Source organism: Verrucomicrobiota bacterium (genome assembly GCA_039192515.1).
Taxonomy (GTDB): Bacteria; Verrucomicrobiota; Verrucomicrobiia; order Methylacidiphilales; family JBCCWR01; genus JBCCWR01.
The window spans coordinates 1-57,671 of sequence record JBCCXA010000011.1 but is presented as its reverse complement, the minus strand read 5'-3'; the positions used below and the strand labels follow the sequence as shown (position 1 = coordinate 57,671).

The window sequence follows — 57,671 nt, the reverse complement described above, 5'->3', positions numbered from 1 at the left end:
CTCCTTTTCATTCAAAACTCTTTCAAATTCTAAATATAGCTGCATCCGACCTATCTCTAAAACATGTGCCATGATCAATTCTGTCTGAAGCCTGGGAGATTCCACACCCTTCTTAGCTAGAAAATCAGTCGAGGCATTGAGCACTTCTAATATGCTTTTCACAGGCATATCCTAGAAAGAATCTTATAAACCGGCCAACTTCTTTTTGATCCGAGTTATGTCATAGAAGTTGAATAAATGAATAAGAGCTTGAGCTACAAGCAAAAGAGAGTAAACAAAATTCTACTGAATTACTTCGTCTGAGTATAGCTTTTATAAGCAAGTGAAAGCGAAACTATCAAACATCCGGAGCACTAATCCAGATAGAGTAGCGACATAGGTCTCAATAGGTAATCCCTCTAGATGACTCTACGCTTCTTAGGACCAAGATATTCTCCGGATCTTCAGTTTTCTATTTCATAATCCCGAGTTTAAGCCAGAAAATGCTTCTATGTGAGTCATGAACTGTTTAGCTTACCTGTAGCTATCCGAAATTTTGAAATAGCTTCTAGCTACCTTCCAGATATGAGTGCGCCCTCAAAAGAGCAAAACCAAAAAACTCTCAACTTAACCCTAGGAAACTCCTACTTTCTATGGGCACCCATTTTATTTATCCTTCTGCTTTATGGCCTTTCCACTGTCGATCTTTCTAAGCGATTAGAATATCTAAGTTTGAACGCCAGAATGGAGCTTCGCCAAACACTTCATCCAGCGAAGCCTCATCCTGACCTCTTCTTTCTGGCGATTGATGACGGCTCTATCGAAACCATTGGCAGATGGCCTTGGGACCGCAATACCCATGCCAGTCTCATAACCTTGCTCGGACTATCTCCACCCAAAGTATTTACTTGGGATATCATCTTTTCGGAACCTCAAGCAGCTTATGACACTGAGTTTATTCAGTCGATCATGACGGCTAATTACCTAGTCGTTACTGGGGCAGAAGGCAACCTTTCTACTAACCCTGAAGAGATAGAGAGAACACCAGACCTCACCCAATTCAATCGAACCAAAGCTATCCCCCTAGACAATATCTCAGGAGACTTTACTGGTATTACCAATTACAATGTCGGATTCTTTCCCATCAAAGGCTTACGCAATAGCTCTTTCTTCGGTTTTGTCAATTCTGACCCCGGTGTGGACGGAGTTCGGCGACATGCTCAGCTCATCGTACCCCTCAAATGCCAATATTACCCTAACCTCGCTCTTCAATCACTTCTCATTTATTGGAATGCTTCTCCGGAACAAGTGTATGTTGAGTTAGGCAGAGCAATCACCATCAAGCTAGAGTCCGGAGATAAGACTATTCCTATTGACCATCAAGCGCGTCTACTTATGAACCAGCGCTTTGAATCTTCTGATTTCATTTCTAATAAACAGGCCAGTGGTTATGATTATTTACTCTATATTTTAAATGAACACTTTGTTAATCAAAACCCGGACATAGAAGTTCCAGACCTCAAAAACAAAATTTTGCTTGTTGGACAAACAGCCACAGCACTCACAGATCTAGGCCCAAGCCCTTTCCTACCCCGCAGCCCACTGTGTCTGACTCACCTCAATGTGATGCACAATATTCTTGAAGATGACTATATGTCAAAACCACCAACATGGATTGGATGGCTTGGGGTCCTTCTCCTTGCTAGCATAACAGTCTACATCTGTGAGAAAACACCCTTTGTCATCTCTATCGTCATCTTTGCAGCCACTCTCTCTGTCATCATAGGTGCTGCCATTCTTCTTTTCACCCAGTTCAGTATCTGGACTCCTTTAGTTGGCCCGGCCTTAGGCTTCACCTTCATCCATATTGGCTCTGTGACAAAACGCGTTTTTGAAGAACAAAGGGCCCGCCAACAAATCCGCGCGACCTTTTCCTCATACCTAGCACCAGGTGTGATGGAACAAATACTTTCCAGTGAACAAGGGCTTGAACTTGGAGGTAAAGAAAAATCTGTGAGTATCCTATTTAGCGATATACGAGACTTTACCTCCATCAGTGAGCATATGGATGTCACCGACCTCGTAAACCGTCTTAACGAATACCTCACTGCCATGGTCGAATGCGTCGGTCAGCAAAAAGGCACTCTCCACAAATTTATTGGTGATGCCATCATGGCTGTCTGGGGAGATGTCGATATTATTAGCGCAGGTGTGGAAGAAGATGCTAAGCGCTCCGTCCGCGCCTGCTTAGCCATGCGTCAGCGCTTGGTTGAACTTAATGCTAAGTGGGAAAACCAAGGACTAGAACCATTCCGCATGGGTATGGGGATTAATCACGGTAATGTTGTCGTTGGAAATATTGGAGCGCCTCAACGTACCGAGTTCACCGTAATTGGCGACGCTGTAAACCTTGCTTCGCGAATAGAAGGCATTACCAAACAATTTCGAACCGATTTCATGATCGGTCAAAGCGTCGCTGATATGGTCAGCGACGAATTTTTATTACAAACAGCAGGCCTCATTCGAGTAAAAGGAAGAACTCAGCCCGAGCGCGTCTACTTTGTTATCGGAGAATTGTCCGCAGCTTCTTACCAAACACAACAGCGTTACTACCAATACGAGCAAGCCTTCTACCTTTACCTCCAGAGAAACTTTCAAGAAGCTTCCGAATTTTTCCAACAATACCTTGAGAATGACCCTGATAGCCACCTTGGCCAACTCTATCTAGAAGACTGTCTACAATACCTCAATGAACCTCCTTCAAATGACTGGGATGGCGTTCACATCTTCAAGACAAAATAATACCGCAACGACAGTTTTAATGATTAACTCAGAGCGTGTCCCATTCATGACCAGCCTTAAGTCACTATAAATCTCGCCGAAATAAACTATAGGGGATTTTCCGGAATCACTATCCAAACTCTATGAGCGAAGAAGAAATCGACAGACCCAAAAAACTTCTGAGAAAACCTGTGCAAAGACGACGCTTTTACCGGCTGCGTTACCCTGAAAATGAGGGACCTCGATTTATCATAGACGAAAAGACGGTTTATCGTGTCTTTGAAATCTCCGAAGGCGGGGCAAGAGTCTATGTTCCTGACAGTTCACTATTTCATGTGCATGATACCCTCGAAGGTGAGCTTCGATTTAGAGAAGAAAACGACGATGGCGAAGAAGCCTACAAAGATGAAACAGTCCCAGTGAAGGGCATCATTATAAGAATCCACGAAAGCGTCATTGTCATCCAATTCGATGATAAAGATAATGTTCCCTTAGAAAACATGATCCAGGAACAAGTGCGTATACGGGCAAAGTTCCCGTTAGCTTTTTCTACAAAAGAATACTAGAAGGGGCAAATTGCTTCAACTGCATGAAACAGCGCTGTTGTTTTGGTTAGGACACTAAGAACTTTAAGTGCTCTCTCGTAACTTCCTAGCATCAATGAAGGACTTTATACAAAGTCCAATGAATAGTACCATGAGAACAGCCATCACAGATTGAAGTATAACAGCAACTGGGCGCTCAGCTTCTCCCGCTAACAGAGCCGGTAATTTCGCGAGACCCATGCCTGAGCCAGCTAAACCAATAAGACTGAATAATGCAGCACCGTGCATCGCATGCTTTAGCATATTTTCTTTGAGTCCCAAGAGGCCGAATATTAGAAAGACAATACCAAAAAAAGCTGGTATGAGTGCCGTGAAGCTCGCCATGCCTGTACCTAGATAGCCCGCTAAGCCAAGTAATATTAATATAATTGCTAGCCCGATAGTGATTTTTGGCATATTCATGACCCTAACGTAAATCAAGTTTATAAGAACACAACTATCTAATACTCTAGGGGACCTTCGATGCCTGAATCAGTTCCAAGCATCTCTTGACTTCTTCCAATAATTTTTCTGAATCAAGAATCCGGGGGACCTTAATAATCGAGCTTCTTATCGATTTTTTCAAGGGGCTTTTAAGACGAAGGCCATACATAGAAGACAATTCTTAAATTTTCTCAATTTTCTCAATTTTCAAAGAGAAGATGCTATAACTCTCCAAAAATTGAATAATTGGTTTTACAACAATATATATTTACATCTTTAATGCAATTTTTGATAAATTTCCACTAATTCTTAAACCACATGATGCATTACAGAGAAGAGATAGCCATACACTTATATCATGTAAATCGTTAACGAATACTGCCACAGGCTAAAATAACTATTACTTTACCATAGAAAGGAATTTAAACTGGCTCCCCATGATTTCAGGATGTGTAAGTGTCTTGAATTGTCTCAAGAATTTTTGGTCGATAGGACCACCGCTGGTTTCCATTTTTAATAGCCGATGTTTGGCCATAGTAATAAGCGCTTGGTGCTGATCTCTATAATCCTGAAATTCTAGGCCGCTCGCCTTTCCTTCCTCAATGATTTGCGAAAAATTAACGTGCGCCGTTAAATCTTGCTCTCCGGCGTAAGACAAAAGTTCATCTTTCTGCTGGTGATTGCGGTAAGCTCGAATGGTTCCATGACCTCTACCCGGAGCATAGAGACTCTCTGCTTTTGATCCATAATCAATTGTTAAGAACAGGCCCTCTTTGATTTTACTTGCCACTTGCTTGACCCACCTCCTGACTCCTAAACAAACTTCCCCTTGATATCCTTCTATAGCTGGGAGCTTCCATCTTTTTATATATTCAAGTGTTGATAAATCCCTCAGGGTTGTTTCTTTGAATTTAAAAGAGCCATCAACTCGTGTAACGCGTTTCTCCATCCATTGACCATGACGATAAACAACTAATTTGACTGGAAAGCTATCAACCAGTTCATTGGAAAAGAAAACACCTTGTATGCTATTGTCTTCTATTTCCTCGAAACAAGAGTACCATTTTACCTGATCGACAAAGCCATATTTTTGTAACTGTTCCTTCTGATGATGCTGGAGAGAGGAACTCGGCTCTACAATCCAATATTCTACTTCCGACAATTCTCCAACCTGTTGAAAATATCTTAGTATATCGTTTGCTAATTCCCCATCATTTGCTCCTTGCTCAACCATTAAAAAAGGTTTTGGATTCGCCATGTGCTCTTTAAAGCGCCGAAAAAACTCAGCCAAAAGGCTCCCAAAAGCACTTCCAACCGACACACTAGTGTAAAAATCTCCACTTTTTCCCGTCTTCTTCTTTTTGTTCAAGTAATAGCCTAACCCTTTGGTATAGAGGGAGATAGACATAAAATCCTCAAAGGCAATATCTCCTTCTAATTTGATCTTCTCAGCAATCATAGCCTCCACACTCTCGTGTCCCGTTTTCTCTAATGACATCAATGAAATGGTGAATGATTAGCCAGAGAAGATCCATTCCTAAATACAAAGTTGGGTTATGCTTTAAGCTTAAAAATCCTTGGTCGAATTAAAAAGTGGGAGCTTAGCTGGCCGATGCCAATTGAAGCTAAGGGTTGAGTATTTCAGAATTTATATAGCAAGTAAAAATGGGCAAAAAAGAGACACTCAAAAGAGGCACTGCACTGGGATGGATTCAAAAACACCTCAAGCAAACTTCTCCCAAGTGGCATTTGGTCTCACTAGATGCCATAGTCATAACCTGTCTCATTTTACTCGCTAACTTTATCTTTGATGAAAAGGAGATGGGATGGCAAGAATTAAACCCGAATCCTTATTTATTAATTCCTCTACTCGTCGGGTGCCGTTACGGCTTCATTGCGGGAATTCTATCTGGGCTTTTTGCAGCTATTACAGTCACGTTACTTGCAACGAAACTAGATTTTTACTTTATTCGCTCATTTATTGATAATAACCTTTATCTGCTATTCGCATTTTTTGTTGTCGGTGCGTTGATTGGTTAAATTCAAGGTTGGATGAATCTCCGTTTTTTACAAAAAAACTTTTTACTAGAGAATGCTCATCAACGCCTTAAAGAGCTCGATGAAGAATTATACCTAGTGCGCGAAGGCAAAGATGAACTAGAGCAAAAGTTAGCTACTCTTAATGCTGATGTTTCCACTCTGGACTACGAGTTGCGTCGACTTTGCCAGTGCTCAGAAGCCGAAATTTATCCCAATATCCTCACCATGTTAAGCCATAAACATTTTATCGAACAGGCAGCGATTTATATGTGCCCAACCAATAGGCAATTGCCCTTGGAAAGGATTGCCTATGTAGGTCTAGATTCTGAATTTCCTGAACATTTAAGTCTGGAACAAAGCCCTATTTTAGAAAAGTGTCTGAAAGAACAAGACCTTATCGCCCTACCAGAGATGTGGTCGACAGAGCAAAGTTCTGATGGCATTCATGATGATTTCTTACTCTCTGTTCCTTTCATGTCAAAAAATGAGGATGCGTTTGCAGTGCTGGTCATTGGAAGAATGCCACTCTCTGAGATGAATCAAAGCAACATGCATTCTATCAATCTCATTTGTAGATGGGCCGCTCGACTTATTTCAGAACGAGCAAATACAATTGATCTTGAAAACAGTGATTTCAAGTTAGTAGGACCTCATGGGAACACTAAAATATTTTGCCACCATTACTTGGATTACATCTTAGAACTTTCCTTCCTCACACAAAAGAAGCTACAGCTACCCGCTAGTTTACTGTTATTTTATAGTCAGAGTATGGAACCAAACACCCAGCATGAGTTGGAAGAAATACTATCACCTCAGTTCCGTTATGGAGACCTACCTGCCGTGCTAGAAAACCCTACCCTGAATTTTCCTAATATTGCTTTGTTGCTTCCTTTAACAGGGCAACGTGGTGCTGAGCTGTGTCTAAATCGAATTGTGGAGAACATATCTTCTCCTAACCTACAAATTGAAGCAAAAGCCTATCAAATTGAGGACTTTCTCAATAAAAGAGCGCTCTATGACCAGATTAGTCATCTACATCTTCTTTCAGCACCGGATGTCACAATCAAAAAAACCCAAAACATTGCAAGACTAGCTACTCAAGTAAAGTAGCACAGACAGATCACTCATGAAAATAGTCATCTCGATCTTAGCGCTAAGTATACAGGTGCTATCCGTCTTGCTTTTAACGGTAAACATTAACCATTACTTTACTTTATCATGTCTCCTTCACCTATGTTCTTGCGCAGTCCTGGCCATAGTTTTAGGACGCTATATTACATCAGAACAAAGGTTGATCTCCTATCCTTATGTATTCGGCACCTGCTTAGCTATCCCAGTCATGGGGGCCATGATAGTTATCTCAGTTATCATATTTCAAAAATTTATCCCAGAATATGCAAAATATGAGCTGGCATATTTGGTTGGTGACCCATTAGACCAAATTGAATTCTCAAAACAGTTTAAAGAACAGGAAAGTAGGCAACAGTCTATTCTATCTGTCCTTAATAATGGGAACAACAGTGAACGACGTAAGGCTATTTTATCTCTTGGTCTTCTCCATGGGGCTCCAGTAATAAAACTTCTCAAAAGAGCAGTAAGAGACAGTGACGAGTATGTTCGCGCGTATGCTCAAACCCTCTTACAAAGTTTTACGAATGAAATCGAAACAAAACTAAAAAATCTAAAGAAAGAGTTAGAACAAGATCCAACTAGCATACGTACCATGCAGAAAACTGTTGAATGCATGGAGAGCATGTTAACGCTTGGACTAGTAGCCTCTGAAAACCAAATCAAAAACAAAGAGAAAATATTGCAGATTCTCTTAGATATTTTGCAAATTCAACCTTCAAATCCCGATGTTTTGCACAAGGCATTTAAGTACGCGCTTGAGCTCGATCATCTACCTCGAGCTGAAGAGCTTTGGAATCAACTTTCTTCACTGAACTATAATAATCCAACACTTATTTCGTCTTATTTGAATCTCTTGTTTCTGAAACGCAATTGGACAGAATACTATTCTACCTTGCATCGATATACTGACGCAATTGGTCCTGCCAAGCCAATAATCGACCCACAACTTCAACAACTTAAAAGCTTTTGGCTCAGAGAAATACCCTCTACATGATCCAACAAGTAGATAGTTCTCCTACACAGTCGTTAGCTGATGTATGTTTTATTCTCGAAGGAACTTATCCTCACGTACGAGGAGGCGTGTCCACATGGGTGCACCAACTCATTGAAGGAATGCCGAACATTCGCTTTGCCACCTTTTTTATTGGTGCTGATGAGATCTCAACTAGCGAATATTACTATGAGCGCCCAGCCAATCATATCCACCATGAAAAAATATATTTATTTGATCGCTTGTCAGATGAAGAGATGGAACCAGCTCCTCTCTCACAAACACTACTTAATTCTTTTTACACGAAGCTAGAACACTTTTATACGGAAAAAGATCCTCATGCTCAAACCGAGGAGTTTTTTGAAATCATTAAACTCATCCTAGAAACTCCGGAACTTACTTTCGGCAACTTATGCCACGATCAACAAGCCTGGAATCTTCTAGAGAAAATCTATTATAAATATTTGGCTAACTTTTCTTTTCTAGACTATTTTTGGACCGTACGCTTTTTACATATACCTGTTTGGCGACTTATTCGTCATTGTAATCGTGTTCCTCAAGCCCATGTCTACCATACTATATCAACAGGTTATGCTGGCTTAGTTGGAGCGATACTTGCTAGACAAACTAAACGGCCACTTATCCTAACAGAACATGGGATCTATACTAAGGAACGGATCTTGGAAATAAACCGAGCAGATTGGATTTATGAACCCGAACGAAGATTTAGTGATCCTGGTGACCAATCTCAAAAGCTAAGAGAATTATGGATAGCTATGTTCAGGACTTTTGGAATATTCGCTTACAGAACCTCCAATTATATCTACACCCTTTACGAGGGGAATGCTAAATTACAAGTAGAATTTGGGGCATCCGAGAAGAAAATAGAAGTTATACCTAACGGTATTCATCCCGAACGATTTGACCAAGCTATTCAAAACCGTAGAGCAATTCGCACGTCTAGTCCCAATAGAAAAATTGCCGGTTTTGTAGGTAGAGTTGTGCCTATTAAAGATATTAAAATGTTGTTACGCGCTTGGGGAATTGTCATCACAAAGTTACCAAGCGCACGCTTACAAATCTACGGTCCAGAAGAAGAAGATCAAGACTACTACCAAGATTGCAATGAAATCATCAAGATGCTTCACCTAGAGGAGTCGATTCTATTCATGGGCTCCAGTCAAATCGACCGAATCATGCCTGAAATTGATGTTATGGTTCTCACTAGTCTTAGCGAGGGTCTCCCCCTGGTTGTGTTAGAAGCTTTTGCTGCTGAAGTACCCGTTGTTTGCACAGATGTAGGTGCATGTCGCGAATTAATATTTGGGAGAACGGCTGAAGATAAAGCGCTGGGCAGAGCAGGTATGTTGAATGGTACATCCATGCCTCAAGACACCGCTGAGTCACTCACCACCATTCTCGGTGACCGTAAGCTACAGGATAAAATGGGTGCTGTAGGACGCCAAAGAGTTGAAAAATTCTACAGGCAAACAGATATTCTAAATCAGTATCACAAAGTATATACTAAAGACGCTCTGCAGTCTTGATACCTAAAAGGTCTAGTCCATGTTCTAGAATTTTGCTTGCTGACAAGAGAAGAGATGCTCTGGCATCACATAACTTCTTATTCTCAGCATTAGCAACAGGACATTCATGATACATGCTGTTTATCTTTGAAGCATGTTCAAATAGATAAGTGCAAATGATATGAGGTTGAAGACTTGTGGTTGCCTTCTCAAACACTTCACTATACTGCATGATGGAACGAATCACATCTAACTCCTGAGAAAGCCTGAGAACTTCATAATCAACATCTACCCAATTGACTCGGCCAACTTTGCGTTCAATTGATTTCACCCGAGCATAAGTATAGAGCAAGTAGGGACCTGTATTACCTTTAGTATCAAGCCATTCATTCAGATCAAAAGCTATTTTAGCATCGCCACTTTGTTTCAACATACCATAGCGAATAGTCGCTAATGCTATAAGATCACAGGTTCGCTGAATTTCTTGCCCCGTCCATTCGTTACGTTTGAGGTGCAAAAATTTATCCATAATCATCTTAGTGATCTGGTCTTTTAAGTCAGAGAACAACACAATATTACCCTTGCGGCTACTCATTTTCTCTGGCTTGCCATTTTTTCCTCTGAGAACGACCGCTTCGTATGAATAATGTGAGCAACTAGAAGTTTCAGAAAATTTCATCAAGTCCAGTGACTTAAATACTTGTTTAAAGTGGAGGCTCTGAGCTGAATCAACGACATAGATAATTTGATTGAGCTGCTGTTGTTCAAAGCGAGAACGTGCCAATGCCAGATCACGGCAGGCATAAGTCGCTGTGCCGTCAGTTTTAATAAAAATACAAAAACCTAAATCAAACGTGGATAAATCAGCGCCAATAGCACCGTCAGATTTCACAAAGATATCTTGCTCCAAAAATTGCCTGACTAGTTCTTTTCCAGAATCGCCAAATTCAGACTCATAGCCCCAATCCTCGAAAGAACAATTCAGCCAATCATGATTCACCCGAAAGTCATCCATAGACCATTCTTTAGTCTTTTTCCAAATGCTCATAATCTCCGCGTTATTACTCTCCAGTTTTCTTAAAACATCACTAACTTCAGTCTCCATCACTTGAAGGTCCTGGATAAAATCTTTGCCTTCATAGCCAGGCAAAGGAAAAAATTTGGCTACTGGTGCACCAACTTCACAATTTTCATCCAAAACGGCTATCTGATCCTTATCATCGGAAATCTTTAATTCCTGTTCACTGCAAATGACGCCATGACTCACAACCCCATTATAGTCTTTTTCACCAATAAAGCGTTCATTTAATTTAGACCCACTAGGGCAGAAGGCCACTTTTGAATTTACATCGTAACCCTTACCTCCACATATAACCTCTAGCTCTCCTTTTTTGGTATTAAGTCTGACAATACTTAGCTCATCATTACTCGGGAGCTTCTTAATACTTTGAACCTTGGCCACTTCAATAGATGGGTTAGGGACCTTGGTATATGTGGATAGATCGAGGAGGTTGGCAGCTTTCGTATACATGAGTCCTAATTGTTCCCCTTTCTGCTCATGTTTCGCGAGTTCATCTAAGCTTGAGAATTTCATCAAATACCAAAGGCACTTGGCCACATGAGAACCCTCATCTCCTATGTAAGTTGATGGAATTGCTCTTTTACCAGATTGCTTTATCATTCTGGTTAGAGTATCGCCAATTGCAGCACACCTAGCATGCCCGATATGCATCGCTTTATGCGTATTTAACTGAGAATACTCAACTAGAATGCCTTCAGTCTCTTCCTCAAAAGACTTTGGTTCAAAGTCTTTGCCTGTGATAATATCAGGAAAATGATTCTTGGCGAATCGTGTCAGATCTACTTTGAAATTGATGTATCCACCAACTGCTTCAACTTCAAACCCCTCAATTTTTGCTGCTACTTTTTTTGCGATATTCGCAGGATTTTCTCGCAGTGTTTTGGCCAAACGAAAACAAGGAAAAGCATAATCACCATGGCTTTCTTGTGCTGGTTTTTCTATCCATTCAATTAGAAAACTAACATCTTCTTGTTCTATTTGCTCATATACAGAACGAAAAGCTAATGCTAGCTTATCAGTAATATTTTCCTTGTTGGTCATGCACTGAATTAGTTAGAAGTGGTCTCGGTCACCTCTTTCTTCCCCTCCTCTACATTTTGAGAATCGGCACTAGGTGGTCTGACTGATGGAAAAAAGACAACGTCTCGTATGCTTTTAGAATCTGTTAACAACGCAACAAGGCGATCAACCCCAAGCCCTAATCCCGACATGGGTGGCATTCCATATTCCATAGATTGAACAAAATCATCTTCAAACATCATGGCCTCTTCGTCACCTGCATCCGCTAAGGCTTGCTGTTCCATTAAACGTTGCCGCTGCTCAATTGGATCTACCAACTCGGAATAAGCTTTTACAATCTCCCAGCTATTCACGACTACTTGGAACATATCCAGCTCTTTGGAATTTTCATCCGAGCAACGGGCCAAGGGAACCAGTTCTGTTGGATGTTTGGTTAAGAACATAGGTTGAATCAATTTAGGTCTAGATACTCTCTTGTACAATGCATCAATGAGTGCACCTGTTCCGACAAAACTACTTAAATCCATCTTGATCCCCTTAGACTGGACTTCTTCTTTTAGATGCTTGAGCCCTTCGATCTTATGTAAATCGATTCCCGTATCTTCTAAGAGTAAATCTCTGTAAGTCACCTCTTTCCACTCTCCCGAGAAATCAATTTTAGCCCCTTGATATTCTACCTCCAGTGATCCGCAAACTTCTTGCACGATATGTACAATCATTTCATGGATAAACTTCATATTATCACGATAGTTCCAATAGGTCGCATAAAACTCCAACATGGTAAACTCTTGAAGATGGGAGGAGTCTACACCTTCATTACGAAAGTTTTTACCTAATTCAAAGACCTTATCGTACCCCCCCACAATCAAACGCTTGAGATAAGTCTCTGGAGCAATCCTTAAATAAAGTGGAATATCCAAGGCATTATGATGGGTAATAAACGGTCTTGCTGAGGCACCAGAGGACACGGCTTGCAAGATAGGTGTCTCTACTTCCACAAATTCGTGTTTATCTAAAAAGTTTCTGATTAGCCTTAGGATTCGATTACGTTTTCCAAAGCGATCCCAAGTCTCTTTATTGGCGATAAGATCGAGATAACGTTGGCGTGCGCAAGTCTCAGAATCCGCTAGTCCCTTCCATTTTTCTGGCAATGGATTGAGGGACTTTGAAAGCAGAATAACTTCAGCTGCCCTTAAAGTCTTTTCCCCCTTCTTGGTTGTGAACATCTTTCCTTGGAATCCAACAAAATCACCAATGTCTAAATTTTTTGTCAAAAACTTATATTCTTCCTTGCCTAGAGTTCCAACATCTAGACCGAACTGACATTTGCCGTGGCTGTCCTTTACTTGACCAAAGCATAGCTTCCCCATATCTCTCATCGCTACAATTCTGCCAGCCAGAGCAACACCCTCGGTGTCGTCGGGCAATTCTTTGGCTTGGGCACAATGATGTGTCTTTTCAAATCTCCCTACATTATAAACCCCTTGGCGTTCTTTGAATAACTCTCTTTTCTTCTCTCTGATTTCCCTAATTTCACTCATGATTTTAATTATTTGGTTACTAGACTATTGGCGCAATCATATCAAAACCTGTATAGGGCTTTAATACTCTAGGTATTCTTATTCCGCCCTCTTCATTTTGATAGTTTTCCATAAGCACAATCATGGTTCTACCTAGAGCTGATGCCGTTCCATTTAAGGTGTGCACAAATTGGTTTTTTCCTGTATTCGGATTTTTATAGCGGATTTTTAAACGACGCGCTTGAAAATCAGTACAATTACTAGCGGAAGTAACTTCACCATATTCCCCCGCATCTCCTTTACCAGGCATCCAAGCCTCAATGTCATACTTTTTATAGGCGGGAGCACCTAAATCTGCAGAACAGTTTAAGACCACTTGGTATGGAATCTCTAAGTCTTGATAAATACTCTCTTCCAATGATCTAATTTTTTCATGAATTTCTTCGCTCTGTTGAGGAAGAGTAAGTGCAAACAACTCTATTTTCTCAAATTGGTGAACACGATACAGCCCCTTGCTCGCCTTCCCAGCAGTACCAGCCTCACGCCTAAAGCAATGGCTCTCCGCAGCGTAAAGCAGTGGAAGTTTTTTGATATCGATAATCTCATCCGAATGCATACCGCCAACACTGATCTCCGCGGTTGCCACAAGACTCATGTCCATACCAGCGATTTCATAGGTATTACTCTCATCACCTCGAGGAACAAAACCAACACCCTCTAAAATATTATTTCTAGCTATATCCGGGGCTTGTAATGGAGTGAATCCTTGCTCAATCGCTTTTTTAAAGACAAAGCTTTTTATGGCATGCTGCAGTAGTACAGCCTGATTTTTTAGAAAGTAAAATTTCGTTCCCGTAACTTTTGCCCCTGACTCAAAGTCAATGAGATCCAGCTTCTGACCAAGTTCTAAATGATCTAGCGGCTTGAAGTTAAATGTTGTTGGTTCCCCAAAGGTTGAAATAATTTTATTGTCTGTTTCCTTAGTGCCAATAGGCACATCCTCAGACATAAAATTGGGAAGCTTTCGCACTTCAGTATCTAGTGCTTCATCAAGTTCATTGAGGCCCTCTTTTGCTAGCCCTACCATTCTCTTGAGCTCTTGCCCTTTTGCAATAAGGGCAGGTCTATCCTCAGCAGCAGAAGTCTTCATAGACTTTGCTATATTATTTGATTCAAATTGCAATGATTCGACATGTCCAATCTGCTTCAAATAGGATTGCCGTTTCTCTAAGATGGCATCGAGATCAACATTAGAGCATCTTGCATTAATGTTTGCCCGCATCTTATTCGGATCCTTCAAAACTTCTTTAATGTCTATCATATTAAAATTTCTTGTTCCAACGATCCTTTAAAGCGACAGTGCGATTAAAGACTTTCTTCTCAGCTTTAGATTGTAAGTCCATAACAAAGTATCCGATCCTTTCAAACTGATAGTATTTTTCAACTGTAGCTTCTGCCAAAGCACCTTCCGCTACAGCCTCTACCGTTTGCAATGAGTTCTCACTTAACTGCTCGAGTAAATCTTTATCATCTGTGGGCTTTTCTTCTTTAAATAACAAATCATACAGGTTCACTGTTATAGGCACACTACTATCATCATGAACCCAATGAATCACACCTTTCACCTTTCGACCCTGAGGATTCTGACCTAATGTCTCTAAATCTGCTGCACATCTTAATTCTGTAATTTGACCTGCTTCATCTTTAATGATCTCTTCACATTTAATAACATAAGAACCTCGCAGCCGTACTTCACCTTCCGGCTTGAGCCGAAAAAACTTTCTAGGTGCATCTTCTAAGAAATCAGCTCGTTCAATATATACTGTTCTACCAAAGATGACTTCTCTATCTCCATCCTCTGGATCCTCAGGATTATTGGGAATCTTTAAGGTCTTCGTATCGCCCTCAGGAATATTCGTGATAACAACCTTCAACGGATCAAAAACCACCATCCTACGGGTTGCCTTTTGGTTGAGAACGTTGCGCATTTCATGTTCTAACAAAGCAATATCAGTCCAACCAATATATTTAGTAACTCCAACCCTGTTAACAAAGTTCTTAATGGCCTGAGGAGGCACACCTCTACGGCGCATCGCACGAAGTGTGGGCATCCTAGGATCATCCCAGCCACTAACAACTCCTTCTTCAATAAGTCGACGAAGTTTACGCTTACTGAGTTCTGTGTAAGTCAAATTCAAGCGAGCAAATTCGATCTGCCTTGATGGGAAAATTTCTAACTGCTCAATAAACCAGGCATATAGTGGCCTATGCGTCTCAAATTCGTGTGAGCAAAGACTATGCGTTACCTCCTCTAATGAATCACTTTGACCATGTGCATAATCGTAACTTGGATAAATACACCATCTATCCCCTGTGCGGTGATGGTGTTGGCGTTTGATTCGGTACATAACTGGGTCACGGAAATGCATATTGGGGCTTGCCATATCTATCTTAGCTCGCAAAGTCTTCGATCCATCAGGGAATTTGCCCTCACGCATTTGTTGGAAGAGGTCTAGATTTTCTTGCATTGAGCGATCCCTATGAGGGCTATTTTTCCCAGGATTTGTAACCGTCCCCCTATACTCAGCCATCTCCTCTGCTGTTAGATCATCAACGTAGGCCAATCCTTTTTTAATAAGCTGGAGAGCCCAGCTATAGAGTTGCTCAAAATAATTGCTAGCATAGCACTCCTTGGCCCATTCAAAACCTAGCCACGTAATATCATCTTTGATCGCTTGTACAAATTCTGTCTCTTCCTTCTCAGGGTTGGTATCATCAAACCTCAGATTGCATTTACCTGAAAATTTTTCTGCAGCGCCAAAGCTGAGGCATAGTGCTTTAGTATGACCTATATGAAGATATCCGTTTGGTTCGGGAGGGAAACGCGTTTGAATATTTCCTCCATTTACCTTATCGGCAATATCTTGTTTGATGATTTCGAATATAAAATTTGACGCCTCTGTTTTACTTTCTTCTGCCATATTGCTCTCCATTCATCTAAACACCCAAACTCTTCATTGCATTTTGCAAGAGGCGTATTCCATTAGTTGTGAGAATGGATTCCACATGAAACTGGAAGCTATGAAAATTTTCACTACGGAGTGCTGTAACATAACCTTCCTCAGTTTTTGAAGCCTCTATTTCTACAGCTGTTTCAACATGGTTATGATAGTTAGCAAAGTAAGTGTTATAGAAACCAACCTTCTCACGCTTTCCAAAGAAATTGATTTCTTTTTGAACTCCTTGCAGCGGTGGATCCACTCTAATAATATCAAACCCAAGCGTTTTACATAGAACTTGGTGCGAAAGGCAGACTGCCAAAAATTTTCGATTATGTTTTAGCAAGTCTTGAGCAATCTCATGCAAACTCTTCATTCGATGGCATTCAAGATCTAAGGGGTCACCCGGTCCAGGACCTAAAACAGTAAATGTCTTTGCACCTAGCTGAGCCTTATCATAATTCTCAACTCTGGTAACTTTCGTCACAAAGCCTAGATGATTTAGCATATGACGCAGCATGTAGGTGAACTCATCCTCGTTATCAATAATCAGGATTTCTTGTCCCCCCTCTTGCGCTTGATCAGAAAGATCTCTTTGTTTTTCTATCCAGAATTTAGATAAGTAATCATTCCTATTGTTAAATATCTCTTTGTTATTCTCAGATAGATAGTTTTGCAAAACGCGCATAGGTGCTCTTTCTTCAGGCTGGGAGATAGCTTTTAAAAGACCTTGGGCTTTTGCCTTAATCTCTTCGCACTCTTTTTTTGGATCCGAATCTCTAACAATACTTGCACCCGATTGCACAGAAAAATATCCTTGTTGATCGATCTCAATTGTGCGGATAGTAATGGCGCTATCCAAAAACTCTTTACCTTTTTCATCATTTGCCAACAACATCACTGCACTTGAGTAGTAGCGTCTACTTTCTTTCTCGTATTTATAAATCACACGAGCAGCGTTCTCCAGTGGACTTCCAACCATGGTTGCAGCGAACATAGAAGCTCTGAAGGCCTCGATTTTATCAAGACCCGACTTTCCTTCTAACAAGTACTCTGTGTGTAAAACGCTTCCCATTTCTTTGAGGAACGGCCCTTTAACCAATCCTCCCGCATAGCAGATCTTGGACATCATTTTGAGCTCCTCATCAACTACTTGGAACAACTCATTAACTTCCTTTGGATCTGTAATGAAATCATGTAGATTTTTTTCGGACTTCAACTGCGACTTCGGGAGTGTCCCACAAATGGGATTCATTAAAACGGTATCACCTACAAAAGTGAGATGTCTCTCTGGTGAGGAGCCAATAAAATATTGTTCACCGGTAAAAAAGCAAAAATTCCAGTATGCATCAAACTCCTTAGCCAAAAGACGTTTCAAGATGATTAATGCAGTCTCACTATTAAATTGTGAGATACGACCTAAAGTCTTTCTTGAGTACAAAAAATTTGAGCCTTCTCCTCGCTTAATTTCATCTTCAATAATGGCCTGACATCCAGCCATGAATTCCTCATCTGTTGGTCGAAACTCTAATTCTCCCTCAATTGTTATCTTTTGGTCCTCAATTCCTTGCAGAAAAGCTTTGAGATCTATCTTCTCTTCCCTCTCCACAAGCAACGAAAATATCTTTTCATCCTCGCCATGAGCCTCGCAATCTCTTTCCTTGATTTGTGAGTATGGAACCATGCTAATTGAAATATTTTTTGAACCATGCGAAGGACGAGGCACTTCTTTCAAACACTGAAACTTTTTAAGCGTCCCAGCGTAAAAACATGCTTCAGCCCCTTTAGAATAAAGGAAAAATGGAGATGAAAGATCCATACTCATTACCAATGTTTGATTTCTTAAATTTTTCTAGATTGGGCATGCTATTTCGCCTCATCTAATGATCAAGAAGAATTCTTACATCTCATGCCGTCCGGCTAGTTAATAGCCGGATTCAGTTTTTTGAGGCACTCTGTGAACCCCGCATTACAACAAAAATTTTGTTCCTATACACTCAGTAGCCAAGGCAATAATTCTGATACTCCGATTAGCTCATCTACAAAACCTAGGGACCTAAACTTTCTCGCTTATATTCGTGCTGCCAAACAGCATAAAGAGCTATCGAACATGATGATGAGTCTCGCTTTAGCAACAGTACGTACCCAAAGAATAGAGCGTAGCGCTGTGAATATGTCCTTCATTCCTTCGCTAAGTGTTTCGCTAAGGCTTGCGCTAGACGCTCTGCTATTTCGGGATTGTGATCGATAACATTCTCAGTTTCACCAATGTCATCTTTTAGATTGTAAAGAGTCGGACCTTTGCTATCTCTAGCCGTGGCTTTGACTCTAAAGGTTTCTTTCACATGGTATTTCCAATCGCCACTCCGCACGGCACTTTTGTTATAGAAGAAGTATTCATGAGGAGTCCTAGCATCAGGTTTACCGGTCATAAGATCGATAATATTTTTGCCATCGAGTGATTTATCCGTAGGCAAATCAGCCCCTCCCACATGAGCAAGAGTGGGAAGTAAATCAATTGTTGAAGCTATCTCTCTACAAACAGAACCGCCAGGTATCTTGGCAGGCCATTTCATAATACAAGGAACGCGTAAGCCTCCTTCAAAAGTGGTACCTTTACCCTCGAAAAGAGGTAAAGCACTACCACCATGATCCCCTTTGATCAACCAGGGACCATTATCAGAAGAAAAGATGACAAGGGTATTCTCATCAATTTCCAGTTCTTTTAAATGGTCTAGAATACGACCGGTATTAAAGTCAATTTCCTCAATAGTGTCACCATACAAACCACCTTGACTCTTGCCCTCAAATTGAGGCGTAACAAAGAGTGGCGTATGCGGCATGGAGTTTGCCAGATAAAGGAAAAAGGGCTTTCTAGATTCTACACTTTCTGAAATAAACTTGATTCCTTCTGAAGCAAAACGTTTGGTGATAGTAGTTTGGTCCACGGGTATCTCAATGCATTCTTCATTTCGCATCAATGGCACCTTATTCTTAAATATTATAGGGGACCCCTTCCTGAAGGAAGACTCCTCTTTGGAAGCAAAAGCTTCGTCCAATTTTTCTTTTGTCAAACCTTCTCGAAAAAGACAATCTGACGCGTATTTCATACTTTTCGCTGGAAACATGTCATTGCTGTAAGGAACGCCATAGTAGGAGTCAAAGCCCTGACTCGTAGGCAAAAACTCTACTTCATCGCCTAGATGCCATTTACCCACTGCCTTAGTCTTATATCCTACTGACTTTAAAACCTCAGCAATCGTTACATATTTGGGATTCAAGCCTTCACGTCCACGGTTAGGGAAATAGACCCCTCTTACTCCTACTCTGAATGGATAACAACCTGTCAATAAAGCAGCTCGCGAAGGTGAGCAAACCGGGGATGCGACATAGAAGTCGGTAAATTTTATTCCCTCGTTAGCCATTTCATCAATACGAGGTGTCTTTATATCGGGAGAACCATAACAACTTAAATCTTGATAGCCTTGATCATCATTGAAAATGATGATGATATTGGGCTGCATGTTAGCATGCAATGCGCATGTCAAGTGTATCATTGTAAGTATTATGGATATAATTTTCATTTGGTGAATATTTAAGCCGCATGATGCAGAAACTTAAAGGCTTGCGCAAGAGTTAGCTCCCAGAAACATGAAGTCTCTCCTTAGAGATACATTTTGCTCAAATCTCTTCTCAATGTGGCTCAGGGTTTTATGCATTTCTTTCAACTTCTATGACAAAATCCAGGGTTAATTAAGGATGATAATGAACTTAATACTATTTCAGATTCCTCATCTGTAACATTTTTACTTTCATCTATGTTATTTTTCAAATCACAGGTTCGTTAGGAAATTGGTTTTAAAAGTATTCATGCTAATTTTAGCACGAGCATGAGTAGTTATATACTCGACCATACTTATGTCATCGATTGACTGATCAACCAACAGCTGATGCCCTTTTACCCTATCTGCCCTATATCTTTATGACAGATGGATATTGCAGCTAATTCTATTTTCTCTCACTGCCTAGTCACCACTTGAAACAGTTTCATGCCTTTCTGAGCACTCTCTAAAAAAAGTTTTGAGAACTTGTTAGAAATATTATTTTTTACTTATACCATAATAGTCTAGGTATGCAGATTAACTTGTTGAAGGGATCCATTCTTAAAAGGACAGATTCATTACGCATCTGTTTCTTGGATAATAAATGAGTGCCAGCCCGTCGAACAGCTTTCAAAGCCTAGGGCATTGGCATAAGATATGATATGTTTTCTTGAACCATTTAAAAAGTCTTGGATAGTAAATCCCTTTTTTGATGCCATATACTCACTCATCCCTGGTATATCAAGCTGCTCTTTTAAGCTCATGTGAGAAGTATCTGCCAAAATAAGCTTATTTACGATACAAACTCGCGTTGTAGAGCGCTCACTATTATTTAAAGGAGTATTTTCAACAATGGTTTGCGCAAAATCGTTCCAATTGAAGAAAATGCCGAATGCCCAAGGACATCCCCGTCGCTCTTCTCGTTTTGTCTTACACTGTAGGAATAGACTAAAACACGCTGGTCTTACAAGAGGAGAATCATGCACACCCAGGAAGCGATACTCATCACCTGACTGTGAATAAATAGCCTGCTGAAATCAGTCCTCGCCTGCTTGATTACTCCATACAGACTGGAATAAGTCCGATCTTCCATTTGCTACTATATTACCTTCTATATCTGCCAACATGAGATCAAAGTAAACAGCGTAGGCATTGATAGAGTTATGTATCTCTTGTTCAATGGATATGGCTAAATCATATATATTTCTGGGCGAGATTTCGCTGCCATGGTCAGTCTTCTCTACTTTCTCAGCCGCACAATGTTCACTTAAACTAGAACTTTTCATATAAACCTGCTAACAGCTTGGAGATAGCAGTAACTTTATGTCGACGAGCTAAGCTTATCTTGCTCCCGTTGACTGTCATACAAAGTTTTCGGCTCTTATTATTAAACCCGAATGATGCAATAGAGCCTTAAAATCTGTGCAAGATCTTGGGCCCAAGAAACATAGAGTCTCTTAGAGATATCACCTTTTTAATACATCTTGGTCCAGCCTCTTTTGCTTGTGGCTCAAGGTTTTAAGCATCTCGTTTAACTTCTATGACCTCATCCGAGTTAAACTCAGATTAAGAAATTTTTTGGCTTATAAAGCAAATACTACAATAGAATCTAAAAATAGCTGGTATTTAGAGCATTAATCCTGTTATGTTACACCAAGGTGAGATCTATTAACTTCCTTATGTACATAATCTTGCTTGGGGTTTGTGGATTTCAGGCATCGGCCCAAGCCACAATTGTGCTCGATGCAAGCAATCCAACTTTTCTCTTTGAATACAATGGTCTTGAGTTTGTGGGTCCTGCCAGCGATCCAGGAGAAACTTCCTTAGATAATATTACTTTTGATATCAGCCTTACTACCCCGCTACCACCGCTGGAGCAGCTACCAAATATTACGCTCACACTCTACGGGGATACGGTAAATGAAGCTCCTATTATACCGGCAACTCCATTGATTAACTCTTTTATTGAGCTTGACGAGGGGTTTAGCTATTTTTCCATTAGTAAATTAACCCTTGTTGGTGTTCCAGAGGCGCTACAGGACCTACAGGGGCTTATCTTATTTGAAGTGCTCAACCCCATTAACGATTTCGCAGTAACCTTGGATGAAATCACAATCATTCAGGACTCACCGGAAATTGAGGGAAGATATGAATCTACCTTCATTATAGTTCCAGAACCTTCAAGCATCCTTTTATTAGCGATTGGTATCGGGTGTCTCGCATGTCTGAAAAGGAGAAAGGCGTCCCCAGCTCGGAGACGCCTTCCATAGTTTGGCTTTAAGCCGAATTCTGTCCTCTTCCCGCCATCACTAGCGGCAAGGGGGCGATCATTTATCTAATGCAACTTACCCGGAAGCTAGGTGAGTACTTAGGCTTCCTGTTTAGTCTTGCACCGCCAGGGGTTTATCATGCCTTCTTGGTTACCCATAGAAGCGGTGGTCTCTTACTCCACCTTTTCACCCTTACCCTCCATAGGAGGACGGTATATTTTCTGCGATACTTTCCGTCAACGCAGGCTTGAACCTGGTTGCCCTTGCTTTCGCAAGGCAAGCTACTCACTGGTGTTCGGACTTTCCTCCCCCATGCAGAAACATGGAGGCGATCGCCAGCCTTGTATACAGTATGATAAAATGGGCTCCAGGGAAAGAGTAAAGATCTACGCCAGAACTTGACCTGAAGCAGCACAAAGTCTCCCGGAGTATCTCTTTTGAGACCTATGTCACTACTCAAACCAGATTAGCAGTCGACGCAGTTAAAATTTTGGCCTCCGCTCGCTGTCAGAGTTAAGCTAGGACATTATCATGAATTCATCTTCTTCGACTCTCTTTTCCTTGCGAATCAAAGACTTACACATTTCATTCATTTTTTTATGAGATCATTTGAGTTATATTAAATCATTATATACAATTAATAAATTGAAGTTCGAAGGGAAAAATCATCGCCAACTCTTTACTTAAATTGTATAACTGAGTTCTTAAATTAATAGTAGATTAAATTTTAGTTCTTAGCTGCATTTTTTTAACCACCTCAATGGTTACTTATCTTAGAGCTTGTCTTATCTCACCGACGGTTTGCATATTTGATATAACATGCTATAGATTTCATAAATTTCAGGTTAGCAATATGTATAATAATTCAAACTGTTTGATAGCCCTGAGTCTGCTTGCTCTATTCATATCTGAACCAGAACAGGTTCACGCATACAAAAGAGAACAAATTACTTTTAAGACAGTATCTAAGATGGCATCAGAAATTGCATCAAAGGAACTACCGGCTCCAAAACCCGATTTGCCACGAAATCTTGAAGATATCGATTATGATTCATATCGCTCCATTCGCTTTCGCCCATCACAAGCACTCTGGTGGAATGAACCTTCGAAATTCAGGGTAGAGTTTTTTCATATGGGTAAGCTTTATAATAGGTCGGTAAACATTAACGAAATCACAGATACCCATCATCAAAAAATACCTTTTATGCAGGAAAATTTTAATTACGAAAAAAGCACCTACAAGCCTAATTTTTTTAGTAAACCGAGAGGTTATGCGGGAATAAGAGTGCTCTACCCTCTGCACAAATCTGATATCTATGATGAGGTCCTTGTATTCCTTGGAGCCAGTTATTTTCGAGCTCTGGGCGCTACTCAAGTATGGGGACTGTCAGGGCGAGCATTAACACAAAATACGATTAATGGACGAGAGCGTTTTCCTTTCTTTAGAGAATTCTGGCTAAAAAAACCAGATCTTGATTCCAACCAACTCACCATATTAGCCTTATTGCATGGAGAGAATGTATCAGGCGCTTATGAATTTACCCTAAGTCCTGGAGAAACAACGACCATTGATGTTCTAGCTCAAATCTACTTTTGGAAAGGAGCAGGCTCGCGGGCAGGTTTTGCGCCACTCACCTCAATGTTCTATTTTGGTGAAAACACCATTGATAAGCCTGCCGATTGGAGACCTGAAGTGCACGACTCAGATGGCTTACTCATTCATGAAAGCAATAGTTGGATCTGGCGACCACTTTCTAACCCTGCTCAGCCAGTTGTCAATCAATTCAAAGTGAAGGAACTTCATGGATTCGGACTTATGCAAAGGGATCGACTCTTCAAAAATTATGAAGATTTAGAGGCTGAGTATCATCATCGTCCATCTGCCTGGGTGACACCAGGCGAGGTCTGGCCCGAGGGTTCTGTCATTCTTTACACCTTTCCTACCACCAACGAAATTGTTGACAACGTCAATGCCTTTTGGACGCCTGAACAAGCGCCTGCTTCCAAAAAACCTTACAGAATTCAATATACAGTCGAGATGCGAAAGACGGATCCTGAATCAGATCTAGCTCGTATCCTAGACACTCATATTGGCTCAAAAACATTAGAGGAGGAAACCACCAGCTTTGTCATTGATATCGAACGAATTAGCCAAGGAAGCGCTATTAATATTAGCTCATATACGGTGGATTTTGAAGCTTCAGGAGCTACAGTCATCACTACACCTCGAATTATTTTTAATGAACCTGAGAATTGCTTTCGCGTCTTGATTGACTTGAAAAGCCCCAAGATTGAAGATTCCTCAAAACTTAATGGATTTGATTTGGCTCTTAAGTTAAAAAAAGATGCTAAACCTTATTCTGAAACCTGGAGCTACACATGGACACCCTAGTTTTAGTAGAAGACCAAATTTCATCAGAAACTCGAAATAATGCGTTCACGCGTGTAGATGGCATATTGAGAGCTTATGGTATAGAGGACCGTATATCCCGCAGCCATCAAGTCCTGAAAATTTTAGAGGAGGCTAATTTATATTGCTATGATGACACAGACGACCTAGAGCAAGTGGCAGCAGATCTCGCATTAAAGCAAATTGATGCTACTTTAAAAAAAATAGCAGCCCAGCTTGATATACCTCCAGACACCACGCAACGCCGCCGTCTCTTGCTTCTTTTACACACTTCCAAGCTTTTGCAACGCAAACCTGAATATTTACTAAGCGCTAAATTCTTACCTCAGTCCGAAGTGGAATTATTATTACAGTATCGACTTACGCAGGGGCCTGACCTCCAACGCTCTACCATGGGTAATCCTACCCTAGACTTTTCTGATATTGATAACATTACTCACACTTATCAACAAATGATAAGATTTATCCCAGGAGCTCAGTATATTCTGGCAAGCTTTATGGTGATCATGCTCATTTATCTTATCTACCTATTTTCAAGATGAACCCCAGGTATCAACAAAGCTGGAAAAGCCAAACGAAACATATGGTAGTACTTAGGGTGCTATTATGGCTATGTATTACTATCTTATCCATAGCAGGGCCTTGCCTCTTTTTAGATTTTATCTCACGTTACTCTATGACCACACGTCACTGGTTTTTGTTTATTATCTACATTCCTCTTAACGCAGTGCTTGTTTTCGGGTTCGCTCAAGCACTTTTTGGATTCTATTTGGTAATGACACAGTCGGAAATGAGACAGATCTCACAAAGTATCTACCTTAGCTTAAGTAAAACAGAGCAAAAGCATTTAAATCTCAGCAGCAAAACTGCCCTACTCTTCCCCGTCTATAATGAGGACACCAGTCGGTTCTATGCTGGAGTTGAAACTACCTATCGAGCTCTCAAAAAGTCAGGGCACTTAGACGCTTTTGATATTTTTATACTCAGTGATTCTACAAATCCTAACCGCTGGATTGCAGAGGAAGAACACTGGCTATCACTCATTCAAAAACTAGATGCTGAAGAAAAGATTTACTACCGTCATAGATTTAAAAATTTAAACCAAAAAAGCGGTAATATAAGTGACTTTTGCCGGAGGTGGGGATCTAACTATGATCATATGATCTGCTTTGATGCGGACAGCCTCATGACCACGGAAACGCTTCTCTCCTTAGTGCTTATGATGGAAAAAAACCCTCAAGTGGGCATTATCCAAACCAGTCCCAGAATATTCCAGGGAGAAACTCTTTTTGCACGGCTACAACAATTTGCAAATCGGATCCATGGAGAAATAAGCAGTGCGGGGCTTAACCTTTGGCAACAATCAGGCGGAAATTATTGGGGGCATAATGGCATTATACGAATGGCCCCGTTTATCAAATACTGCACCCTACCCGCACTTCCTGGCAATAGTCCCCTAGGAGGGCGAGTCTTGAGCCATGATTTTGTAGAAGCAGCCTTAATTCATAAGCAAGGCTATGAAATCTGGCTAGCGCATGATCTAGAGGGTTCCTATGAAGAATGTCCACCCACCTTACTAGACTTCGCTTCTCGAGACCGCCGTTGGTGTCAAGGAAACTTACAACATATATGGATCGCGCTATTTGGAGAAATACCATTTGCCAATCGAACCCATATGATCAATGGCATTCTTGCTTATCTATCTGCACCTCTTTGGCTCCTTTTTTTGTTAATGAGCACTTTGCTTACCTATAGCTTCTATGTAAGTAACTTGAGCCTACTTTCGCAACCTAGCAAGTTAGCCATTATGCCTGAATCTATCATGCTACATGGCTTGATTATACTAAGTCTTTCTTTCGTCTATCTTTTTGGACCCAAACTCTTCACCATCATTCGATTACTTATTGACCCTGCATTTGCCATCCGTTTCGGAGGTTTTTTAAAAGCCAGCATATCAGTGCTTATTGAAGTGGTCTTTTTTTCTTTGCTGGCCCCACTTTTAATGCTCTTTCACTCGGCTTTCGTTCTTGGTACATTAATAGGACAGAAAGTGCAATGGAATACGCAGAACCGTGATAGCCAATCTCACACTTCCCTAACCAGTGCTTTGGCAGCTCATGGAGGGCAAACTTTAGTAGGCCTATTTTGGGCTATATTGGCTGGGATCATTAACCCTTTTTTATTTTTTTGGGCAAGCCCCATTTTTCTAAGTTGGTTATTTGCACCACTGCTTTCCATCATCACGAGTCACCATGGCTTAGGGTTATGGTTTAAAAAGCAAGATTTATTGCTTACGCCAGAAGAAGTCAAACCATGCAAAGAAATCAAACTGTTAGAAAAAATTTTATCAAAGCGAGAAAAAATAGAGACTCCCATACCTGAGCTTGTACCTCACCAAGGACTTATCCGGGTAGCTTTAGATCCTTATGTCAATGCATTGCATTACGGTTTTCTGAGACCGCGTTCTAAACAACAACCCCTTACACAAAAGCGTTTTGAGCACTTAGTGAAAGATCTCATATTGAAGGGGCCTGATAGTTTAAGTAGCGAAGATCGTTGGCATCTTCTTAATGACTCAAGGTCTGTTGAAAATTTGCACAATACTTTGTGGAAAACCAATTCATCAAAACTATGTCCTTGGTGGAGCTTGGCTATAAGTAGATTCCGCTTAAGCTACTCCTAAGAGACCCATTGCAACTTGAACCACTATGATGACAACTCTGCGTATAGACCAATACGACTTGATTAAACCCGTATGATACATAAAAAATTATGATTCGACATTGCCTTAGCAACTAAGCAACGCTTTACTGCTTGCCATGTCAGAACCTTGCGCAGCCCCTCCCCCTCAATCTCATAACAAAAAAAACATCATTCGAAAACTTTATGACTGGACTTTGAGCTGGGCTGAAACCAAATTCGCTCTCCCCGCACTATGCTTCCTTTCGTTTATAGAATCCTCCGTTTTTCCTATTCCGCCTGACCCACTCTTATCAGCACTCTGTTTTGGCAAACCTAAAAAAGGTCTTATCTTCGCGTTATGGTGCACGGTAGCTTCAGTTCTAGGTGGTGTTCTAGGATACTACATAGGCTTTGCTTTCTATGAATTGGTTGGAAAACTCATCGTAGAGTTTTACCATAAAGAAGATGTCTTTTTAAGCTTGCAAGATACTTTCAAAAATCACGGCTTTATGGCTATATTGGTAGCAGCAGTTTCCCCTATCCCATACAAGGTATTTACCATAGCTGCAGGGGTTGCTCACCTTGACCTGATCACTCTAATTGTAGCCTCTGTCATTGGGCGTGGAGCACGTTTCTTTTTTCAGGCCATTCTCATCTTTTTCTTTGGTAACAGCATCAAAAAATATTTAGAGAAATATTTGGAAATTGCACTGATTGTAATGCTAATTTTAGGTGTGCTTGGTTTTTACGCAATTACACTTATTAAGCATTAGGATTCATTTAACTATATGTCAGAGAAGAAATCGCAAGCAGATCTATTGATCTGGGTCAGGAATGTCTTCCTTACAGGTCTGGTCATCTTAGGGCCATTGGCGCTTACTATTTATATTCTCTATTTTATATTTGATCAGGTAAGCCGTGTTTTCAAACCGATTGTTAGAGATGTCGCCACGGGTATCTTTGGTGATTTACCCGAGGCCATCTTGGTTGAGTTCGGCATTCAGTTTCTAGCCTTTATCATTACACTTCTACTGGTATTCCTAGTTGGATTGTTAGCGACCAACGTTATCGGTAAGCAACTACTGCTCTATACTGAAAAGGTGCTTGCTAAAATACCTGTAGTTAATGTGATCTACCCACTCATTAAGCAGGTGATCGACTCCTTTAAAAAAATCGGAGGCTCATCCAAAGGCTTCGAAAACAAGCAGGTAGTCTTTCTCAAATATCCGACACTAAATGGTTATCTAGTAGGATTTCTTACTAGCCACTTCAATGGGCCTAATAATGAAAAGCTAGCTTCTGTATTTGTACCAACCGCACCTAACCCTATCACGGGGTTTGTTTTGGTCTTTGAAGAAGACTCTGTTATCCATAGCGGCCTAACGATGGAACAAGCCTGGAAGATGTTAATCTCAGCAGGACTTATTCCTCCAGAACAGTTCAGGGGCGCTATCGTCAAAGGTATATCCAACCTAGCAGCCCAAGACCTAAAACAAGACGGTACCAAGCAAACGGTGTGAAAGTGTGGGTTTGAATAAAGCCAAGCAACCATTTTACTGCTATAAAGGCAACAATCATAGACACTAAAAAACCTACCACAAAATGTGCGAACTCACCTTTAGGCAATTCACCTTCCTCTTTTAATGCACTGACAAGTGTCACAAAGCCGGCAGCAAACATAGTCGGTATGCCTAAGAGAAAAGAAAACTCTGTTGCCTTTACCCGAGAGACACCAAGCAGCATTGCAGCTATAATCGTTGCGGCAGATCTGGAAGTGCCTGGAAATATTCCTGCTAAAACTTGAGCCGCCCCAATAATTAAGGCCGCTTTCCAAAGAATATCATCCGTGATTTGTTTCTTCGCTAGAACTGACTCGGCTGCGAAAATAGCTAATGCTCCAATTAAGACTGCCCAAGCAACAGGCTCTTTTGATTGAGGTAATTCTGCGCCAAAAAATTTCACAGTTAACCCAAGAACGGCTGTTATTGTAAAAGCTGCGCTGAGTTTTAAAATATAATCTCGCTGCTCTGGTTTTTGCCAATTCAAACCTAAATCTATTAACTTTCTCCAATAGATTAAAACCACTGCAAGCACTGCTCCTGATTGAATCCCTACATTAAAAAACTCTGAACGAGAGTCATTTAGAAAGTCCTGAATAATAATCAGGTGTCCTGTTGAAGAGATTGGTAAAAACTCGGTAATCCCCTCAATAACCCCTAGTAAAATTGTATTTAACCATTCCTGCATCGCGGCTATCGATCTCTTGATCCAAAGTGAGGTTTGAGGCTACTGATCCAAACGAAGAAAGCAATCCACAATACTAAAATTTAGTCTTTAATAAATAGGCAACCATGCCTAATCCAACCTATCATTTCACCGATCAAAGCCTCTGGAGAGCTGTGTAGTCTCTTGGCGCTTGGATCCGTATTAATATCAGAAAATCAATACGGCGGGAAAATCTATGAATACTTCAATCTCCTGGATACGCTGGCTGAGCCAGCGGTATGACAAAAATGGCTGTTTTTAATTTAACTCAAAAATACTCTAGGTCATGAAATAAGAGATAGGATAAAAACATCTAACTTCTCTAGCTTATGACGTAAGTTACTTCAAGCCTTTGTGCAAGCTTCTCTTCAGACCAAAGAAGCCGACCCAAAAGGTCGGCTTCTAAAAATGGCATAGTATGAGAGCTAGATTTTTAGTTTTGTTTAGCTCCGCTTACGACTAATTGACGTCCCATGAAATCATAACGATGGTATTTGTCTACTGCCTGTTTCGCAGTATCTAAGCTTTGCATTTCAACGAAACCAAAACCTTTAGATTTTGAATTGCGATCACGCACAATCTCAACATTCTTCACGGATCCCGCATTTGAAAACAAATCAAAGAGGTCACTCTCTGCGAGATCATAAGATAAGTTACCCACATAAAGCTTGGGCGTAGTGACTTCTACTGGATCTTGTTCCACGCGAGGTGTTTTTGGCTTCGTCTCTTTACGAGGATTCTTTTCCTTAGCAGAGGCAGTATTTCTGCCGTTTTTACCAGGACGGGTAGAGCGGGATTTGCTAGATCCATTTTTGCTGTGATTGTCCAGCCCAAAGAAACTAAGCACTTTTTCCCAAAAGCTCTTCTTTTTAGGTGAACTTTTGCGACGTGTGTAATTACTACGTGTCGATCTGTTTCTAAAACGCGAATTCTTTGATCTAGAATTGCGACGACCACCACTACGCGGCCTACGATTCTGACTTTTTTCTTTTGTCGAATTTTCTGTCATTGCCTCAGATTAGGGCAATACGAATCAACACAGTCTGGCGGCTACCTCCAGCCTTCCGATGTTACCCAACATCGTACCGTTTGTGTGAGCTTGATCTAATCCCAAGCAACCAAGTGATTTCTGTACCATTGATGTGAATGTATATCCAAAAATCATTTTTACACTGGTTTCACTTCATTGTCTTCTTTCTGAAAAAGACATCTATTGTGCCTGCTTACAAAATCTACCAATTCTGAGTGAACCTTTACTTCGCGAGAATTCATTTACCTTTCGCAGATTCATTAGACCGATCACTCAGATCTATAACACTCTGATTCGCATATCACCGGAACAAGGGTTGAGGTTAATTCTTATTGTTTTCTTTAGGAATTCTAATGGATTCCCCAAAGGCTCCGGCTTCGTAAACCCTAAACTCCTTTCAGGGTTAATATTGTATCGATTTCAGCAGAGTGTTCAATAAAAAGATATAAACTCTTTGTATTAAATGAGTTACATCTTTTTTTCTAGAACAAATGGGGGAATAGGACATTCCAATACATCCGCTATTGCTCGTAACAATTCTGCCTCTCTTATGTCAATTTTATTATCTGCCAAGACAATTAAACAACAAGCGTACAGAATATTCTTTTTAATGGCCATATTTGCATAAGAAATTTTATCTAGCGACTCATCTAACTCCGCCAGACCACACTCTTCTTGAGGTAAGAAACTGTAGCTAGCGTCGGCTAAATTTAATTGATGCGAGCCTTTATGAAATGCTTCTGCTGCATCTGCGTTTTCGCTGCTAATATGAGCTAAAGTTGAAAGAAGAATCATGGACTCATCTATGATGGGGAGCAGCGCATTATACCTAGTCTTTTTCTTTTTATGGCTCTTGAAAGTGATATCCAAGTGCTGAATCAACATTTTCTCTAAAACAAATTCGAATAAAGATATTTTCTGATCCATATGAACTAAAGCCTTTACATTGCTTCGAAAAGTCTCGTACTGTTCTGCACTCAATAAGCGAAGAGCAGGCGTGGAAATATCTATAACAGGAATCTTATGGTTTGCTGGAAGTTTCCAGATGTGTTCCCATAATCGATGCAGCTCCTTTACAACCTCAGGATCCGCTTTTTTTTCTAACTGCTCAATTTGCGCTCTTCGAACCTGATCATCATAATCCAGTAGAACCCCATAGATGAGTGCTCGAGCTCCAAAGGGCTCATGAGCAGCTCGATAAATGATCTGAGGCATTCCTTGGCGCACTGCCTGCGCGTAGTACAAATGAGGGGTAAATTCTTTTTCTTCCAAATCCCTCATATATTCAGAAGCTGAAACAGCGGTCGCATAACAAAAATTATTCACCATTTCCATTGCACTATCCTGATTATCGCTAAATTCCAAATCAGCCACCTTCATATCAAACTCTGGAAATATTCCTTGAAAATTTGGATCCATAGCTTCGACTCTCTTTTTTAAGGGAGGATGTGTAGAAAACCATTGATCAAACCCAGATAACCCACTCCCAAAGAAAAAGTGGCTCACTTCACTAGCCGAAGGGTTAATGATTTTTGAGCCTTCTCGATACCCCCCTATTTTTAGAAGCGCCCTTAGTATACCTTCTTTGTTTCTAGTAAATTGCACGGCTGAAGCATCTGCCAAAAATTCCCTTTGCCTGGAAACCGCAGTGCGTAATAGCTGACTAATCAAGTAACCCACACTGCCTATCAGATACAAACAAAAACCACATACCATCATGAAGGCAACGATGACCAACAAACCACCACCTTTGCCATTTCTATTTCGAGTAATGGAACCATAAGAATAATCATGACGGTTACTATCCATTCGCCAAAAAAAAGGCATCCTCATAAGATAACGACCTATAATCGATATAAATAAAATCCCATAAGAAAGGGAAACCAAGCGCATGTTCATAGCCATATCTCCATTAAGAATATGACTAAATTCATGGGCAATAACACCTTGTAATTCGTCTCGACTAAGTCCCTTTAAAGAACCTCTGGTAACTCCAATAACCGAGTCACTAGGATTAAAACCGGCGGCAAAAGCATTAATTCCTACTTCCCGATCCATAATGAAAACTTGTGGAGTCGACATACCAGAAGCAATAGCCATCTCTTCCACCACGTGAAGAAGCTTCTTTTCATCCAAATCCTCTGTTTCAGGATTTAAAAGCCTTCCTCCCAGCAGAGTGGCCACATAGGCTCCTCCTTTAGACAGTTGGTGCGTTTTGTAGCTGCTCCCAATAAAAATAATGATTCCCGTGAAGAGAGTAGTAAGCAAGAAAAGCTCAGCATCCAAAATCCAATACTCCTTCTCCCTCCAGACTAAATCATCATAAATTGGCTCACTGAATGCATAAAAAGTCTGATAGACTGTATCAACAGAATCATTTGCACCTTGAAAAAAAAATGCTTTAACATCTTCGTTTACAGCTACCAAAAATAAACCCACGCCCATGAAGTAAACAGAAGTGACCGTCAGAACCACTGCTCCAAAAAAATAAAGGCCTAAGCGTTTAGTATTTTTCTTAGCTTGGTCTTGCTTACCAAAAAAATCCATAATGCTAACCTAAGCTAGCCTTAATCAAAAGAAACTTTAGGAGCCTCACGTTCCTCATCATTCGTAATTTCGAACATTTGAGCTAAAGTAAATTGAAACATTCCAGCTATCACGTTGTTGGGGAACAGCTCTAACTGAGTGTTGTATAGCATGACCGCATCATTAAAAGCCTGACGGGCAAAGGAAACCTTATTCTCCGTAGAAGTCATCTCTTCTGTCAACTGAGCCATATTTTGATTAGCCTTCAGGTCAGGATATGCCTCAACCACTGCAAACAATCGACCTAGGGCACCTGTTAAAGCGCCCTCAGCCCCTGCTAATCCGGCTATCGCTTGGCTATCAGCTGGATTAGCCGCAGCCTTTTGGTTGGCACTTGCCGCAGTATTTCTAGCCGAAATCACTGCTTCAAGCGTCTCTTTTTCATGCTTGAGATAGCCCTTAGCAGTTTCTACTAAATTAGGAATAAGATCATAACGCCTTTTAAGCTGAACATCAATTTGAGCAAAGGCATTTTTATAACGGTTTCGGAGTGCCACTAGCTTGTTGTAAACACCGACCATCCACATCGCGACAATCAGAACAACAAAAAATAGAATCCCTAAAAAAGCAATGGCAATAATCATAAATTCAATACGCAGAACCGCTTCAGCTATCTATCCTGTAATCTCTTGTGTAAATAACAAGCTATTATTAGAGAGACCTTTGCCTTTATCGATAAGAAACTGCGCATTGAGCTGAATCGCTCTTTCAGGGCAACGCCATAGATCCTCTAGCCAATCAACAACAAGTATTTTGTCAGAGATTTTCAATTCATCCAGCTTAATTCCAAGAGGGCGATTTAAGTATTTCTCTAGACCGTGGGTGACAATAGAAAGAAAATCTTGACCCCTCTTTATAGGGTAAAGTCCAGGTGCTTGCAGAGCTCTTTGCTCAAGCTTTTGAAGGATTTTATTTACACGATAATCGAGTTGTTTGGATATATTCACTGATCGGTAAGTCCCACTTGTTTAGATTTGGAATTAACTATCGCTATTTTCCTCTGGTTCTTCTTTCTCAGCTTCAGGTAGCAAGACCGTAACATCGGCAGACTCCCTTAGGCTTTGAAGTAACTCGCGTCTCTGCTTGTCCTTCTCACGTCTTTCCAAATTACTCACGATCCTATCCCTTACATCTTCATAAGATTTATCACTAGCAGGGAATCTTTGAACTAACTTATAGGCATGCAATCCCCTTCTGGATTCAACAATTTTGCTAACCTCTTCAGGCTCCAAAGCAAAGACAACTTCCTCTATTTGCTTATCCACTCTACCCTTGGCATAAGTTGAACGCTTGGCAAAAGCTTTACCACCTAAAACCTGCTTCTTCTTGAGGTATTCGGTCAATTCCTTGATATCTTTCCCTTCTTTCATTTGAGCTACGAGCTCGTCTGCTAATTTCTTTGCACCAGCTTTTGTTGCGTCGTCGTCATCTGGTCTTTGGCGCAAAATCACTTCCAGTAGCTGAACTCTCTCAGGCACATTCCAACGATCCTTAGTAGACTCATAGTATGCCTTGGCATCCTCCTCTTTCACTGTCACACCATCCTCAGCTTTTTTCTCATAAACAAGGCGACGTGCTACCTGACTCTTCCGCACAGTCTTCATTTGCTCCAATGAAGTCTTCGCTTTTTGAAAATAACTTTGCTTTTCCTCCTCAGATTTGAATCTAGAAAGTGTTTTCGTGAGCTGTTCTTCCACTTGCTTTTCGATTTCAGCCGCGAGTCCTAGTTTAGAAGCTTCGTTATAGATAAGTCGATCCGTTATCATTCTCTCTAAGGCCTGTTTCTGCATATTGTAAAGTTGGTCATTCGTAATTTCTCTACCACTCTGTTGGACACGATCAAGACGAGGTTGTAAGACACCGTCTAGCTCAGCGCGAGTAATTTCAATACCTTGACCCTTAGCGACTACAAACTTAGGATGACTGGGATCAGTCGGTGCACAAGAGGCAATCAGCGCTACGACAATACAAGAAATGATCAAATGCATTTTCATTCTCCTTGTTCTAGCTCATTCCATTCTCTTGACAATACAGAAGCTAAAAAATGATAATAATTGCGCTTGGTTTGACTAATGGAATCAAGGGAGTAGCTTAGGATACGTTGTTATGGTTTCTAACATCACAAAGCAGTTCGAAGTAGAGAAACTAAATTCACCCCTTACTTATTCAAGCTCAGTTACACTCTGCCTGACCCACGACTGCCCATGGTCATGCGGTTATTGCGGTTTTCGAACCCGTTCTGAAGGCTTGATATCAGACGAAAACATTTCACTACTATTGAAACAAGCCAAAGTTCAAGGAGCCAAAGAAGCTTTAATTATTTCAGGAGAGAACCCATTTATCTTTCCTCATATTCAAGAAGCATTAAAGGAGAGAGGGCATTCAGATTTTATCGATTTTGCTAACGCGGTTGCTGCCAGGGCTCTTAGATCTGGATTATTACCGCACTGCAACCTAGGTGCGCTATCTGCTAATAAATTAAAACGACTTCGCCCCTACCACGCATCCATGGGTCTTATGCTAGAAAATATTGAATATCTTAGAAAAGTAGCACCTCAAAAAAACCCGAAGACTCGCTTAGATACCATTCGTCAAGCAGGCAAATTATCTATACCTTTTACTTCAGGGATTTTAATCGGTGTTGGAGAATCTCATTCCTCACGCCTAAGGTCTCTTAAAGCGCTAGCCGATCTTTATGATCAATACCACCACTTACAAGAGATACTTATCCAAAACTACATTCCCAATAAAGATTCAAAAATCGACCAGGTACAGATTCCTTTAAGCGAATATCTTGAGCTTATCCGTTATTGGAGGAATGTCTGCCCAGACGTCCCCATCCAAATCCCTCCTAATCTTAACCCTTATTTATCAGAGCTGCTCCCTTACATTGACGATCTCGGGGGAATATCAATGAACCGCGATGAAGTTAATCAAGCTAGTCCCTGGTCTCAAGTTAGTCATTACGAATCTCTAGCACATTCTAGTGGCCGAAGTCTAAGAGAACGCCTTGCCATATACCCAAAATATATATCTCAGAATTGGATCGACCCAAAGTTGTATTCTACAGTAAAACTTAAAACTCCTCGACCTTTGAAGAGGTCTGAATTGTGGTCGCTACCTATACCGGAATTAACTCAAGCAGCACAAGAGCTTAATCTTAAGCTACATAACAACCACGTGACCTTTGTCATTAATCGTAACGCAAATTTCACGAATATTTGCAATGTAGGATGTTCCTTTTGCGGTTTTCAACGAACTAAAAACGCTTCAGATGCTTATACCAGAAGCATTGATGAGATTATTCAGAGGCTTTATCTCACACCTCAAATAACAGAAGTATGTATCCAAGGAGGCATTAATCCAGACATCCCTTTTACTTATTACACCGACCTTCTCAAAAAGATTAGAAATTGCTTTCCCCATCTTCATATCCATGCTTTTTCACCTATGGAGATTCATTCATTGCATCTCAAAACTGGTTTACCCTATCAGAGTATTTTAGCCAGGTTCCTTGAGGCTGGGCTCAATTCTATCCCAGGCACGGCGGCAGAAATTTTAGTTGATGAAGTTCGTCAGGTTATCTCAGGTAACAAGCTTGATTCAAAAACTTGGACAGAAATCATACGAACAGCCCACACACTAGGATTGCCTTCCACAGCTACTATTATGATAGGTCACATTGAGACCTGGCAACACATTGAAACTCATTTTCAAATACTTAAATCCATTCAAGAAGAGACTGGTGGCTTTAGCGAATTTATTCCCTTGACCTTCGTTCCTTACAAGAATGCTCTTGGTCGACGCATGAGGCAATCTAGCCATTCACCCACCACTTATGACTCTAACCTTCACCTTCTCACACTCGAAAAAGCACGTAGGCTCTATCCATTAGCTAGACTGTTTTTTGCGGGCTTGATAGACAACCTTCAAACATCCTGGGTAAAACTAGGCAAAGAACTCGCCTTAGATTCATTAGATTGGGGCTGCAATGACTTTGGTGGAACCTTATTTGAAGAATCTATTACTCGAGAATCCGGGGGAAAACATGGTGAGGCATTTTTAGCAAAAGAGATCATTTCCTCATTAAGGGCGCGTGGCAAGCTGCCAGTGCAACGTAACACACTCTACCAAACTCTTAGACAATTTCCCCATACCCCTCTAGCTACTCAACAAGTTCCTCAAATCGTTCAAGGTTAACTCATTTAGTCTACTTACCACACGATCAGCAGCTCTTAATTCAGCAGCAGGGTGAGTCGTTGCGACAGCAACCACTTTCATTTTCGCAGCTTTTGCGGCATCTATGCCTACATGCGCATCTTCAAAAACCACACAGCGCTCTGCCGGCTGCGCCGCTTTTGCTGCAGCTCTTAGAAAGACTTCAGGGTCTGGCTTCCCACGACTAACATCTTCCGCTGTAACTAATTCGTGGAAAAAATGCCTCAAACCAAGCTTATCAAGTGCTGTTTCTATATTAAGTCGATGAGTAGAAGATCCAATGACACATAAAATTTCTTCGGCCCTTAATATCTCTAACCATTCCCTGACACCAGGTAAAGGATCTATCCCCCACTCCAACACCACTTCACGATAAAGCTCTTCCTTGCGAAGTGAGATTCTCCTAACTTCGTCGCCATCCTGGGTCCATTTTAACATGTGTGGTATAATGACTTCGTTCTTCATTCCAAAGCCTTTTTTAAAATGGTCAGGAGGTAAATCTCGTTTTTCTTCATCTGCCAAGCGCTCCCAACTTTCTTCATGATGCCGCGAAGAATCAATCACCACTCCATCCCAATCAAATAATGCCGCTATTTCTATCCCCATAATGCGCGGGATTAAAACAACTCTCAGTTAAGCGGGCAAGAAAAGAAATGAACTGCTGCTAGTCTTGGAGCACTTTCCCAGAAATACCTCTATCTATAAGCGATTGCAGTGTTGCACCAGCTTGAGAAGGGTTCTCGAAACTCCCCACCTTGACTCGATAATAGCGAGCCCCTTGAACAGTTGCTTGTTCCATTCGAACATTATTATAAGACCTCTCTAAGTCAGCTTTCAAACGGTTCGCATTATCTGCCTGACGAAATGACCCTACCTGAATGGTATAAGTCGCAGTGCCTAAATACCCTCCAGTTTGCAAAATCGGATCTGAAGTCTGACCACCCCCCTCAGCAACCGGAGTAACTCGACCGCCTTTAATGTAAGTCGCATAACGATCATCGTATCCCACAACCTGAACATAAACGGAGATTACTCCTTGCTCTACCATATCCAGCTTCTTTGCCGCTCCCAGTGATAAATCCAAATCTCTGCCATGAACGAAAGGCCCCCTATCCGTCACGGTAACCTTAACAGAGCGTCCATTCTGAGGATTTTGAACTAACATAATAGTCCCAAAATCTGCTGTTTTATGTGCAGCAGTATAACCATGCATGTTATAAATTTCACCTGAAGCCGTTTGCCTTCCATGAAAAGGCTCACCATACCAAGAAGCTACTAAGTTGCCTTCTGTTCGATTACTAGCGCAAGCACTAAACAAACAAGCTACTACGACAAGACCTAGAAGCATATAGCCTGCTCCAATTTTAAGAAAATTGAGACTCAATTTTTCTGGAAACGACTTAATCCACATCTCCCTTAGATTAGCCACCTCTTCTTTTTAGAAAACCTAAATCCTTGACTCCGCTCAATTAGGAAAAATAAAGCTCTTATTCAAATCCTACCCAAAACTGAATAAGGCTTTGAGGGATTGGGCCCTAGCATGGACATTTGGCATGACACTGCCCCTAGAGTGATGCTATCTCCCTCTAAGAGAGGAATATTTTTGCGAGCCTTGAGGTTGATAAATTCACCCGTTTTCCGAATGATCGATCCACCGTTTGTAGAATTTAGGTCGGAAATGCGAATTCCATTATTCGCAACTTCAATCTTACAGTGCATGCGAGAAACACTTAAATCCGGGATAGAAATATTCGTCAAACTAATATTTGCTGACTTGTCATTTTCTTCCATACGACCCAAAATATAACAACCTGTTGCCAATTCTACATAGCTAGGTTCATCAAATAAATTTATTTCCAGCCATGGTTTTAGATTTTTAAATTCAAAATAACCTAATTTGATAGTCTGGTTGTTTTTGTTATCAGCACCGGAGTGACTGCTAAGATGATGCGATATCTTATCCCTAGATTCCCCTCTTCTATTAACGTTGGCGGGTATATGAAGCCTCATCGTCTTCTCGCTAAGCAGCAACTTGTCATTCATAATCATAATCCTATTTCGGGTCCATTCCCGATAAATTAATATTGTCGTAAGAGTCTTAATAATCAACTGATATCAGAAGAAATAAATGTCTTCTAATAAGTAAATAATTGGATATTAGTCTTATATAACTTCCTATAAACCAAATAGTTGCGAAAAGACATCTACATAAGTTTTCTTGCTTAGGCAAATGACAAAAATTGGTATTTTTTTCCCTATTTAAGGATTTTAGAGATATTTTTGAATTTTGGGTGCTGAGAATCTTGCAGAAGCTCGAAGAGAAAACCTTCCAGCGTTGTAAATAACACACCGTCGGCTTGCATTTCGCGCATTGCAACTTCTTTCGCTAAAGGTTCACGAGAGCCAACAGCATCTGCTAAGACATGCACGACTCTTCCGCTACGCTTGAGGTCATAAACCGTCTGACGCACACAAATATGAGCTTCTACGCCGGCAAGAACTATATGTCTGGCTGATACAACATCTAAGGAACAGTCTGCCGAGAAACGTGTTTTTTCTAATACGGGTGCTTCAGGAGCAAGTTGAATGATGTTGGGCAAGGTTTTTCCGAGACCTTTGGGATATTGCTCGGTAAAGCATACAGGCAGATTCAATTTACCAGCACATGATACAAGCTGAACCCCTTTCTTCTCTAACAGCTCAAATTCATAGATTGAAGGCATCAGTTTTTCCTGCATATCTATTATAAGAACTGCAACATCGTCCTGCTTCATACGCCAATCCATAGGACTAGTATCTAGCTAAACCTTATGACCCAGCCAATTCCTTTTTCACCAAGCTTACGATATCATCTACAGAAGGTAGCCGCCCGCTGCCTTCATATCCGCAAGCTAGCATGCCAGCCTCAGGTTCAAAAATTATAACGCCTCTAGACTTGAGAATCTCAACATTGGCTACTGTAGCAGGGTGTTCCCACATCTTACCGTTCATGGCAGGGCAAGCGATGACTTTAGACTTTGCAGCTAATAAGATAGAGGTCAAAAGATCAGGCGCTAGGCCTTGAGCCATTTGCGCTAATAAGTGTGCTGTGACAGGAGCCAATAAAACGAGATCAGCCTGATCCGCTAACTCAATATGGGTGGTTCCCGCACCGGGATCTTCATCCCATAAGTTTGTATAAACGGGCCGCTTTGTAATCGCACCAAAACTCAAAGGCCTGACAAAATTCAAGGCACCCTCAGTCATAATGACATCTATCTCAAAACCTTGCTGAGTCAATTGGCTCGCTAATTCTACTGCTTTAAAAGATGCAATAGACCCGGTAACTCCCAATAAAATACGTGTATTCTCCATAACGATAAACTATTGAAATTGTGGATATCCATCTTCTCGGCTTAGTAGACGATGACTTGCACAGCGCTCAGCCCTCATGATAGCACGGAACTTCTGTAGATCTTCTTCAACCGAACCGCTCACTATAGTGTATCGGTAACCATGCCAAAAAGGCATCTCTTTAGCCGCATTTTCTAGCCTGGTTTGAATTTGCTCATCTGACTCTGTTCCTCGTTTCCTCAAACGCTTTTCCAATACTTCCAAACTAGGAGGTAATATAAAAACATCTATGAGCGCTTGCTGGATGAATGGGTCTTCTAAACCCCTTAATGTCCGAGCACCCACCACATCTACATCCAACATTACATCATGGCCGACTTTGAGGTGTTGCACCACCTCAGATCTCAAAGTCCCATAATAATTGCCATGAACCTTGGCATATTCTAAAAACTTACCTTCTTCAATACGCCTTTGAAACTCCTTACGGCTAATAAAGAAGTAATCCTCACCATCAACCTCTCCTGGACGTGATTCTCTTGTGGTGCAGGAAACTGAGAAAACAAACTCGGGTGTATGCCTTAGGTTATAACAAAGCGTAGACTTACCCGCCCCCGAGGGGGCAGAAACAACAAATAGAATTCCGTTACGACTCTCCATACTATTTAGCACTATATATGCTTATGATCCCTATCCGCGACTCAGTGACTTATTCAAAATTCTGAGCCTGCTCGCGAATCTTCTCTAACTCGGTCTTGAGTGCTACAGTTTTGTGTGAGACAAAGCCATTGTTAGACTTACTTCCAATAGTATTGACCTCTCGTCCCATTTCTTGAAGCATAAAATCTAAGCTCCTCCCTATGGTTGTCTTATCTTTCAACATGCGCTTAAGCTCAGCTAGATGGCCTTTAAAACGAGTTAGCTCTTCGGTAATGTCGCTACGATCTGCAAAGAATGCGATTTCCTTAACCAGCCGTTCATCGTCCACCTTAATATCGAGCTCTGCTTCCTTCAAGCGTTGCCGCATACTCTTACGAGCGCGATCCGTAACCTGAGGAGCATAAATTTCGAGCTCTTTTACTTCTTTTTGTAAGGCAACAACTGTCTTCTGTAGCTCCCTACAAAGAAAAGCTCCTTCACGCTGCCTTGCCTTTATCAACCGATTAAAAGCTATTTGAAAAAGCGCCCGGGTCTCTTTCTCAATCAAGTCTAGCGAAGCTTCCTTCTCCAACGTTTTGACCACACCTGGAAGAGTAAGAAAAAACTCTATACCTGGATCATCTGGACCTAGCTTCAGCTTTTTTTCGACTTTTTTGATTTGCTCCCGATAGTCTTCTAGAAGCTCTTCATCAATGATGACGCTACCCCTTGAATTGCCTTGGCATTCCTCCAATGTCACGTTCAAGATAACTCTACCTCGACGCAAGTTTTTATCTAAAAAATCTCGAAAGCTGCGTTCAATGGCCAATAGAAGACGCGGTATATTAATCACGACATCAAGTCCCTTGCGACTATTAATAGAGGAGACTTCAACCCGAATCCTATAGTTACCCACAAAGCTTTTTGATTCGGCAACGCCGTAACCTGTCATACTATTCATAGAAGAAACTTGGCTGCTTGATCTACATCCTTATCGCCACGCCCTGATAAGTTAATGATAACTACACTATCCTTATCCATTTTCGGCACAACCTTTAAAGCATACGCCACTGCATGAGAGGTCTCTAGAGCAGGAATAATACCCTCAAGCGAGGATAATTTTTGAAACGCGTCAAGCGCTTCTGCATCCGTTGCATAAGCATAGTCAGCCCGACCAATATCTTTCAAATAGCAGTGCTCTGGTCCAACTGCAGCATAATCCAAGCCTGCTGAAACCGAGTGTGTTAACTGAATCTGTCCATGCTCATCTTGTAGAATATAAGCACGAGTCCCTTGTAACACACCTAAACTTCCACCGGCAAAACGTGCTGCATGCTTACCCTCTTCAATGCCTTCGCCCCCCGCTTCCACACCCACCATCTTGACTTGTTTATCCTCTAAAAAGGCATAAAATAATCCGATCGCGTTACTGCCCCCACCAACACACGCCACCAAGACATCAGGTAACTTACCTGCTTTATCTAAAATTTGTTGACGAGCTTCATCACCAATGATGCGATGAAAATTCCTCACCATCATCGGATAGGGATGGGAACCATAGGCAGTTCCTAACACATAATGCGTATGACGAACATTGGTAACCCAGTCACGCATAGCCTCATTAACTGCCTCCTTCAGAGTTCTTTGACCTGCTTTTACAGCTACGACTTTAGCCCCCAAAAAACGCATACGAGCTACATTAAGCGCTTGGCGCTGCATATCCACTTCGCCCATATAAACAACACATTCTAGGCCAAACCTTGCTGCTACCGTAGCCGTAGCTACCCCATGCTGGCCTGCACCAGTTTCTGCTATCACACGCTTTTTACCCATGCGGACCGCTAAGAGAACCTGCCCCAGAGCATTATTTATTTTATGTGCGCCAGTATGTAAGAGATCTTCGCGTTTCAGATAAATTTGTGCCCCACCACAGTGCTCGGTGAAGCGCTCAGCAAAGTAGAGAGGCGTTGGTCTGCCTGTAAAATCTTTCTGCATCGAGAGCAACTCACTATTAAAATCAGCATCCTCCTTTGCTTCAAGGTAGGCTTTCTCTAGTTCTTTAAGTGGGAACATCAGGGTTTCTGGCACATACATGCCTCCAAATTGACCAAAGTAACCCTGCTTGTTAGGCAAAACCCCTACTTCTCTTAAGACTGCTGACATATTTCCACAAACTCTTTCATTTTATTATGATCTTTTAGACCTGGCTCTAGCTCCACTCCACTACAAACATCTACCGCATAGGGTTGAACCTCTGATATGGCCTTTTTTATATTCAGACAACTAAGACCACCTGCTAAGATACACGGTTTGTCCGTTTGTGCCATAAAAGCCTTTGCCAAATCCCAATTGAACACTTGTCCGGTTCCTCCATACTTAGCACTTGATTTATCCAATAAAAAGGCGTCTATCTCATACTCATGCAATGATCTTCCCTCTTTCCCGGGTAGCCCTAAAGCTTTCACTAAATGAGAGCTCGTTTGGGATGCTAACTGCTTGCAATAGGAGGGCTGTTCGTCCCCATGTAATTGAATCACGTCAAATGAGCCGGATTTATCAAGTTCCGTTATACTTTCTAGACTCATATTTACCACTACGACAACGCGGTGGATAAATGGTGGCAAAGCCTTCGCTATTTCGATCGCATCTTGCGGATTAATGTATCGAGGGCTTTTGGAATACAATATAAAACCTACCGCATCAACGCCTAAATCGACAGCTTTAGCTGCATCCCTCTTATTCGTCATCCCACAGATCTTTATTCTTGGCCTCATACCACTCATTTAAAACAAACAGCATAATGGCACTAGCCAAAATCTCCACTTAAAACGACTTCTCTACCCATCAAACGCTGTCCGGTACCACCATCCACCCTTTAGTCCGAGGTAAATTCACACCCTGACCTCTCCATCAGCCAGAAGCTGTAAAAAGAGGAAATTCAATCAATCGAAATTTCATTTCCGCCTCCTCTCTTTCTGATTTCACTAGAAAATCAAAAGAGACAGTTAAATCCCCAATTTTCTGGCAAATAAGATGCCTCCATATCAAGCGTGTTAATGAGACTCATTCTCATAATTTTAGTTGACTGTTATCTTACTTAAAATAATCTTGTCTAAAACAATTATTAAAAAGATATGAATAGAAAAACAACAGTACTGTACGCATCTCAAATGGGTGCGGCAGCGGAATTGGGCGGAAGAGCAGCTGATGATTTAACTGAAGCTGGTATTGAAACAACAGATGTGGATTTGAGTGACTACAATTTAGAAAATTTGAAGTCAGAGCAGGATGTGCTCATTATTGCGAGCACCTGGGGCGAGGGCGAACCACCGGATGATTGCCTGGATTTTTATGAGGCACTGACTTCTCAAGATCCTCTTGGCTTATCAGACTTAAGATTTGCCACTTTTGCACTTGGGGATTCTTCTTATGAACATTTCTGTAAACACGGTAAGGATTTGGATGAGCATTTTGAAAGACACGGGGGTCGTAGAATGATCGAGCGTGTTGACTGTGACATGGACGAACAGGAGCAATATCCCATCTGGATAGAAAAGGTCATCAAAATTCTCAAGAGTAATGTTCTTCAAGAAGCCTAAGCTCACGAGATTAACAGTTGGCCACAAAAGCCTAGGGATGTGCTGATATGGCGGCTAACTGAAACTGTAGCTTTGACCGCTTTGTCTGAGTAAGCATTAGAACCTCATTCATAGAAAGGTAAGCTGACACTGAGAGATTTATAAGTATGCGCTGTAAAGAAAAATTAGTCTAGGATGCCTAATCTGTTAGGACTTAGTTATTCACACATTCTTGGTAATTTCTATTCCTAACTCCCGAATGTAATCATGATTCAAAAAAGTAGCAATGTACCTCATGTCCTCATCTTGGGCGGTGGATTTGGTGGTCTGGCTTGTGCTAACAGGCTAGCAAAGAGTGGTGTCAAAATCACTCTGGTGGATAGAAATAATTATCATCTATTTCAACCTCTACTCTACCAAGTAGCAACTGCTGGGCTTTCTCAAACAGAGATCGCCAAACCGATCCGTTCAAATTTATCTGGCCAAAAAAACACTACGGTAATCATGGATGAAGTTATTGGGATAGACTTAAAGGAAAAAAAAATAGAACTAAAATATAACACCCTAACCTATGATTACCTTATTATTGCTCTTGGCGGTGTTACTAGCTATTTCGGTAATGATCATTGGGGAAAACATGCAATTGGTCTAAAATCTCTAAACGACGCTACCAGCATCAGAAAAAATGTCCTCTATGCTTACGAAAAAGCTGAAATGACGGCAGATGAATCCATGCACAAAAGGCTGATGACTAGCGTAGTAGTTGGGGGAGGACCTACGGGCGTCGAAATGGCGGGTGCACTTATGGAATTAGCCCATCACGTACTAGCGAAAGATTTTCAACATGTTGATGTCAAGGAATCAAAAGTCATTCTGATCGAAGCTTCCCCCAAAATACTAGGTACTTTCCCAGACCCTCTTCCAGAAAAAGCAAAGCAGGCTCTTGAAAATCTAGGTGTTGAAGTAAAAACAAATTGCCCTGTCAAAGACATCCAAGAAAAGAAAGTTTTCCTCGAAAAGGAGACTCTCGAAGCGGAGAATATCATCTGGGCAGCAGGGGTTCAGGCACCAAAGTTAACTCAAGAATTGGGTGTCAAGCTAGACAGAGGAGGACGTATTCTCGTGGAGCCGGATTGCTCACTCCCAGAATTTCCAGATGTCTTTGCTATTGGAGATATTGTCACGCTCACAGATGCAGAAGGTCAAAGAGTACCAGGAGTCTCTCCTGGTGCTATTCAGATGGGGCAATTTGTAGCTGATATCATTTCTACCGAAATTTCCAAAGCCCCCCAAACTAAAAGAAAATCCTTTGTTTATTTTGACAAAGGAAGCATGGCTACTATAGGAAGATCTAAAGCCATTGCTGCCATCGGACCTCTAAAGTTCTCTGGCCTACTCGCTTGGCTCCTATGGCTGCTTGTCCACTTACTTTTCTTGATAGGTTTTAGAAACCGAGTGATGGTTTTGGTTCAATGGTTTTATTCCTACGTTCAATATCAACGCGGCGCCCGTATTATTACAAATCTTCATCAACCCCAAGAGGCCTTCTCCGCTAATCATTAAAGAAGTCACATATCATGCATTCTATTCAATTCGGAAACAAAAAGATAGAGCTTGGCTTAAAAAGAGAATCTTATTTAGGCCTAGCCTATTATTTTCCCGAAGCGAAAGAACATGATGGCAATAACTTTACACTCGAATTGAAAGGAAATCGCTTTGAACTATTTGAGCACCTCAACGGTTTTGGTCCACTGTTAGCCATCTATTCGAGCGGCCCCGTTATTACAAAGCGAATTTATTCTGAAACTTACTTCCACCGAGAAAAAAGCTCCATATTGGAAGTCGATGGTTATCATATTTTTAATCCTCAATCTATCTCTAGCATATGGGTTGCAGAAGAAACCATCTCAAATAGACTTGTTCTTAGTATCCAATTTTATGATCTGCAACAAAGAGGCTTTTTGAAACTGTGTTTGTCGACAGAATCAGACCTAGACCACTTTCATCAGTGGATAATAAACCTAATAGATGAAAGCCCTGATCATTGCACAAAAAGCTCGTGTACCAGTCAATCATCTAAAGCACACCTTGACAAAGTAGCTTCAAAAAAATCAACCTACTGTAAAAAGGTCAAAGAGTGCGAATCCCTTAGCATAGACCCTGTATCTTTGCCATTGTTAATGCGTAAAGCGAAAGAAAAAAATATACCTTTGCAGATGCAATCTATATCCCCAGCTATGCGCCATTGCGAAACAATCGACTTTTTTGAAACACAAGAACTATCTCAGTACGCTACTATTGAAGCAAAGGGCCTTAGCGTGCTTTTAGACACAAAGCTGACTCATAAAGCAACGCTCTGCAGACCCCTTAATGAGATAACCACACCCTATGCATTAAATATCTTTGGGAAGTGCAACTCCTTTCATACTGTATTGGTTCCGGCATTAAATATGAAAGATCGTAGAACTACTAGTTGGATAGAGGACCTTAACAAAATTTACCAGTCTCAAGCCTAAGATTTTGCCAACGCCATTGTCATAGCGTTGGTAATCATCTGTAATTTGCTCGATCAACACCCGCCTCCTCTCGATGAGGTTAGATATCTCAACACTAGGGCTGAATGGAGAGCATTCTCTTGTTAGAACTTCTTTACTGTCCCTATTAGTTAGATAAGGGCTTTATCTTAAGACATAGCCTTGGGTTATTGCTGGGCGGCAACTCACCAAACCAAAATATCAAATTCAGTGCTTTTGGTAACATCAAAATATTTGACAATACTATCGGCAAAAGCTAGCTTTATGATGATCCGCTTAGATATAAATTGCCTATTCATACTACTTTTTCTTCATTCTACGGTATTAGCCTCTAAACCACTCTGGCAATTAGAGGAATGGTCTAAAGGTCGTCAACTTGTTTGGGCCAAACCTGGCAAAAAGGGAGCCTTAAAATCTCCCCAAAATTGGCTTGAAAATGGCAAGCCAGCGAAAAAAGCACCTGATCGCGAAACAGATATTATTCTACCAGCCGCCGATCGTTATTACATTGTTAGTGCGACGCGCCAGGATCAGGTAAGGCATGTTACGATTGAGGAAAACGCTGAGCTTGCCGCTGGGTCACGTAATGCCATAGAGGTATGGGGAAATGTGGATGTCAAGGATGGAGGCTGGATTAGCAATGTATCCATCCGTGGTGACAAAGATACTTATTTTAACATTGAGGAATCGAAGTTTGCTGGCAACGGCCGGATATATCACCACGTAACCAATAAGTTAGGCATCGACAAGCGATGCAACTCTCGAATCGCACACAAATTTCAGGTATCTAAAATAGGGACCAAATCTGTCGAATTCCTTAGCAACGTTGGCGTAAGTGATGAAGTGATGCTGCAGCATGGCAAAGTCATTATAAGTGGTGATTTTCGTTACAGCGGTGCCACTAACAAAGGAGCCTTTGAAGTATTCGATGGAGGAATTCTAGAAATCCAATCAGGTGGAGCTCTTGCTACCATGATTAATGCAAATGGGAAATCTGTTTACAACGTTAATGTCTACCGCAATGGTGTTCTGCAAGCTGGTTCACCGGAACGCCCATTAACCGAAGATGCTTATCTCTACTTGGGTTTTGCTAATAACAGGAAGCCAGGCACTACAGGACTCTATACAGCGTTGGGTTCGTTCATTCGTGTCTACTCTAAGGATCCCGAAAAGGCTAGACTTGTGATTACTTCCGTTACGTCTAATCCAGAAATCAAAGACGGCCAGGGTCGTCCTATGGGGCAAAAAGATGAAAAAGCCTCTGGTCGCAAAGGCATCATGTTGCAATTAGGCGGTGATGTGAAGCTAAATGGCGTGCACTTTGATTACTTGGCAAAAGGCGGCATAGGGTTATCTGATCCTAAGATCGCTAGCAAGTGGGAAAACATAACATATGGTAACCATAACGCTTCAAGTAATCGCAAAGACCTGATTTCGAAAATGAAAGCAGATCCAAATTCCTATTACCATAAGCGCGGTGATCAAAAGTCAGAATGGGGAATGACCGAAATGGCCATAAAATCTATGAACAAACACCTAAGTGAATATGAACCCTTTCAATTAAAAGCAATTCCTGAAAACACCCAAATGAAAAAAGTAGGAGAGGGTAAAGAGCAGATAAAGACCCCAATTGCCAAGATTTTCAATGACTCTGTAGAGGTAGAAATCCAAAGTAAAGTGCCTGGAGCTCAGATCAAATACACGACAGATGGCAGCTTACCCGATGCCAGCTCCCCAACTTATACAAGCCCGTTTAGCTTGACGGAAACAAGTAAACTAACTGTGCGTGCTTATAAAAAAGGTGTTGGTTTTAGCCCTACTTACACCACCACATATGTGATTGAGTAGTAGTTCAGAATGTCCCTAAGAAAATCCCTCATACCCCTTCATATTTGCTTAGTTTTATATCTTGTAGCGCCCAAGACCCATGCAGTTATAAACCCTGCTTTACAGCCGGACGTTTACTTCAGCAAATATGATAATGTCCTTGTTCTTGAAGTAACATCCGTCGATACCAAAGAATCAAAGGCAAGCTTTAAGGTTACGGAAACGATAAAAGGCCCTACGCCTGTAGGAGAAACAATCGAGGTAATCTTTACCGGTTCCCTAGCAAATCAAGTAGAGTCTCGCCATAGCCAAGGACGCTTAGTAAAAGGCAACTCCTTCCCTGTTTTTGCAGGAAGACCTAGTAAACGTCGCTCAAGTCGACAAGTGCGTTTTTACTTAGATGAGTTCCTCGTGGGTGAAGTAACTGCTCCTGGTGTTTTTACTCTGGGTATTGAACAGGAAATGGAATCTGATTCACAGGGGAATAAAGTCAATACACTTGCAGGAATCTTTAATGGAATGAGTTCTCAACTGATCCAGATGCTTCGTGAAATGGCACTAAATACAGATTTCTATCCACGCAAGGCTTATGTGAAATTTAAACCTGATATCCTCATTGCCGATCTAGAGCAATCTGTTGAAGGAATCGGGATTTTTGATATCAATGGAGATGGTTTGGAGGACATTGCTGCAGCCTCTCTAGGAGGCGACCGTCTATTTATCCAAGTAGAGCCTATGGTCTTCACTGACTTTACCAAGGAGTATGGGATCGATACCAAAAGTGCGAGCCTTTCTTTTGCAGACTTTGATTGTGATGGCCTGAACGATCTTTTGCTAGGCAATACTTTCTATCGAGGAGTATTTTCCGAGAAATTTAAATTAGAGAAGGGCCCTTCTCTTGATTTTTCTAAGTTTGGAAAACTGAAAGCAGCTTCTTTTGTAGAACTAAATCAGGATGGCTATCCAGATATCATAGCGAGTTTTGAAGGCAATGGATTACGAGTCTTTCTAAATCCCGCAGATGCTCAGAAACCTTTTGTCATAGTTCCTGATCATTTGGGCCTGCCTGCAAAGGGTAATGGTTATATAAGTGTTGGAGATTGGGATGGTGATTTACGAACTGATTTATTTTATGCCGAAGGACAAGGACTTTTGTTTGTTCAAAATCAAACTGGATTGTATGAGGCACAGGAACACGACATTGCTTACCTATTCCGTACTGGCTTAGACACTTACGGTCAAACTGGTGCTGGAGTATTCATGCCAACTTATGATACCGATAAAATGGATCTCATTATACCCGTCGAGAAAGATTGGATCATTGCTACTAACATAGATGACGTTCCAACGGACATCAGTATGTATGGAAATGAGATAAGCGAAGGTTCCGACTATCACTTAGCCACAGCTTATGCAGATCTCAACATAGATGGATATATGGACATTTATACCGTTAGTGATCAACAAAAGGAAAACCGCTATATCATCAACCGTGGTTATGGATCCTACATGCTTTCAAAAGTACATGTAGATGATAAACCACTATTCAAAGGTCCTGCTCACGGGAGTGGTGGCCGTTCCTTAGCCTTGGGCGATATAACGGATGATGGGGTTCCAGATATCTTGATTGGAAACAGTGAGGGCAAGATTTACTTGATTGAGAATGATACCTTGTCCATGCGAGTTAAAACGGACTTAATGAAAAAGGATGAAAGCCGCCTGATGAATGTAAGGCTTTGTTCTGTTAGGGTTTTAGGACCCAAAGGTGTAATAGGTGCTAGGGTGCGGTTATTGAATTCAAAGGATGAGGTAGTTATTCGTAAAGACATTGGTGTTAATTTGACTACAGGATGTGCAAGTCCAGATAACGTTTGTTTGGCGGTTCGGATTCCCGGTGTTTATAAATTAAAAGTAACCTATGCAGATGGCTATTTATTCGAATCGACTGTCGATTTAAGCAACGAAACTCGGGTTTCCATAGTGGCCCAAAGAAGTGATCAGGAGGCAGATGATGCTGTATGGTGATCTGGGAGTGGTTCCCATTTTTGTTAACGCAGGAGCAGCATTAGCGCCTGCATTCGCGGCAAGTCTTGCGACATTTTTTGCATTATTATTTAAACCCAAAGCTCTTTTTAAGGCTTGCATGAACAAACCTATCATTCCCATTATTGTCCTAGTTGTTATAGGCGCTATTACAACCCTTTTTATACTCTGGCCGGCACCCCATGCAAATAACACCGGCCGCGGGCGTTCCCTTGTTACTACAAACGCAGGTGGACATGGTGGCATCTATGTTGACTGGACTTCAATTGCCTTGGCTAGAATTGAAGCTAAAACAAAAGGCAACTTGGTAGCACCACAGCCTGTCAAAACGCCTCTAGATAGCTCGCTATCTCGGAATTCTCCATTTATTTTTCGTGGAAGTCCCTCACGCTTAGGAGCTGAAGGTTCATCACCAGATGGCTCCCTTTCTCTATTATGGTCCTATTACCCAAGCTGGACTGACCTTGATGGTTCAGTGCAACGCGTTGACACCGCCCTTATGCTTTCCAGCCCCGCAGTCATGAATAACAGGGTTTATGCCGCCTCTTGTGAATTAGATCCTCCCAATAGCTACGGTATTATCTTTTGCCTTGATGCGATGACTGGAAAAACTATTTGGTCGGTGGATGAAATTAAAGGTGAAGAGCTCATAGGCTTTTTCAGTTCACCTGCCCTAACTGCAGATGGGCAATATGTTATAATAGGTCAAGGTCTACATCCTGATACCAATTGTAATCTTATTTGCCTAAATGCGGCCGATGGCCGTGTTCATTGGACAGTGCAGACTGAACTACATATTGAAAGTTCGCCAGTAATAGAAGATGGCGTTGTTTACGTTGGAGCAGGCGCCATCGAGGACCCTACCACCAAAAAACCCATTAGCCATCCGGGTTATGTCATGGCAGTGAAAATTGAAACAGGTGAGGTGCTTTGGGAGCACGATGTTATTGACCCAGAGAGTTCTCCAGTATTTAGTGATGGCGTTCTTTATATTGGAAGTGGGATGAATGGAAAAGCGGTTGTTGCTATGAAAACAGCCCCTCAACTTTCCGCAGCTGAACGTGAACTTTGGAAGACACCCGCACCTTACCCTATTACTGCTGCTGTTACCCTATCGGGAGATCGGGTTTTAATTTGCGGTGGTAACGGAGACTTTGTTTTTAGGGCTCCTGATCCGGCCGGAATTATCATGGCCCTCGATAAGAAAAGCGGAGAAATTATTTGGAGCTCAGAAATGCCAGATGCGGTCCTCGGCGCTGTTGCTGCAGCTGAGAAAATTGTAGCACCCGTTGCCTCAGGTGTAGTTGTAGCTTTGGATCCAGAAACAGGGGAAACGCTATGGTCTACGTCTATTAATGGTAAAGCACCTGTGTTAGCGGCAACTTCTGTTGTAGATGGAAAAGTGTATGCCGTTAGCAATGATGGCTACATGGCTGTTCTTTCACTTGAAGATGGATCTATACTAGAGCGTATCTATATCAACGAAAAGACTCGGCCAGGCGAACAAAGCCTCTCCATAAGTTCACCCTATATCTATCACGGCAAAATTTTTGTCGGCAGTGAGACGGGAGGACTTCGTTGTTATGTCGGCGAGTAAACTATTGCTCTTACCCCTAAAAGAAGCGGATACTTCCATAGACTTGGTAGGAGGGAAGGCTTTAAATCTTGCAAAGATGCTACAATGGGGGCTTCCTGTTCCTGATGGCTTTGTGGTTACCATCGAAGCCTATCAGGCTTGTTCGGGTTCTAAGTTGACAGCAACGCTGTCAGAAGAAATTGTTTCAGCTATTGAAAGACTTGGCGTAGACGAGCTGTATGCCGTTCGCTCATCCGCGAGTGCCGAAGATTGGGGTGATGCCTCCATGGCGGGACAATATGAAACTTTCTTAAATCTCAAAAGCCCTCAAGAGATTTTATGCGCTATTGAAGATTGTTGGAATAGCCTTAAAACAGAGCGGACACAAGCTTACCTGGCGGAGCAAGGCATTGATATCAACCAAGTTGCTATGGCTGTTATAGTTCAAAAACAGGTTAAATCCGAGACCTCCGGAGTTTTATTTACAGTGGATCCTAAATGCGGTGATCGGGATGTCATGATTCTAGAAGCCGTCTGGGGCTTAGGAGAATCTTTGGTATCCGGTGAAGTTCAGCCTGATGTAGTAAGAATTAAAAAAAGCGCCTTGGAAGTTCTTTCCTATCATGTTGCCTGTAAGAAAGAAGCTATCTATCCGGGAAATTCCACACCCTCACCTGTCGAAGAACTCATCAGAGAGCGAGCTTGTCTGAATTTCAATCACCTCAAAGATTTACATCAATTAGGTATTCAGGCTGAGACATTTTTTGGCGGACCACAGGATGTAGAATGGGCCATTGAGGCGAACAGAGTTTACCTCTTGCAATCACGGGCGATTACTACCTTAGATGGGATAGATGCCTTTAATGAAATTTTATCTTCAACAAAGCAAGACCTAGCCAATGAAATTGATGAAAAAAGAGGCCCCTGGGTTCGTCATAACCTGGGTGAAACATTGCCACACCCCACAACTCTAACATGGTCCATCATCGCTCCATACATGTCTGGTAATGGTGGCTTTGGAAAGATGTATCAACAGTTGGGTTTTAAGCCTGGTCCTATCGTTGAAGACAGAAGTTTTCTGAGGCGTATTTGCGGGGAAATTTATATGGACTGCTCCCTCATGGCAGAAATGTTTGCTAAAAATTATCCCTTTGCTTATGACACCAGCCTATTAAGAGAAAATCCAAATGCAGCTCAGCAACCTCCAAGTAAGCCTGTTGGCAATCTAAAGGAACTGAGTATCGCTGCAAAGCTAGCAAATAAGGCCTTTTTAAACATTGATCAAATGGCAGGGCACTTGGATAAAGATTTTGATCAAATATTTGTTCCGGAAATAACTCAATGGGCTCATCAAGAAGCTGGTAAAAACCTTTCCGCATTCAATGATCAGGATCTGATCAAGACATGGGAAAGACAAACTGACAAAGTACTCAACTATTTCGGCCCTTCGGCGTTCCTACCAAGTATGGTGGAGGCGGTTGCCGTTGATAAACTAAAGCAGCAACTAGAAGCTTACGCTTGGCGAGATGATATCGACAAGCTCCTTGCCTCACTTTCAGTTAGCAAGGAGTTGGACAAAACACTGCAGGCTAGTATAGACCGAGATCGTTTAGATGATCAAACATGGCTTGGACTATACGGTCATCGAGCTACCTCAGAATTCGAACTCGCCTCTCCTCGTTGGATTGAGACACCTGAAATACTCAAGACAATACAAGCCCAGGACATTGCCACCACCCATAAAACTCGCTTAAAGGCCTCTGAAGCAGCTTTGGAAAAAATGGCCCAAGAACTTAAAAACTCCGAAATCGCAAAAATACGCGAAGCGACAGAACTTGCACAGAGGTATTTGCGATTTCGTGAAGACGGTAAATTTTATTTCATGCTTGCATATGCCCAGCTTAGGCGAACCGCTCTCGAATTCGGCCAAAGGCTGCAAATTGGTAATGATGTGTTTCATCTTCAAGCAGATGAAATGCTAAAATCACTCAAGTCGGGATTCGTACCACTAGATAAAATTTCTAAACGGCGTTTGCAGTATAAGGCAGAAAAAAGAATCGTATTGCCACATGTAATTGATTCTGAAGATATACGCTCCTTAGGCTCCCCAATCAAGAGAGCTGAGGGCGATACACTAAAGGCCTTTTCTCTATCCACAGGATTTGTTAGCGGAGTCGCTAATATTGTAAAAGAACCTCGTAAAGCAGATAACTTTGTGGATGGTGGAATATTAGTTTGCCCCTCTACAGACCCATCCTGGACCCCCCTTTTCACCCGAGCTTCAGGACTGGTCATGGAGCGAGGTGGATCCCTTTCACATGGTGCAGTAGTTGCTCGTGAGATAGGACTTCCAGCCGTGATTTTAGATGGAGCTACTGAGATTTTAAAAGAAGGAGAGAGCATTACGCTAGATGCCAATGCCGGATTTATATGGAGAGATGATGAGTCAAAACTAAGCTTTGACAACGATTCCTTAAATTCTCTCAAACCACCTCCCCTTAGCATTAAAGAAGCCCATATAAACAAGTGGGGTGTCATAATTGGGTTATTTTGGACAGTTGTGCTATTGGCGTTTTTCTTGCTACCGCCAACATGGTTTAAGGAACCCATCTTTTCTTTTTATGACGGGCTGTTATGGCCACTAATTCGTCAATTTGGTATGATTGGCTCAGTTGGATTGATTGCTATTTTCTTCGGCTTTTTACCCATCTTCATGCAAAAGCTGTTTACAGATAATGCGAGAATTTTGGAGGCGAAAGAACGGTCAACACGTTTACGGAAAAAAGCAGCAACCTTGCCTCAAAATAGCGCTAAGCGTAAAGAACTTGAAAGTCTAGCGGCGCCTACCACGAGCCGTATTCTCAAAGCATCTATGGTTCCTCTAGCATTTATTTTAGGGCCCATGATCATATTGTTCATGTGGTTTCCCGTTCGTGTCGATCCTCTGTCTTGGAACGCGAATCCGGGGCGTATGGTCAGTGTCGTGGCGGAAGTCGATGGAGATTTTCTGGAGCCAATCCAAATGCAAGTGCCTGAGCCCCTTGCTTTAAATTCTAAAATATCTCAAAGTCTACCACCTATTCGGAGTGAATTAGAAGAACTCTCTCGTGAATGGGCCGAAGCCAGTGACCTATCTGATTTACCCTGGGAAGTTCAAAGTGCAGCAGATCATGCACGCTTAGCTCTAGTTTCCAGTCTAGATAATTATTTAAGGACAGATATTCCTCCCCAAAAATTGAGTTGGCTTATCCATATACCTGAAACAGCTCTTGGGATTTATCCTATTTCCCTAAGAATAGGCAGCGAGGAGACCTTTGATTTTAATCTAGTTTTTGGTCAAAGTGCACCACCTATGCCTAACTTGTTTACAGATGTCTCACCTCAGCTTCTATCACTACAAATCAACTACCCAAGGCCGCTAAAGAAGGCGAGTTTCTTCAAACTGCCGCTTCTGAATTGGGACATAGGATGGTTAGGCATCTATCTCCTTTTCTATTTGCCAGCTATGTTTATAGCCAAAGCGTTGCTTCGAGTTCCCTAAATGAATGCCACAAGGCATCGGTTGCCTTGAAAGAGTCAAACTTGTTTAGCCTGCAGCTGTCATCCACAGATTCCAGACTCACCAGAGATCTTTCCCTAAAATACTCGTAAGGCTTGCACGACTCGATTATTTTTCGATAATCATCAGCTATGAGAACAACAGCATGGCTCTTTTTTATATTAAGCTTATTATCACAATTCCTTAATCATGATGTGCTAGCGAGCAACCAAGCAGATAGACTTATCCAGCAAGCGCGTCAAGACATACGGAAACAAAACTTCTCTAGTGCATTAGAGACTTTGAATCAAGCTATAGGAATCGCCCCCAATCATGCAACTGCCTATGACCTCAAAGGAGCCACTCTCACTAGAATGGGAAAAGACGATCCTATCTTTTATGATAAAGCAATAGCTTCTTATGAGAAACTAGTATCGCTTAGACCTGACTCAGAACTCGTTGCCGCATTCAACATAGGTGAATGCTACTTTCTCAAGAAAGACTATGATAAAGCAATTATTCAATTTCAAAAATTCAGTGCCTCCCCCATAGCTAAGGAAGTGGACGATTTATTGAAATTAAAATTATTCCTTTGCCATCTTATAAGCGATAATAAAGTTTATGTCAGCAAGGCCTTAGAGAATGCGGTGCCTTCTGCTCAAAGCTCCTTCTACTACTATGCTAACTCCGCCAAATACTACCATGAAGGGAACAAGGATAAAGCCAAGGGCTATTTCAATTCCGCTGCAGGAATTTACCCACCCAGCATCCATAGGACGATGGCGGACTCCCTAGTCGAACTCGAGTGGATAACTTCAGAACTAACAGAAACACAAGAAGAAGTCCCTGCTCAAATTGATGATGAACTTGATTCCCTTGGCTTGAACAAAATGAATATTCTCATCAATCCATCTGATAAAGATGAACCAAATAAGTAGAAAACAGCCCTTTAAAACCCTAATCAATCTTACAGCTTACATCCCGCAGCACTCCAACTTATTGAGAGCATTTTCTCTTGAAACCCGGTTTTTGTTATAGAAGTTGAGCCAAACGCATTCTAAGTTTTGGGAACATTAAGCCTAGAAGACTTTTTTGATACGCAGCATCACAAGAACAAAAAACAGACGCATTGCTCATGGTTGCAAGAGAAGTCAAATAGAATAGACCATGGTCATAGCTGTCAAAAGGTTATCATTCTAGGAGACTGTATCGTAAGTGACCGGAGTTCTTAATTTGGACCAGATAGAATGTTAGTATTTCTGTTAATCATTAATGGTTTAGGTTGTTTGTCAAGGTTCTGTGGAGCGAAGGACATAGTCCGTAACGGAACAGAACCTTGGCGATTGGAAAATTCTTGTGGGGTTAGATAATTCAATGAGCTGTGAGGACGATAGGTGTTATATTCTCTTCGATAGTCTTCAAGCACTACTTTGGCTTCTGTCATATT

At 41.4% G+C, this 57,671-nt stretch carries 47 protein-coding genes, 1 other RNA gene and 1 pseudogene (1 of these 49 running past the window's edge); 21 read left to right on the top strand and 28 right to left on the bottom strand.

Translation table 11 applies throughout. The features are described 5' to 3' along the window. Positions 1–162, bottom strand: partial view of a peptide chain release factor N(5)-glutamine methyltransferase gene (gene prmC / locus AAGA18_06670; GenBank protein MEM9445018.1) — the 5' portion only. 681 nt of this gene lie to the left of the window's left edge; the window shows 162 of its 843 coding nt (coding positions 1–162); its start codon is at positions 160–162; the stop codon falls past the left edge of the window. Between the two features lie 330 nt (positions 163–492). On the opposite strand from prmC, the gene AAGA18_06665 reads away from it, so the two are divergent. Both AAGA18_06665 and AAGA18_06660 read left to right on the top strand, forming a co-directional pair. Beyond that, positions 493–2,781 carry an adenylate/guanylate cyclase domain-containing protein gene (locus tag AAGA18_06665; protein ID MEM9445017.1) on the top strand — a complete coding sequence of 763 codons (2,289 nt, stop codon included), beginning with the start codon at positions 493–495 and terminating at the stop codon, positions 2,779–2,781. 122 nt (positions 2,782–2,903) lie between these two features. Next, on the top strand, positions 2,904–3,326 hold the full coding sequence (locus tag AAGA18_06660) for a PilZ domain-containing protein (protein ID MEM9445016.1): 423 nt from the start codon (positions 2,904–2,906) through the stop codon (positions 3,324–3,326). Between the two features lie 63 nt (positions 3,327–3,389). On the opposite strand, the gene AAGA18_06655 is transcribed toward AAGA18_06660, so the two are convergent. Both AAGA18_06655 and AAGA18_06650 read right to left on the bottom strand, forming a co-directional pair. Next, positions 3,390–3,761 carry a hypothetical protein gene (locus tag AAGA18_06655; protein ID MEM9445015.1) on the bottom strand — a complete coding sequence of 124 codons (372 nt, stop codon included), beginning with the start codon at positions 3,759–3,761 and terminating at the stop codon, positions 3,390–3,392. 427 nt (positions 3,762–4,188) lie between these two features. Continuing rightward, the gene (locus tag AAGA18_06650; GenBank protein MEM9445014.1) at positions 4,189–5,286 is read right to left on the bottom strand and encodes an SAM-dependent methyltransferase; all 1,098 of its coding nucleotides are present in this window, start codon (positions 5,284–5,286) and stop codon (positions 4,189–4,191) included. Positions 5,287–5,453: 167 nt separating this feature from the next. Between AAGA18_06650 and AAGA18_06645 the strand changes: the two genes are divergently transcribed. From AAGA18_06645 to pelF, 4 genes are read left to right on the top strand one after another with little or no spacing between them, the layout of a single operon-like run. Then, positions 5,454–5,828: a hypothetical protein gene (locus tag AAGA18_06645; protein ID MEM9445013.1), complete on the top strand. Its 375-nt coding sequence runs from the start codon at positions 5,454–5,456 to the stop codon at positions 5,826–5,828. Positions 5,829–5,840: 12 nt separating this feature from the next. Continuing rightward, a complete protein-coding gene (locus tag AAGA18_06640; protein MEM9445012.1) occupies positions 5,841–6,938 on the top strand; it encodes a hypothetical protein in 1,098 nt (365 codons plus the stop codon). A 16-nt stretch (positions 6,939–6,954) separates the two neighbouring features. Next, positions 6,955–7,953 (top strand): hypothetical protein, encoded by a 999-nt coding sequence (locus tag AAGA18_06635; GenBank protein ID MEM9445011.1) that lies wholly within the window; start codon positions 6,955–6,957, stop codon positions 7,951–7,953. Continuing rightward, positions 7,950–9,497: a GT4 family glycosyltransferase PelF gene (gene pelF / locus AAGA18_06630; GenBank protein ID MEM9445010.1), complete on the top strand. Its 1,548-nt coding sequence runs from the start codon at positions 7,950–7,952 to the stop codon at positions 9,495–9,497. The genes AAGA18_06635 and pelF overlap by 4 nt, the downstream gene beginning before the upstream one ends. Here the strand turns inward: pelF and argS are convergent. From argS to AAGA18_06590, 8 genes are all read right to left on the bottom strand, one after another. Then, positions 9,475–11,598, bottom strand: a complete 2,124-nt coding sequence (gene argS, locus AAGA18_06625) for an arginine--tRNA ligase (GenBank protein ID MEM9445009.1) — start codon at positions 11,596–11,598, stop codon at positions 9,475–9,477. The two genes, pelF and argS, sit on opposite strands and share 23 nt — an antisense overlap. An 8-nt stretch (positions 11,599–11,606) precedes the next feature. Next, on the bottom strand, positions 11,607–13,127 hold the full coding sequence (gene lysS / locus AAGA18_06620; protein ID MEM9445008.1) for a lysine--tRNA ligase: 1,521 nt from the start codon (positions 13,125–13,127) through the stop codon (positions 11,607–11,609). Positions 13,128–13,137: 10 nt separating this feature from the next. Further along, positions 13,138–14,418, bottom strand: coding sequence for a serine--tRNA ligase (gene serS / locus AAGA18_06615; protein ID MEM9445007.1), 1,281 nt, complete (start codon positions 14,416–14,418; stop codon positions 13,138–13,140). Between the two features lies 1 nt (position 14,419). Next, positions 14,420–16,078 carry a glutamine--tRNA ligase/YqeY domain fusion protein gene (locus AAGA18_06610; GenBank protein MEM9445006.1) on the bottom strand — a complete coding sequence of 553 codons (1,659 nt, stop codon included), beginning with the start codon at positions 16,076–16,078 and terminating at the stop codon, positions 14,420–14,422. Positions 16,079–16,094: 16 nt separating this feature from the next. Next, a complete protein-coding gene (locus AAGA18_06605) occupies positions 16,095–17,915 on the bottom strand; it encodes an anthranilate synthase family protein (GenBank protein ID MEM9445005.1) in 1,821 nt (606 codons plus the stop codon). A 361-nt stretch (positions 17,916–18,276) separates the two neighbouring features. Next, on the bottom strand, positions 18,277–19,653 hold the full coding sequence (locus AAGA18_06600; GenBank protein MEM9445004.1) for a sulfatase: 1,377 nt from the start codon (positions 19,651–19,653) through the stop codon (positions 18,277–18,279). A gap of 623 nt (positions 19,654–20,276) precedes the next feature. Further along, a complete protein-coding gene (locus AAGA18_06595; protein MEM9445003.1) occupies positions 20,277–20,684 on the bottom strand; it encodes a hypothetical protein in 408 nt (135 codons plus the stop codon). Positions 20,685–20,735: 51 nt separating this feature from the next. Next, positions 20,736–20,984 carry a hypothetical protein gene (locus AAGA18_06590; protein ID MEM9445002.1) on the bottom strand — a complete coding sequence of 83 codons (249 nt, stop codon included), beginning with the start codon at positions 20,982–20,984 and terminating at the stop codon, positions 20,736–20,738. 393 nt (positions 20,985–21,377) lie between these two features. Here AAGA18_06590 and AAGA18_06585 point away from each other — a divergent pair, with 393 nt between their 5' ends. Continuing rightward, the gene (locus AAGA18_06585) at positions 21,378–21,968 is read left to right on the top strand and encodes a PEP-CTERM sorting domain-containing protein (GenBank protein MEM9445001.1); all 591 of its coding nucleotides are present in this window, start codon (positions 21,378–21,380) and stop codon (positions 21,966–21,968) included. Here AAGA18_06585 and rnpB read toward each other — a convergent pair. Further along, positions 21,961–22,315: RNase P RNA component class A (rnpB, locus tag AAGA18_06580), an RNA gene on the bottom strand. The genes AAGA18_06585 and rnpB overlap by 8 nt on opposite strands. 623 nt (positions 22,316–22,938) lie before the next feature. On the opposite strand from rnpB, the gene AAGA18_06575 reads away from it, so the two are divergent. The 5 genes from AAGA18_06575 (at position 22,939) to AAGA18_06555 (ending at position 28,580) form a co-directional block, all read left to right on the top strand. After that, the gene (locus tag AAGA18_06575) at positions 22,939–24,360 is read left to right on the top strand and encodes a glucan biosynthesis protein (protein MEM9445000.1); all 1,422 of its coding nucleotides are present in this window, start codon (positions 22,939–22,941) and stop codon (positions 24,358–24,360) included. Further along, positions 24,348–24,920, top strand: a complete 573-nt coding sequence (locus AAGA18_06570) for a hypothetical protein (GenBank protein MEM9444999.1) — start codon at positions 24,348–24,350, stop codon at positions 24,918–24,920. Before AAGA18_06575 ends, AAGA18_06570 begins: the two co-directional genes overlap by 13 nt. Continuing rightward, positions 24,917–27,061 (top strand): glucans biosynthesis glucosyltransferase MdoH, encoded by a 2,145-nt coding sequence (mdoH, locus tag AAGA18_06565; protein MEM9444998.1) that lies wholly within the window; start codon positions 24,917–24,919, stop codon positions 27,059–27,061. Before AAGA18_06570 ends, mdoH begins: the two co-directional genes overlap by 4 nt. A gap of 136 nt (positions 27,062–27,197) precedes the next feature. Beyond that, a complete protein-coding gene (locus AAGA18_06560) occupies positions 27,198–27,833 on the top strand; it encodes a YqaA family protein (protein MEM9444997.1) in 636 nt (211 codons plus the stop codon). A gap of 15 nt (positions 27,834–27,848) precedes the next feature. Beyond that, the gene (locus AAGA18_06555) at positions 27,849–28,580 is read left to right on the top strand and encodes a DUF502 domain-containing protein (protein ID MEM9444996.1); all 732 of its coding nucleotides are present in this window, start codon (positions 27,849–27,851) and stop codon (positions 28,578–28,580) included. On the opposite strand, the gene AAGA18_06550 is transcribed toward AAGA18_06555, so the two are convergent. The 6 genes from AAGA18_06550 to AAGA18_06525 all read right to left on the bottom strand — a co-directional run bounded on the left by AAGA18_06550 (position 28,516) and on the right by AAGA18_06525 (position 34,929). Then, entirely contained in the window at positions 28,516–29,307 is a 792-nt protein-coding gene (locus AAGA18_06550) for an undecaprenyl-diphosphate phosphatase (protein ID MEM9444995.1), read from the bottom strand. The genes AAGA18_06555 and AAGA18_06550 overlap by 65 nt on opposite strands. Before the next feature lie 451 nt (positions 29,308–29,758). Beyond that, entirely contained in the window at positions 29,759–30,334 is a 576-nt protein-coding gene (locus AAGA18_06545) for a hypothetical protein (GenBank protein ID MEM9444994.1), read from the bottom strand. 489 nt (positions 30,335–30,823) lie between these two features. Then, positions 30,824–32,902 carry a M48 family metallopeptidase gene (locus tag AAGA18_06540; GenBank protein MEM9444993.1) on the bottom strand — a complete coding sequence of 693 codons (2,079 nt, stop codon included), beginning with the start codon at positions 32,900–32,902 and terminating at the stop codon, positions 30,824–30,826. Between the two features lie 20 nt (positions 32,903–32,922). Continuing rightward, complete coding sequence (locus AAGA18_06535; protein ID MEM9444992.1) at positions 32,923–33,525, bottom strand: LemA family protein; 603 nt, start codon at positions 33,523–33,525, stop codon at positions 32,923–32,925. A 30-nt stretch (positions 33,526–33,555) separates the two neighbouring features. Further along, positions 33,556–33,888: a hypothetical protein gene (locus tag AAGA18_06530; protein ID MEM9444991.1), complete on the bottom strand. Its 333-nt coding sequence runs from the start codon at positions 33,886–33,888 to the stop codon at positions 33,556–33,558. 33 nt (positions 33,889–33,921) lie between these two features. After that, positions 33,922–34,929: a peptidyl-prolyl cis-trans isomerase gene (locus tag AAGA18_06525; protein ID MEM9444990.1), complete on the bottom strand. Its 1,008-nt coding sequence runs from the start codon at positions 34,927–34,929 to the stop codon at positions 33,922–33,924. Between the two features lie 118 nt (positions 34,930–35,047). Between AAGA18_06525 and cofH the strand changes: the two genes are divergently transcribed. Next, positions 35,048–37,141 carry a 5-amino-6-(D-ribitylamino)uracil--L-tyrosine 4-hydroxyphenyl transferase CofH gene (cofH, locus tag AAGA18_06520; GenBank protein ID MEM9444989.1) on the top strand — a complete coding sequence of 698 codons (2,094 nt, stop codon included), beginning with the start codon at positions 35,048–35,050 and terminating at the stop codon, positions 37,139–37,141. On the opposite strand, the gene AAGA18_06515 is transcribed toward cofH, so the two are convergent. The 9 genes from AAGA18_06515 to AAGA18_06475 all read right to left on the bottom strand — a co-directional run bounded on the left by AAGA18_06515 (position 37,103) and on the right by AAGA18_06475 (position 43,902). Continuing rightward, positions 37,103–37,765 (bottom strand): HAD-IA family hydrolase, encoded by a 663-nt coding sequence (locus AAGA18_06515; GenBank protein MEM9444988.1) that lies wholly within the window; start codon positions 37,763–37,765, stop codon positions 37,103–37,105. The two genes, cofH and AAGA18_06515, sit on opposite strands and share 39 nt — an antisense overlap. Before the next feature lie 58 nt (positions 37,766–37,823). Further along, positions 37,824–38,588, bottom strand: a complete 765-nt coding sequence (locus AAGA18_06510; GenBank protein ID MEM9444987.1) for a septal ring lytic transglycosylase RlpA family protein — start codon at positions 38,586–38,588, stop codon at positions 37,824–37,826. A gap of 62 nt (positions 38,589–38,650) precedes the next feature. Continuing rightward, positions 38,651–39,202 (bottom strand): FHA domain-containing protein, encoded by a 552-nt coding sequence (locus AAGA18_06505; GenBank protein MEM9444986.1) that lies wholly within the window; start codon positions 39,200–39,202, stop codon positions 38,651–38,653. 212 nt (positions 39,203–39,414) lie between these two features. Next, a complete protein-coding gene (locus AAGA18_06500) occupies positions 39,415–39,945 on the bottom strand; it encodes an isochorismatase family protein (protein MEM9444985.1) in 531 nt (176 codons plus the stop codon). 22 nt (positions 39,946–39,967) lie between these two features. Then, complete coding sequence (locus AAGA18_06495) at positions 39,968–40,513, bottom strand: flavoprotein (protein ID MEM9444984.1); 546 nt, start codon at positions 40,511–40,513, stop codon at positions 39,968–39,970. 9 nt (positions 40,514–40,522) lie between these two features. Then, on the bottom strand, positions 40,523–41,149 hold the full coding sequence (gene gmk, locus AAGA18_06490; protein MEM9444983.1) for a guanylate kinase: 627 nt from the start codon (positions 41,147–41,149) through the stop codon (positions 40,523–40,525). A gap of 49 nt (positions 41,150–41,198) precedes the next feature. After that, positions 41,199–42,089, bottom strand: a complete 891-nt coding sequence (locus tag AAGA18_06485) for a YicC/YloC family endoribonuclease (GenBank protein MEM9444982.1) — start codon at positions 42,087–42,089, stop codon at positions 41,199–41,201. Continuing rightward, complete coding sequence (trpB, locus tag AAGA18_06480) at positions 42,086–43,291, bottom strand: tryptophan synthase subunit beta (GenBank protein ID MEM9444981.1); 1,206 nt, start codon at positions 43,289–43,291, stop codon at positions 42,086–42,088. The genes AAGA18_06485 and trpB overlap by 4 nt, the downstream gene beginning before the upstream one ends. Then, positions 43,276–43,902, bottom strand: coding sequence for a phosphoribosylanthranilate isomerase (locus AAGA18_06475; protein ID MEM9444980.1), 627 nt, complete (start codon positions 43,900–43,902; stop codon positions 43,276–43,278). The genes trpB and AAGA18_06475 overlap by 16 nt, the downstream gene beginning before the upstream one ends. Positions 43,903–44,262: 360 nt before the next feature. Here AAGA18_06475 and AAGA18_06470 point away from each other — a divergent pair, with 360 nt between their 5' ends. The 8 genes from AAGA18_06470 to AAGA18_06435 all read left to right on the top strand — a co-directional run bounded on the left by AAGA18_06470 (position 44,263) and on the right by AAGA18_06435 (position 57,162). After that, complete coding sequence (locus AAGA18_06470; GenBank protein MEM9444979.1) at positions 44,263–44,727, top strand: flavodoxin domain-containing protein; 465 nt, start codon at positions 44,263–44,265, stop codon at positions 44,725–44,727. Between the two features lie 246 nt (positions 44,728–44,973). Further along, positions 44,974–46,269 carry an NAD(P)/FAD-dependent oxidoreductase gene (locus tag AAGA18_06465; GenBank protein MEM9444978.1) on the top strand — a complete coding sequence of 432 codons (1,296 nt, stop codon included), beginning with the start codon at positions 44,974–44,976 and terminating at the stop codon, positions 46,267–46,269. A gap of 14 nt (positions 46,270–46,283) precedes the next feature. Continuing rightward, entirely contained in the window at positions 46,284–47,222 is a 939-nt protein-coding gene (locus AAGA18_06460) for a hypothetical protein (GenBank protein MEM9444977.1), read from the top strand. A gap of 282 nt (positions 47,223–47,504) precedes the next feature. Beyond that, positions 47,505–49,088 carry a chitobiase/beta-hexosaminidase C-terminal domain-containing protein gene (locus AAGA18_06455; GenBank protein ID MEM9444976.1) on the top strand — a complete coding sequence of 528 codons (1,584 nt, stop codon included), beginning with the start codon at positions 47,505–47,507 and terminating at the stop codon, positions 49,086–49,088. Between the two features lie 9 nt (positions 49,089–49,097). Then, positions 49,098–51,092 carry a VCBS repeat-containing protein gene (locus AAGA18_06450; protein ID MEM9444975.1) on the top strand — a complete coding sequence of 665 codons (1,995 nt, stop codon included), beginning with the start codon at positions 49,098–49,100 and terminating at the stop codon, positions 51,090–51,092. Beyond that, complete coding sequence (locus AAGA18_06445; GenBank protein MEM9444974.1) at positions 51,076–52,707, top strand: PQQ-binding-like beta-propeller repeat protein; 1,632 nt, start codon at positions 51,076–51,078, stop codon at positions 52,705–52,707. The genes AAGA18_06450 and AAGA18_06445 overlap by 17 nt, the downstream gene beginning before the upstream one ends. Beyond that, on the top strand, positions 52,694–56,227 hold the full coding sequence (locus AAGA18_06440) for a PEP/pyruvate-binding domain-containing protein (protein MEM9444973.1): 3,534 nt from the start codon (positions 52,694–52,696) through the stop codon (positions 56,225–56,227). The genes AAGA18_06445 and AAGA18_06440 overlap by 14 nt, the downstream gene beginning before the upstream one ends. 149 nt (positions 56,228–56,376) lie before the next feature. Next, positions 56,377–57,162, top strand: coding sequence for a tetratricopeptide repeat protein (locus AAGA18_06435; protein MEM9444972.1), 786 nt, complete (start codon positions 56,377–56,379; stop codon positions 57,160–57,162). A gap of 410 nt (positions 57,163–57,572) precedes the next feature. On the opposite strand, the pseudogene AAGA18_06430 reads toward AAGA18_06435, so the two are convergent. Beyond that, a pseudogene (locus AAGA18_06430) lies at positions 57,573–57,671 on the bottom strand (integrase core domain-containing protein).

Coding starts and splice junctions, on each gene's coding strand:
- AAGA18_06555 (MEM9444996.1), top strand. CDS start 27,849: ATGTCAGAGAAGAAATCGCAAGCAGATCTATTGATCTGGGTCAGGAAT.
- AAGA18_06635 (MEM9445011.1), top strand. CDS start 6,955: ATGAAAATAGTCATCTCGATCTTAGCGCTAAGTATACAGGTGCTATCC.
- AAGA18_06500 (MEM9444985.1), bottom strand. CDS start 39,945: ATGGATTGGCGTATGAAGCAGGACGATGTTGCAGTTCTTATAATAGAT.
- pelF (MEM9445010.1), top strand. CDS start 7,950: ATGATCCAACAAGTAGATAGTTCTCCTACACAGTCGTTAGCTGATGTA.
- AAGA18_06650 (MEM9445014.1), bottom strand. CDS start 5,286: ATGTCATTAGAGAAAACGGGACACGAGAGTGTGGAGGCTATGATTGCT.
- AAGA18_06470 (MEM9444979.1), top strand. CDS start 44,263: ATGAATAGAAAAACAACAGTACTGTACGCATCTCAAATGGGTGCGGCA.
- cofH (MEM9444989.1), top strand. CDS start 35,048: ATGGTTTCTAACATCACAAAGCAGTTCGAAGTAGAGAAACTAAATTCA.
- AAGA18_06610 (MEM9445006.1), bottom strand. CDS start 16,078: ATGGCAGAAGAAAGTAAAACAGAGGCGTCAAATTTTATATTCGAAATC.
- AAGA18_06505 (MEM9444986.1), bottom strand. CDS start 39,202: ATGAATGACAAGTTGCTGCTTAGCGAGAAGACGATGAGGCTTCATATA.
- AAGA18_06545 (MEM9444994.1), bottom strand. CDS start 30,334: ATGACAGAAAATTCGACAAAAGAAAAAAGTCAGAATCGTAGGCCGCGT.
- AAGA18_06550 (MEM9444995.1), bottom strand. CDS start 29,307: ATGCAGGAATGGTTAAATACAATTTTACTAGGGGTTATTGAGGGGATT.
- AAGA18_06540 (MEM9444993.1), bottom strand. CDS start 32,902: ATGGATTTTTTTGGTAAGCAAGACCAAGCTAAGAAAAATACTAAACGC.
- gmk (MEM9444983.1), bottom strand. CDS start 41,149: ATGGAGAGTCGTAACGGAATTCTATTTGTTGTTTCTGCCCCCTCGGGG.
- AAGA18_06455 (MEM9444976.1), top strand. CDS start 47,505: ATGATGATCCGCTTAGATATAAATTGCCTATTCATACTACTTTTTCTT.
- AAGA18_06600 (MEM9445004.1), bottom strand. CDS start 19,653: ATGATACACTTGACATGCGCATTGCATGCTAACATGCAGCCCAATATC.
- AAGA18_06525 (MEM9444990.1), bottom strand. CDS start 34,929: ATGCATTTGATCATTTCTTGTATTGTCGTAGCGCTGATTGCCTCTTGT.
- argS (MEM9445009.1), bottom strand. CDS start 11,598: ATGACCAACAAGGAAAATATTACTGATAAGCTAGCATTAGCTTTTCGT.
- AAGA18_06645 (MEM9445013.1), top strand. CDS start 5,454: ATGGGCAAAAAAGAGACACTCAAAAGAGGCACTGCACTGGGATGGATT.
- AAGA18_06435 (MEM9444972.1), top strand. CDS start 56,377: ATGAGAACAACAGCATGGCTCTTTTTTATATTAAGCTTATTATCACAA.
- AAGA18_06440 (MEM9444973.1), top strand. CDS start 52,694: ATGTCGGCGAGTAAACTATTGCTCTTACCCCTAAAAGAAGCGGATACT.
- AAGA18_06605 (MEM9445005.1), bottom strand. CDS start 17,915: ATGGATCTTTCATCTCCATTTTTCCTTTATTCTAAAGGGGCTGAAGCA.
- mdoH (MEM9444998.1), top strand. CDS start 24,917: ATGAACCCCAGGTATCAACAAAGCTGGAAAAGCCAAACGAAACATATG.
- trpB (MEM9444981.1), bottom strand. CDS start 43,291: ATGTCAGCAGTCTTAAGAGAAGTAGGGGTTTTGCCTAACAAGCAGGGT.
- AAGA18_06450 (MEM9444975.1), top strand. CDS start 49,098: ATGTCCCTAAGAAAATCCCTCATACCCCTTCATATTTGCTTAGTTTTA.
- AAGA18_06655 (MEM9445015.1), bottom strand. CDS start 3,761: ATGCCAAAAATCACTATCGGGCTAGCAATTATATTAATATTACTTGGC.
- AAGA18_06460 (MEM9444977.1), top strand. CDS start 46,284: ATGCATTCTATTCAATTCGGAAACAAAAAGATAGAGCTTGGCTTAAAA.
- AAGA18_06560 (MEM9444997.1), top strand. CDS start 27,198: ATGTCAGAACCTTGCGCAGCCCCTCCCCCTCAATCTCATAACAAAAAA.
- AAGA18_06485 (MEM9444982.1), bottom strand. CDS start 42,089: ATGAATAGTATGACAGGTTACGGCGTTGCCGAATCAAAAAGCTTTGTG.
- AAGA18_06640 (MEM9445012.1), top strand. CDS start 5,841: ATGAATCTCCGTTTTTTACAAAAAAACTTTTTACTAGAGAATGCTCAT.
- AAGA18_06590 (MEM9445002.1), bottom strand. CDS start 20,984: ATGAAAAGTTCTAGTTTAAGTGAACATTGTGCGGCTGAGAAAGTAGAG.
- AAGA18_06535 (MEM9444992.1), bottom strand. CDS start 33,525: ATGATTATTGCCATTGCTTTTTTAGGGATTCTATTTTTTGTTGTTCTG.
- AAGA18_06445 (MEM9444974.1), top strand. CDS start 51,076: ATGATGCTGTATGGTGATCTGGGAGTGGTTCCCATTTTTGTTAACGCA.
- AAGA18_06585 (MEM9445001.1), top strand. CDS start 21,378: ATGTACATAATCTTGCTTGGGGTTTGTGGATTTCAGGCATCGGCCCAA.
- AAGA18_06465 (MEM9444978.1), top strand. CDS start 44,974: ATGATTCAAAAAAGTAGCAATGTACCTCATGTCCTCATCTTGGGCGGT.
- AAGA18_06475 (MEM9444980.1), bottom strand. CDS start 43,902: ATGAGGCCAAGAATAAAGATCTGTGGGATGACGAATAAGAGGGATGCA.
- AAGA18_06575 (MEM9445000.1), top strand. CDS start 22,939: ATGGCATCAGAAATTGCATCAAAGGAACTACCGGCTCCAAAACCCGAT.
- serS (MEM9445007.1), bottom strand. CDS start 14,418: ATGATAGACATTAAAGAAGTTTTGAAGGATCCGAATAAGATGCGGGCA.
- AAGA18_06495 (MEM9444984.1), bottom strand. CDS start 40,513: ATGGAGAATACACGTATTTTATTGGGAGTTACCGGGTCTATTGCATCT.
- AAGA18_06660 (MEM9445016.1), top strand. CDS start 2,904: ATGAGCGAAGAAGAAATCGACAGACCCAAAAAACTTCTGAGAAAACCT.
- AAGA18_06570 (MEM9444999.1), top strand. CDS start 24,348: ATGGACACCCTAGTTTTAGTAGAAGACCAAATTTCATCAGAAACTCGA.
- AAGA18_06515 (MEM9444988.1), bottom strand. CDS start 37,765: ATGGGGATAGAAATAGCGGCATTATTTGATTGGGATGGAGTGGTGATT.